Annotated in this window: 50 protein-coding genes, 2 tRNA genes, 1 pseudogene and 2 riboswitches; of the genes and pseudogenes, 5 read left to right on the top strand and 48 right to left on the bottom strand. The window is 47.8% G+C overall.

Features of this window, described 5'->3' with window-relative positions; all coding sequences use genetic code 11:
• Positions 1–278: 278 nt before the first annotated feature.
• The 7 genes from ptsG to ACNA6I_RS19395 all read right to left on the bottom strand — a co-directional run bounded on the left by ptsG (position 279) and on the right by ACNA6I_RS19395 (position 11,431).
• A complete protein-coding gene (gene ptsG, locus ACNA6I_RS19425; RefSeq protein ID WP_048007651.1) occupies positions 279–2,351 on the bottom strand; it encodes a glucose-specific PTS transporter subunit IIBC in 2,073 nt (690 codons plus the stop codon).
• A 174-nt stretch (positions 2,352–2,525) separates the two neighbouring features.
• Positions 2,526–3,368 (bottom strand): glucose PTS transporter transcription antiterminator GlcT, encoded by an 843-nt coding sequence (gene glcT, locus ACNA6I_RS19420; protein WP_048007652.1) that lies wholly within the window; start codon positions 3,366–3,368, stop codon positions 2,526–2,528.
• A 182-nt stretch (positions 3,369–3,550) separates the two neighbouring features.
• Positions 3,551–4,885 (bottom strand): NCS2 family permease, encoded by a 1,335-nt coding sequence (locus ACNA6I_RS19415; protein WP_048007653.1) that lies wholly within the window; start codon positions 4,883–4,885, stop codon positions 3,551–3,553.
• 106 nt (positions 4,886–4,991) lie between these two features.
• Positions 4,992–5,093, bottom strand: a riboswitch (purine riboswitch).
• A gap of 133 nt (positions 5,094–5,226) precedes the next feature.
• Positions 5,227–6,780 carry a glutamine-hydrolyzing GMP synthase gene (gene guaA, locus ACNA6I_RS19410; RefSeq protein WP_048013518.1) on the bottom strand — a complete coding sequence of 518 codons (1,554 nt, stop codon included), beginning with the start codon at positions 6,778–6,780 and terminating at the stop codon, positions 5,227–5,229.
• 143 nt (positions 6,781–6,923) lie between these two features.
• Positions 6,924–7,025, bottom strand: a riboswitch (purine riboswitch).
• A 39-nt stretch (positions 7,026–7,064) separates the two neighbouring features.
• The gene (locus tag ACNA6I_RS19405) at positions 7,065–9,266 is read right to left on the bottom strand and encodes a transglutaminase TgpA family protein (protein WP_416313995.1); all 2,202 of its coding nucleotides are present in this window, start codon (positions 9,264–9,266) and stop codon (positions 7,065–7,067) included.
• Complete coding sequence (locus ACNA6I_RS19400; protein ID WP_048016162.1) at positions 9,263–10,468, bottom strand: DUF58 domain-containing protein; 1,206 nt, start codon at positions 10,466–10,468, stop codon at positions 9,263–9,265. The genes ACNA6I_RS19405 and ACNA6I_RS19400 overlap by 4 nt, the downstream gene beginning before the upstream one ends.
• A 6-nt stretch (positions 10,469–10,474) precedes the next feature.
• On the bottom strand, positions 10,475–11,431 hold the full coding sequence (locus ACNA6I_RS19395) for an AAA family ATPase (RefSeq protein WP_148796264.1): 957 nt from the start codon (positions 11,429–11,431) through the stop codon (positions 10,475–10,477).
• A gap of 340 nt (positions 11,432–11,771) precedes the next feature.
• Between ACNA6I_RS19395 and ACNA6I_RS19390 the strand changes: the two genes are divergently transcribed.
• On the top strand, positions 11,772–12,734 hold the full coding sequence (locus ACNA6I_RS19390; RefSeq protein ID WP_416313994.1) for a quinone oxidoreductase family protein: 963 nt from the start codon (positions 11,772–11,774) through the stop codon (positions 12,732–12,734).
• A gap of 38 nt (positions 12,735–12,772) precedes the next feature.
• Here the strand turns inward: ACNA6I_RS19390 and nadE are convergent, their stop codons facing one another.
• From nadE to ACNA6I_RS19340, 10 genes and pseudogenes are all read right to left on the bottom strand, one after another.
• Positions 12,773–13,600, bottom strand: a complete 828-nt coding sequence (nadE, locus tag ACNA6I_RS19385; protein ID WP_416313998.1) for an ammonia-dependent NAD(+) synthetase — start codon at positions 13,598–13,600, stop codon at positions 12,773–12,775.
• A 71-nt stretch (positions 13,601–13,671) separates the two neighbouring features.
• On the bottom strand, positions 13,672–15,144 hold the full coding sequence (locus ACNA6I_RS19380; RefSeq protein WP_048007659.1) for a nicotinate phosphoribosyltransferase: 1,473 nt from the start codon (positions 15,142–15,144) through the stop codon (positions 13,672–13,674).
• The gene (locus ACNA6I_RS19375) at positions 15,141–15,347 is read right to left on the bottom strand and encodes a hypothetical protein (RefSeq protein WP_048007660.1); all 207 of its coding nucleotides are present in this window, start codon (positions 15,345–15,347) and stop codon (positions 15,141–15,143) included. The genes ACNA6I_RS19380 and ACNA6I_RS19375 overlap by 4 nt, the downstream gene beginning before the upstream one ends.
• Positions 15,348–15,386: 39 nt before the next feature.
• Positions 15,387–16,139, bottom strand: a complete 753-nt coding sequence (locus ACNA6I_RS19370) for a Yip1 family protein (RefSeq protein WP_416313993.1) — start codon at positions 16,137–16,139, stop codon at positions 15,387–15,389.
• A 410-nt stretch (positions 16,140–16,549) separates the two neighbouring features.
• Positions 16,550–17,743 carry an alanyl-tRNA editing protein gene (locus tag ACNA6I_RS19365; protein ID WP_416313992.1) on the bottom strand — a complete coding sequence of 398 codons (1,194 nt, stop codon included), beginning with the start codon at positions 17,741–17,743 and terminating at the stop codon, positions 16,550–16,552.
• A 54-nt stretch (positions 17,744–17,797) separates the two neighbouring features.
• On the bottom strand, positions 17,798–17,947 hold the full coding sequence (locus ACNA6I_RS19360; protein WP_156183427.1) for a hypothetical protein: 150 nt from the start codon (positions 17,945–17,947) through the stop codon (positions 17,798–17,800).
• Between the two features lie 125 nt (positions 17,948–18,072).
• Complete coding sequence (locus tag ACNA6I_RS19355; RefSeq protein WP_392398068.1) at positions 18,073–18,489, bottom strand: methyl-accepting chemotaxis protein; 417 nt, start codon at positions 18,487–18,489, stop codon at positions 18,073–18,075.
• 117 nt (positions 18,490–18,606) lie between these two features.
• A pseudogene (locus ACNA6I_RS19350) lies at positions 18,607–18,921 on the bottom strand (PAS domain-containing protein); the annotation flags it as partial.
• 74 nt (positions 18,922–18,995) lie between these two features.
• A complete protein-coding gene (locus tag ACNA6I_RS19345; protein WP_416313991.1) occupies positions 18,996–21,335 on the bottom strand; it encodes an EAL domain-containing protein in 2,340 nt (779 codons plus the stop codon).
• A 166-nt stretch (positions 21,336–21,501) separates the two neighbouring features.
• Positions 21,502–22,263 carry a methyltransferase domain-containing protein gene (locus ACNA6I_RS19340; RefSeq protein WP_048013542.1) on the bottom strand — a complete coding sequence of 254 codons (762 nt, stop codon included), beginning with the start codon at positions 22,261–22,263 and terminating at the stop codon, positions 21,502–21,504.
• Positions 22,264–22,421: 158 nt separating this feature from the next.
• Between ACNA6I_RS19340 and ACNA6I_RS19335 the strand changes: the two genes are divergently transcribed.
• Positions 22,422–23,396 carry a Gfo/Idh/MocA family protein gene (locus ACNA6I_RS19335; RefSeq protein WP_416313997.1) on the top strand — a complete coding sequence of 325 codons (975 nt, stop codon included), beginning with the start codon at positions 22,422–22,424 and terminating at the stop codon, positions 23,394–23,396.
• Positions 23,397–23,513: 117 nt separating this feature from the next.
• On the opposite strand, the gene ACNA6I_RS19330 is transcribed toward ACNA6I_RS19335, so the two are convergent.
• From ACNA6I_RS19330 to groES, 22 genes are all read right to left on the bottom strand, one after another.
• Positions 23,514–24,059: a GNAT family N-acetyltransferase gene (locus ACNA6I_RS19330; RefSeq protein WP_251528954.1), complete on the bottom strand. Its 546-nt coding sequence runs from the start codon at positions 24,057–24,059 to the stop codon at positions 23,514–23,516.
• A complete protein-coding gene (locus ACNA6I_RS19325) occupies positions 24,056–25,027 on the bottom strand; it encodes a Gfo/Idh/MocA family protein (protein WP_416313990.1) in 972 nt (323 codons plus the stop codon). Before ACNA6I_RS19325 ends, ACNA6I_RS19330 begins: the two co-directional genes overlap by 4 nt.
• A 106-nt stretch (positions 25,028–25,133) precedes the next feature.
• The gene (locus ACNA6I_RS19320) at positions 25,134–26,006 is read right to left on the bottom strand and encodes a YitT family protein (RefSeq protein WP_048007666.1); all 873 of its coding nucleotides are present in this window, start codon (positions 26,004–26,006) and stop codon (positions 25,134–25,136) included.
• Between the two features lie 155 nt (positions 26,007–26,161).
• Positions 26,162–26,602: a cell wall hydrolase gene (locus tag ACNA6I_RS19315; protein ID WP_048007667.1), complete on the bottom strand. Its 441-nt coding sequence runs from the start codon at positions 26,600–26,602 to the stop codon at positions 26,162–26,164.
• Positions 26,603–26,737: 135 nt separating this feature from the next.
• A complete protein-coding gene (rpiA, locus tag ACNA6I_RS19310; protein WP_197082268.1) occupies positions 26,738–27,409 on the bottom strand; it encodes a ribose 5-phosphate isomerase A in 672 nt (223 codons plus the stop codon).
• A gap of 36 nt (positions 27,410–27,445) precedes the next feature.
• Complete coding sequence (locus tag ACNA6I_RS19305) at positions 27,446–28,372, bottom strand: ABC transporter permease (RefSeq protein WP_416313989.1); 927 nt, start codon at positions 28,370–28,372, stop codon at positions 27,446–27,448.
• Positions 28,369–29,229, bottom strand: a complete 861-nt coding sequence (locus ACNA6I_RS19300; protein ID WP_416313988.1) for an ABC transporter permease subunit — start codon at positions 29,227–29,229, stop codon at positions 28,369–28,371. Before ACNA6I_RS19300 ends, ACNA6I_RS19305 begins: the two co-directional genes overlap by 4 nt.
• 87 nt (positions 29,230–29,316) lie before the next feature.
• On the bottom strand, positions 29,317–29,649 hold the full coding sequence (locus ACNA6I_RS19295; RefSeq protein WP_048013530.1) for a hypothetical protein: 333 nt from the start codon (positions 29,647–29,649) through the stop codon (positions 29,317–29,319).
• A 150-nt stretch (positions 29,650–29,799) separates the two neighbouring features.
• Entirely contained in the window at positions 29,800–31,803 is a 2,004-nt protein-coding gene (gene tkt / locus ACNA6I_RS19290; RefSeq protein WP_416313987.1) for a transketolase, read from the bottom strand.
• 67 nt (positions 31,804–31,870) lie between these two features.
• Positions 31,871–32,560: a D-allulose 6-phosphate 3-epimerase gene (alsE, locus tag ACNA6I_RS19285; RefSeq protein ID WP_048007676.1), complete on the bottom strand. Its 690-nt coding sequence runs from the start codon at positions 32,558–32,560 to the stop codon at positions 31,871–31,873.
• A gap of 26 nt (positions 32,561–32,586) precedes the next feature.
• Positions 32,587–33,678 carry a PTS fructose transporter subunit IIC gene (locus ACNA6I_RS19280; protein WP_048013532.1) on the bottom strand — a complete coding sequence of 364 codons (1,092 nt, stop codon included), beginning with the start codon at positions 33,676–33,678 and terminating at the stop codon, positions 32,587–32,589.
• Between the two features lie 98 nt (positions 33,679–33,776).
• On the bottom strand, positions 33,777–34,232 hold the full coding sequence (locus ACNA6I_RS19275; RefSeq protein WP_231593228.1) for a fructose PTS transporter subunit IIA: 456 nt from the start codon (positions 34,230–34,232) through the stop codon (positions 33,777–33,779).
• 14 nt (positions 34,233–34,246) lie between these two features.
• Positions 34,247–34,564 carry a PTS fructose transporter subunit IIB gene (locus tag ACNA6I_RS19270; protein ID WP_048007678.1) on the bottom strand — a complete coding sequence of 106 codons (318 nt, stop codon included), beginning with the start codon at positions 34,562–34,564 and terminating at the stop codon, positions 34,247–34,249.
• Positions 34,561–35,007 (bottom strand): PTS sugar transporter subunit IIA, encoded by a 447-nt coding sequence (locus ACNA6I_RS19265; RefSeq protein WP_416313986.1) that lies wholly within the window; start codon positions 35,005–35,007, stop codon positions 34,561–34,563. Before ACNA6I_RS19265 ends, ACNA6I_RS19270 begins: the two co-directional genes overlap by 4 nt.
• Positions 34,997–36,487, bottom strand: a complete 1,491-nt coding sequence (locus ACNA6I_RS19260; RefSeq protein WP_416313985.1) for a BglG family transcription antiterminator — start codon at positions 36,485–36,487, stop codon at positions 34,997–34,999. The genes ACNA6I_RS19265 and ACNA6I_RS19260 overlap by 11 nt, the downstream gene beginning before the upstream one ends.
• A 253-nt stretch (positions 36,488–36,740) precedes the next feature.
• On the bottom strand, positions 36,741–37,703 hold the full coding sequence (locus ACNA6I_RS19255; protein ID WP_309518151.1) for an ROK family glucokinase: 963 nt from the start codon (positions 37,701–37,703) through the stop codon (positions 36,741–36,743).
• A 280-nt stretch (positions 37,704–37,983) separates the two neighbouring features.
• Positions 37,984–38,259, bottom strand: a complete 276-nt coding sequence (locus tag ACNA6I_RS19250; protein WP_416313984.1) for a hypothetical protein — start codon at positions 38,257–38,259, stop codon at positions 37,984–37,986.
• A 118-nt stretch (positions 38,260–38,377) separates the two neighbouring features.
• Entirely contained in the window at positions 38,378–40,726 is a 2,349-nt protein-coding gene (locus ACNA6I_RS19245) for an AAA family ATPase (protein WP_416313996.1), read from the bottom strand.
• 1 nt (position 40,727) lies between these two features.
• Positions 40,728–41,465, bottom strand: coding sequence for an ABC-three component system middle component 1 (locus tag ACNA6I_RS19240; RefSeq protein WP_416313983.1), 738 nt, complete (start codon positions 41,463–41,465; stop codon positions 40,728–40,730).
• A complete protein-coding gene (locus ACNA6I_RS19235; RefSeq protein WP_416313982.1) occupies positions 41,458–42,852 on the bottom strand; it encodes an ABC-three component system protein in 1,395 nt (464 codons plus the stop codon). The genes ACNA6I_RS19240 and ACNA6I_RS19235 overlap by 8 nt, the downstream gene beginning before the upstream one ends.
• A gap of 1,030 nt (positions 42,853–43,882) precedes the next feature.
• Positions 43,883–45,517 (bottom strand): chaperonin GroEL, encoded by a 1,635-nt coding sequence (gene groL, locus ACNA6I_RS19230; RefSeq protein WP_416313981.1) that lies wholly within the window; start codon positions 45,515–45,517, stop codon positions 43,883–43,885.
• A 61-nt stretch (positions 45,518–45,578) separates the two neighbouring features.
• On the bottom strand, positions 45,579–45,866 hold the full coding sequence (gene groES / locus ACNA6I_RS19225; protein ID WP_048007685.1) for a co-chaperone GroES: 288 nt from the start codon (positions 45,864–45,866) through the stop codon (positions 45,579–45,581).
• A gap of 285 nt (positions 45,867–46,151) precedes the next feature.
• Between groES and ACNA6I_RS19220 the strand changes: the two genes are divergently transcribed.
• Positions 46,152–46,895, top strand: coding sequence for a CPBP family intramembrane glutamic endopeptidase (locus ACNA6I_RS19220; protein ID WP_048007686.1), 744 nt, complete (start codon positions 46,152–46,154; stop codon positions 46,893–46,895).
• Complete coding sequence (locus ACNA6I_RS19215) at positions 46,895–47,101, top strand: YdiK family protein (protein WP_048007687.1); 207 nt, start codon at positions 46,895–46,897, stop codon at positions 47,099–47,101. The genes ACNA6I_RS19220 and ACNA6I_RS19215 overlap by 1 nt, the downstream gene beginning before the upstream one ends.
• Before the next feature lie 75 nt (positions 47,102–47,176).
• Here the strand turns inward: ACNA6I_RS19215 and tatC are convergent, their stop codons facing one another.
• Genes tatC through ACNA6I_RS19200 form a run of 3 tightly spaced genes read right to left on the bottom strand, consistent with a single transcriptional unit; the run spans position 47,177 to position 48,877 of the window.
• The gene (tatC, locus tag ACNA6I_RS19210) at positions 47,177–47,959 is read right to left on the bottom strand and encodes a twin-arginine translocase subunit TatC (RefSeq protein ID WP_048007688.1); all 783 of its coding nucleotides are present in this window, start codon (positions 47,957–47,959) and stop codon (positions 47,177–47,179) included.
• Between the two features lie 15 nt (positions 47,960–47,974).
• Positions 47,975–48,145, bottom strand: a complete 171-nt coding sequence (locus ACNA6I_RS19205; RefSeq protein ID WP_048007689.1) for a twin-arginine translocase TatA/TatE family subunit — start codon at positions 48,143–48,145, stop codon at positions 47,975–47,977.
• A 54-nt stretch (positions 48,146–48,199) separates the two neighbouring features.
• Positions 48,200–48,877, bottom strand: coding sequence for a redox-sensing transcriptional repressor Rex (locus ACNA6I_RS19200; protein ID WP_048007690.1), 678 nt, complete (start codon positions 48,875–48,877; stop codon positions 48,200–48,202).
• A 208-nt stretch (positions 48,878–49,085) separates the two neighbouring features.
• On the opposite strand from ACNA6I_RS19200, the gene ACNA6I_RS19195 reads away from it, so the two are divergent.
• Positions 49,086–51,017 carry an ABC-F family ATP-binding cassette domain-containing protein gene (locus ACNA6I_RS19195; protein ID WP_048015733.1) on the top strand — a complete coding sequence of 644 codons (1,932 nt, stop codon included), beginning with the start codon at positions 49,086–49,088 and terminating at the stop codon, positions 51,015–51,017.
• A gap of 364 nt (positions 51,018–51,381) precedes the next feature.
• On the opposite strand, the gene tsaD is transcribed toward ACNA6I_RS19195, so the two are convergent.
• The 6 genes from tsaD to ACNA6I_RS19165 form a co-directional block, all read right to left on the bottom strand.
• Complete coding sequence (gene tsaD / locus ACNA6I_RS19190) at positions 51,382–52,398, bottom strand: tRNA (adenosine(37)-N6)-threonylcarbamoyltransferase complex transferase subunit TsaD (RefSeq protein ID WP_048007692.1); 1,017 nt, start codon at positions 52,396–52,398, stop codon at positions 51,382–51,384.
• Positions 52,395–52,817 carry a ribosomal protein S18-alanine N-acetyltransferase gene (gene rimI / locus ACNA6I_RS19185; RefSeq protein ID WP_231579155.1) on the bottom strand — a complete coding sequence of 141 codons (423 nt, stop codon included), beginning with the start codon at positions 52,815–52,817 and terminating at the stop codon, positions 52,395–52,397. Before rimI ends, tsaD begins: the two co-directional genes overlap by 4 nt.
• 27 nt (positions 52,818–52,844) lie before the next feature.
• Positions 52,845–53,546, bottom strand: coding sequence for a tRNA (adenosine(37)-N6)-threonylcarbamoyltransferase complex dimerization subunit type 1 TsaB (tsaB, locus tag ACNA6I_RS19180; RefSeq protein ID WP_416313980.1), 702 nt, complete (start codon positions 53,544–53,546; stop codon positions 52,845–52,847).
• Positions 53,543–53,998: a tRNA (adenosine(37)-N6)-threonylcarbamoyltransferase complex ATPase subunit type 1 TsaE gene (tsaE, locus tag ACNA6I_RS19175; RefSeq protein WP_048015732.1), complete on the bottom strand. Its 456-nt coding sequence runs from the start codon at positions 53,996–53,998 to the stop codon at positions 53,543–53,545. The genes tsaB and tsaE overlap by 4 nt, the downstream gene beginning before the upstream one ends.
• 241 nt (positions 53,999–54,239) lie before the next feature.
• Positions 54,240–54,316, bottom strand: a tRNA-Asp gene (locus tag ACNA6I_RS19170).
• 128 nt (positions 54,317–54,444) lie between these two features.
• Positions 54,445–54,518, bottom strand: a tRNA-Met gene (locus tag ACNA6I_RS19165).
• Between the last annotated feature and the right edge of the window lie 53 nt (positions 54,519–54,571).

Below are 54,571 nucleotides of genomic sequence, written 5' to 3'. Positions count from 1 at the left end.
GTTCGCCGCTCGTTCGGAGCAACTTAACCATCATACCAGGTTGACTAAGTGTTTGTCAACACTTTTTTCGAATTGTTTTTTCGAACGTTACGCTCGAGTGTGTTTATTCGCTGTCTTCCTGCGACGGTTTTTAAAGTATATCAAGGTTATCGGCACCCGTCAATACTTTTAATAGAATTAATTTCATTTCTATCATTTCATTGCTAGATTCCCTTGTTTCATCCATATAAAAAGGCCTTCCCCGTGTGCAAGGGAAGGCCTTTCCTTCTATAGATAGATCAATCGATTTCGATGATGTCCTCATCATTGCGATTCACTTTACCTGGGGATTTCAAGGTCACCTGCTGACCTTCTTTCAGATTGGTGAAGACAATCGGTGTGATGATGGAAGGTGCGTTCGCCTTGATGAAATCGAGGTCCACTTTCAACAGTGGCTGACCGGCTTCTACCTGGTCCCCTTCTTTCACGAGGGATTCGAATCCTTCCCCTTGAAGTTTAACCGTATCGATCCCGACGTGAATGAGGATTTCGCGGCCACCTTTTGATTCAATTCCAAGGGCGTGCTTTGTCGGGAAGACGTTGACGATTTTCCCGTCCACTGGTGATACGATCATTCCTTCTTCCGGAAGGATCGCAAATCCGTCACCCATCATCTTACCTGAGAATACCTGATCCGGAACTTCAGTGATGTCCTTCAGTTCACCCGTGATTGGTGCAACGAATCGTTCGGCACGCTGTTCATCAGACGTGCGGAGCGCCTCAGGGTTCACTTCTTCCACCTGCTGTTCCACTTCTTTATCTGTATCGATTTTGACTTTACGCGGCGTTTTCCCACTGATGATATCTTGCATCTGGGATTTGATGCCGTCTGATTTCGGTCCATAGATCGCCTGGATGTTGTTCCCTACCTCAAGCACACCTGATGCACCGAGTTTTTTCAATCTGTTCTTGTCGACTTGCTTCACATCATTAACTTGTACGCGAAGACGTGTGATACATGCGTCAAGGTGAGAGATGTTCTCTTGCCCACCCATTGCTTCCAGGATGTTGAACGGAAGTTCGTCGGCTGTCCCTGCAGGCGCATCGTCTTCATCTGTTACTTCTTCACGACCTGGAGTCATGAGATTGAACTTCCTGATGGCAAATCGGAAACCGAAGTAGTAGATCAGCGCGAAGACCAATCCGACCGGAATGATGATCCATGCGTTGGTTTGCGGGTTAAGAAGACCGAATAGAACATAATCGATCAATCCACCCGAGAATGTCATCCCGACTTTTACATTCAACAAATGCATGGTCAGGAAGGAAAGTCCGGCAAAGATCGTATGGATACCGAACAGGACAGGTGCTACGAATAAGAATGAGAATTCAAGTGGTTCTGTGATCCCTGTCAAGAAAGATGTCAGGGCAGCAGAACCCATGATTCCTGCCACTACTGCTTTACGCTCTGGGCGCGCTTCATGATAGATGGCAAGGGCTGCAGCCGGAAGACCGAACATCATGAACGGGAATTTACCTGTCATGAAGGTACCGGCAGTAAGATCCTGCACGCCATCCTGAATCTGCTTCATGAAGATGGCCTGATCCCCGCGGACCACATCTCCTGCTGCAGAAGTGTAAGATCCGAATTCGAACCAGAATGGTGAATAGAAGATATGGTGAAGGCCGAATGGAATGAGTGCACGCTCGATCACACCGAATATGAAAGCGGCGAATGCGCGGTTTTCACCAAGCATGAAGTTCGAGAATGCATTGAGTCCATCTTGTACCGGCGGCCACACTACCAACATGATCAATCCAAGGATGACCGATGATACTGCAGTGGCGATCGGAACGAAACGTTTACCTGCGAAGAATCCGAGATAGGAAGGGAGCTCGATTTTAAAGAATCGATTGTACATCGTGGCAGCTATGATCCCGACGATGATCCCCCCGAAGACCCCGGTTTGCAACGTAGGGATTCCAAGAACCAAGGCATTGGCCGGATCGACATTGTCTCCGGTCACGTCTTTGATTTCAAGTCCTTCTACTGTTCCCATGGTCGCGTTCATGATCAGGAATCCGACGATAGCGGCAAGACCTGCTACCCCGTCCCCTCCCGCGAGTCCTATGGCGACACCGACAGCGAATAGAAGCGGCAGGTTATCAAAGATGATTCCCCCTGCTTTTTCCATGACGCCGGCAACGGTTTCAACTCCGCCATTACTCAAGAATGGCGCGATATCTAAAAGTGTCGGGTTTTGGAGAGCGTTACCAAAAGCAAGCAAGAGACCTGCAGCCGGTAGGATTGCGACCGGAAGCATCAATGCTTTACCGACTTTTTGTAAAACCCCGAAAGCCTTTTTAAACATAAAAGGTTCCTCCATTTAGTTAGTTTTTAGAATGAACGAGATGATGGATGCAAACAAAAAAGGCATGAGGAAAGAGGACACTGAAACGCATAGGGATAGACTACCCCAAAATAGGCGTTTCAATCATCTTCTTCACTCATGCCTGATCGAATCAGTTACACGTAAGATAAATGACTATTTCACTTTACTTTGAATACGCTGCAGGTGCATCGTCAGATAGACCGCTTCTGCATCATATACTGGTTTCTTCAATGTTTGCTGCATCATCTTGATCAGCTTCCAAGATAGATTATAGCAGAGTGGATATTCTTCTTTCAATAGGTTTGCAATCTTTTCTGGTTCTTCTACTCGCTCACCCCGTAAAACCCTTTCAATGGTATACCGGATATGGCGGACGAGCCTCACGTAATCGATGCTGTCCCTATCGATATTCACTTCGAGCTGCTGTTCGATCATGCCGGTCAACCGTGCAATCAGCTGAGAATGCTGGTTGATTTCTGACAGATCTTTATTCATCATCGCGCTGTGTATATGAAGGGCGATGAAGCCGATCTCCCCTTCAGGCAAGTTGACTTCCGTGTGATCATTGATCAGTTCAACCACTTCCCTGGCGACTTCATATTCGAATGGGTACAGCGTCCTCGTCTCCACGAGGAACGGATTGCGGATCTCCATACCCCTCATAAGGCGGTTGATGGCAAAAAGGATATGGTCGGTGAGAGCAATATGGATATGCTCATTCAAGAAGGAATTGGTCCTCTCCCGTATCAGTTCAATCGCCGAAATGATGATACTCGACATGTCATCATTCAGGAAAGGGAGGAGATTCTTATATTGCTCCTGCTCCTTTTCCCCCTTCAGAACGAACATCTTCTCGGCAATATCATTCTGTATGGGATCCCCCTTCTTCCGGTTGAATCCGATCCCTTTGCCGATCAGGACCACTTCCCCGTACGCGGTATGCTCGGCGATCAATACATTATTATTCAGTACTTTCTTCACGTTCAAGATCGACATCGTCATTTCTCCCCATCATTTCCGCCTGTTGCTCGTTCCCTGATTCTAACGAAACCTGCTAGTTTTTTCAATTACCCTGTCTGCAACTTTTTCTCCCAACAGTGGGAAACCCGCCCTTTCATGGATGCGCATTCATTCATGATCATAAAAAACACCGACCTTTTTAGGGTCGGTGTTGGGCCTTATGCCAAGAAAATGAAGTACAGGATGAAGACGAGGAACAGGAGGTACATAATCGGGTGAATCTCCCTCGCACGACCTTTCACGATCATGGTGATCGGATAGAAGACGAAGCCGATGGCGATCCCTGTAGCAATACTGTAAGTCAGCGGCATGGCGATGATCGTCAGGAATGCCGGTACAGCAATTTCGAACTTCTTCCAGTCGATATCCCCGATGGCAGATACCATGAGCACTCCCACAATGATAAGGGCCGGTGCCGTCACAGGCGCGGTGATGACGCCGAGAAGCGGGAAGAAGAAGATCGAGAGAACGAACAGGAGACCTGTGACAACCGACGCGAACCCTGTTCTCGCTCCTGCCGCTACCCCTGCAGAAGACTCGATATAAGAAGTCGTTGTGGATGTTCCGAGAATCGCTCCAAAGACGGTTGCACATGAGTCTGCGAACAATGCTTTACCCGCACGCGGGAGTTTATTGTCTTTTGTCAGTCCAGCCTGATTGGCTACAGCCAGAAGGGTTCCGGCTGTATCGAAGAAATCAACGAACAGGAAGGTCAGGATGACGGTGAGCATTTGAAGCGTGAATAACGTACCAGGGTCATTGAAGATCGGACCGAGAGCCGCACCGAATGTTGGCTCCAGGCTCGGGGCAGCACTCACGATCGCGTCAGGTTTATCAATCAAGCCGACGATCATCCCGACGATCGCTGTCACGACCATCCCGATGAAGATCGCTCCGTTTACACCTCTGGTCATAAGGATAACTGTTATGATGATACCGAATACTGCAAGAAGTGTCGGACCGCTCGCCAGATTACCAAGTCCTACAAGAACCGCATCGTCCTTAACGATGATCCCGGAATTTTGGAAACCGACGAAGGTGATGAACAAGCCGATCCCCGCTCCTACTGCAAGCTTCAGCTCGGCGGGAATGGAGTTGATGATCGTTTCGCGGATACCCGATAATGTCAGTACCATGAAGATCAATCCGGAGAATAGAACGCCTGTAAGGGCCGTTTGCCAAGGGATCCCCATGGTCAACACAACACTATAGGCAAAGAAAGCATTCAACCCCATACCCGGGGCAAGGGCTATGGGATACTTGGCCAGGAGTCCCATGACGAGGGAACCGACTGCAGCGGCAAGAGCCGTTGCAACGAAGACCGCACCTTGGTCCATACGCAGTGCATCCGGAAGATCGGGCACTGATTGAAGCGTCAACGTCAATGGATTGACGATGAGGATATAGGCCATGGACAGGAATGTGGTCAGCCCGCCGATGAACTCCCTCTTATAATTCGTTCCTAACTGGTCAAACTGGAAATAATTCTTCACTCAGACTCCTCCTATAGAGCCGTCGTATGCCATTTCGACATCAAAAGCCCTGAATCGACCGATTCAGGGCTTTTGACTATATAGATAACGGATGGGTCCGACAGAAAGGTCCCATCAATCACCTCGTAGTCAAGCCATTTACGGTAGCTTGGTAGAAACGCTCGGGCCTTATTCCCGAAATTATACGACGTAATAGTTTATTTAATATAATGATGATTACAGTACTATTGTACCAATTGAACTGCCATGCGTCAACGAAAATACGAACATTAACGACAATTATTTTAATAATGTTCGCCATCATAATAAAACCCCTGCCTAGGCAGGGGTTTTATAATTCGTTATTCCCACTCGATCGTGGCTGGTGGCTTGCTCGTGATGTCATACACGACGCGGTTGATGTGATCGACCTCATTGACGATTCGCGTGGAGATTTTCTCCAACACGTCCCAAGGGATTCTCGCCCAGTCCGAAGTCATGCCGTCGATGGAAGTCACGGCACGGATTCCGATCGTGTAATCATAGGTTCTTGCATCCCCCATGACACCGACGCTGCGGATATCAGGAAGGACCGTGAAGTACTGCCAGATGTCGCGTTCGAGTCCGGCTTTCTTTACTTCATCGCGTAGGATATAGTCTGATTCGCGGACGATTTCAAGCTTTTGCTCGGAGATTTCACCTAGGACGCGGATTCCAAGACCCGGTCCCGGGAACGGCTGACGCCATACGATTTCATCAGGAATACCCAGCTCCGTTCCAAGGGCACGCACTTCATCTTTAAAGAGTGTGTTCATAGGCTCGATCAGCGTGAACTGCATATCTTCCGGAAGTCCACCGACATTGTGATGGGATTTGATCGTTTGCGCAGTGGCCGTCCCACTTTCAATGATGTCTGTGTACAGCGTTCCTTGCGCAAGGAATTCAATTCCTTCGAGTTTCGTCGCCTCATCGTCGAATACATAGATGAATTCGTTCCCGATGATTTTACGTTTTTGTTCCGGATCGGACACGCCTTTCAGCTTATTCAGGAAACGATCCTGCGCATCCACTTTGATGACGTTCATATCGAACCCATCAGCGAATGTCTTCATGACGCTGTCCGCTTCCCCTTTACGAAGGAGACCGTGGTCAACGAAGATACATGTCAATTGATCGCCGATCGCCTTATGGATAAGTACGGCTACAACGGATGAATCAACCCCTCCGCTGAGTGCACAAAGGACTTTTTTGTCCCCTACCGTCTGACGGATCTTCTCGATCTCCATATCGATGAAGTTTTCCATGGACCAGTCGCCTTTGCATCCACATACACCGAAGACGAAGTTCTTGAGCATTTCATTTCCGTGCACGGAGTGTCTTACTTCCGGGTGGAATTGAACGGCATAAAGATTCTTCTCTTCATTGCTGATGGAAGCAATCGGGCAGGATGGGTTGATGGCATTGACCACGAACCCTTCCGGCGCTTCAACAACAAGGTCGCCGTGACTCATCCATACAACCTGTTCGTCCTCAAGGTCGGCAAACAGCTTGGATGGTTGTTCGATCTGGATGGCTGCTTTCCCATACTCACGGTGCTTGGCCCTTTCCACTTTCCCGCCGAAGTGCATCGTCATGAGCTGCATGCCGTAGCAGATGCCGAGGATCGGGATATCAAGGTCAAAGATACGCTCGTCACAACGAAGGGCACCATCACCGTAAACGCTGTTCGGTCCGCCGGAGAAGATGATTCCCGTCGGATTGATTTCCTTGATTTCTTCCACTGTGATTGTATGGGGATGGAGTTCACTATACACACCGAACTCACGGATCCTTCTTGTAATCAACTGGTTGTACTGACTTCCAAAGTCGAGTACGACGATCATTTCCTGATTGTGCAATTCTTCTTTACCAAGCATTCAGTTCACCTCATTAGTAGTTATCGATCGAGCCCGGATGAGGCATGCTCCTCCGTCATCCGTTAGCGTTCCATGAAAGCAAAAAAACTAGACTCCGCCTTTAAAAAAAGGCAGGATTCTAGTTTTTGGGTGCAAAAATATCCAAAATAGAACTCTGCCTTCATAGTCCAGTCATTTAAGGTGACCGGGTAGATACTTTCGAACCGTATTATCGAGGATATACGAAGGATGCTAACGAACTTATTATGATTTTGTCATCATTTTATACTTTGTTTGCAAGACGGTCAACCGGTTGTCTTTTTAATTAAATTTTCCCACAATTCCCTTAGCTTGACCCACTCTTCCGTGGAGAGGTCCCGCCCATAGAGCAGCCGCTCATAATTATTGGTCAGGCTCGTCATTTCATAGGTGCCGAAATGAGTATCCACATAGTGGGAGTAGCTTCTGAGGGTTTGACCATCCTCCATTTTTACCCCATGCCTGCCCAGCTGTTTCACCAGGGCGAGATAGGCTCTCGGGAAAGCCGACTCGGATTTCTGGGTCCTGTAGTACAGGATATAGAGATACGGAATCCATCTTCTTCTCAAGTAGAACGCAACTCCGATCAGAAGGACGATCGCAATCAATCCGAAGAGAAATTTGCCCACATGCTCCTGAAGAAAGGACTGGGCCCCGTCCACCCCGCTGGAATCTTCATTCGCCAAGTCCGGCGGCGGCTGTTGTTGCTGGCTCTCGGGTGCAGACGTTTCTTCTTTATCCTCTTCAGGAGTTTCTTCCCCATCAGAGTCATCGAGCTCGAGATCATAGGCGTAGCGGACATTGTTGCTGAAGCCGACCGTAGGCTCGAATGGGACCCATCCCACATCAGGGAAAAACACTTCCACCCAGGAATGGGCATTGTCATTGGTGACCTCATACAGCTGATAGTCCTTATCGATCTGCTTGCTGAATGTGCCTTCTGTGTATCCCTTCACCCACCTGGCAGGGATCCCGAGGGAGCGGGTCATAGTCACCATGGAGGTGGAGAAATTATCACAATATCCCTTCTGGGTTTCAAAAAGGAATTGATCGACGTAGTCCTGTTCCGCCCCGGGGACCGCCACATCCTGTTGATCATAGACAAAACCATTCTGCCCGAAGTACCGCTCGATCGCTTTCACTTTATCGTACCAGTTGTCTTTGTCCTTGGTGATCTCCTCAGCGAGCAGGGATACCCGTTCCGGCAGATTTTCCGGGAGCTGCGTATACCGATCGAGGAAGCCTTCGGAATCAATGTCTCCATCCACTGTCCCCTTCATCTTCTTTAGGGAATAAGAGGCCGGATGGTATGATACCTGGTACTGATTAAGTTCAATGTCAGAGCCATTTTCCTCCCGACTGGTGATCTTTTCACTGACGGGATTTAATGAAAAGTAGCCGTTCCAGTCCAGAATGATCTTCTCAAGCCCATAAGGATAGAGGATGTGCGAATAGGTGGAAGCCATCATGACCCTCTCGGTTTGAGGGTCTTCTTTCTTGTCGCGGTTTGCATCATCCGAGATCGGGACAAGCTCTTCCGCCTGGAAGTTCATTTCTTCCCCTTCATCCTCAGGACGGGACTGCTCCCACCCCTTCCCCGTGTAGAAGTCCTTCGTTTCGATCTTCCAATAGTGTTCATCTGTCACCTCTGCCGTGAAGACGACAGACGGATCTGCTTCGAACGGACCACCCAGTCGACTGTCGTCGGGATCATACCCTGCCTTGCTGTTGCCACCGCCGCCGGTGCCCGGTCCGTTTGCAGAGAAAGACTGCAGATACGGGATCGGATCCGGCCAGATCGGAGCGGCCTTCGGTGCGGCGAGTGCAAGGACGGAACTGAATCCAAGTAGGATGACGAGAGGCACCATCCATTTCCTGCGGTTGATCCGGAATAAGGCGAGCCCCTCCCGCTTCACGAGACGTTCAAGGGCGAGCATCCCCATAAGGACGAAGCCGATGATCACCGCCCGGAGGATCGACATTTTCCCGTCATACTCTGTATAGGTATCGATGACGCAGATGTAGGTGATGGTCATGAAGTAAAACAGCAGGATGCTCCTTCTTACCATGAGCCAATAGTGAAGCAGGTAGGTCATGAGCCAGAGGAGGATGAAAAACAGCAGGCTTTGATACATATAGGTCAGGCTCCCCCATTCCCGACCGAACATCATGCCCGTGTTATAACCGATCTCCCCGAACATCTCCTGCACCCAGCTCAGATCGAGCAGGGATCCGGGAAAGTACCAGATCTTCAAGGCAACGACCATATAAAGCAGTTTCACTGCGCCCGAGATTAAAAAGTGGATCCGGAAGTACGACAGAATAAATGCCATGGCGATGAAGAGGACGAAAGCCGTGACACTCCCTGTATCGGTAATGGCCCCTACCGGTCGCAACCATTCCCATAGAAGAAGGAATCCCAACCCGTAGATGATGATATTGATCAGGTGATGCGTTTGATTCTTCATGCTCTCTTCACCTCCGCAAAGGCCGAAGAAAACTCCGGTTCATATAAGATCCTCATGGACACGCCCCGTGACGAAGCAAAGGCAGTGAGCGCCCTGTCTTCCTGGGACACGGGCTCCCCTTCCCTTTTGATCAGGAAGAGCAGGATCGATCCGCTTTGCTTCACATACTCATTGATCGCCAGGATCTTTTCTTTTGAAATGGTGGACGTGACGAAGATGACGGCAGCCGATTGGGCATTATGAAGACGGTCGCCCTTCAGCATGCGTTCCAGCCGCTCGGGACTGTCGGGCATGACCTTCGCTAAATGATGCTGCATCTGACTTTGCGGTCCCTCCCCACCCCTGATGGGAAAGAATGCGCGCTCCACACCGTGGGATAACAGACCGACTTGTGCCCCTTTGCGGGAAATGGAGTGAAGGATGGAGGCGGTGAAAGTCACCATCGGTTCAAAGGCCGCCGAGTCCTCCCGATCGAGGACAACGAGGACATCATGGGATTGACGCTCCTCGAACTCCTTCGTCATCAGCTCATTCGTACGGGCAAATGATTTCCAGTGGATCCAGGAAAAGCGGTCGCCCGGCTGATATCCCCTCACACCCGTCGCCATCGTCGTATCCTTCTGGATTTTCACATTGGAGCTCGTCATCCCCTGATCGTACCGGTTCTCAAGGGACCGATAAGGGACGTCAACCACTCCGGGATAAACGAGGAGCGTATCTTCACAAGGAATGAGCGCTTCCTTTTCGAAAATGCCGAAAAAATCCCCGGTTTTCACCCTCAGGGCGGAGAAGGTATGCTCCCCCCTTGGAAGATGGTCGATTGTATATGTGTAGGAGACTGAACGCCTCCAGCCCGGGTGGACAACAGTCTTCCGCTTCCAGCCGAGAGGGGAAGCCAGCAGCTCAGAGCCCTGGTCCTCCATCACCACATAATAGAGCGGAAACGGCACCGATCTCCTGATGGTCATTGTGACCTTCAGTTCATCCCCTGCCTTCAGCTCATTGGATTCAAACGCGCGCTCCACACTGAATAGACGGAGGGGATAAAAGAATACGATGATGGAATAGGCCGCAAAAGGGAGAAAGCTGTAGAAAAGGAACCAGCTGACGAATCCCCCCTGAAACATGGCAAAAGAAAAAGATGCTGCCAGGAAGAGCAGGAGTAAAACAATTTTCCACAGTGTGTGAAACAGTTGCTTCATCCTCATCTACCTCACAAGCCTTTGAACAGGGACAGGCATCCTGGCGATGACCCTTTCCACCACGTCTTCCGGGGTGACCCCTTCATACTTCGCCTCGGACTTCATGATGATCCGATGCGAGAAGACGAACGGTGCCAAAAACTGAACATCATCCGGCACCACATAACTCCGCCCCCTAAGGAAGGCATATGCCTGACAGGCTTTCATGAGGGCGATGGACCCACGGGGACTTGCCCCGAGATAGACGTTGGCATGGATCCTCGTCCGGTGGGCGATATCGACAATGTATTTCTTGATCGTATCGTCAACGAATATATCTTTCACTTCTTCTTGGAGTTGAATCAGTTCCGCAAGGGTGATGGCCGGGACCAGGTCTTCGATGGGAGGGTTCTTTTGCGCCCGGTTGAGCACCTCCATCTCTTCTTCAGGTTCCGGATAGCCCATTTTCATTTTCAGAAGGAATCGGTCCAGCTGGGCTTCCGGCAGGGGATAAGTCCCTTCATATTCGATCGGGTTCTGAGTTGCCATGACAAAGAATGGTTTATCGAGCTTCCTTGTCATTCCGTCGATGGTCACGCTGCTCTCTTCCATCCCCTCAAGGAGTGCCGACTGGGTTTTGGGTGATGTCCGGTTGATTTCATCTGCCAGAATGATATTCCCCATGATCGGACCCGGTCTGAAGGTGAACTCCATTTCTTTAGGATTGTAGATCGACACCCCGATGACATCGGAAGGCAGGAGGTCTGGGGTGAACTGGATCCGTTTGAAATCCGCCCCCACCGACTTGGCCAGCGCCTTCACCATCATCGTCTTCCCCACACCCGGTACATCTTCGAGCAGCACATGCCCCCCGGCAAGCAGGGACACCACGCTCAGCTCGGCCACTTCACGTTTTCCGATCATGACCTTCTCAATATTTTGTATAACCCCTTCCACTTTGGGATTCAATGATTGCTCTGCCATCTGACTATCCCCTTCCCTTTCTTATTTCAATACATACAGCCTGCTATTTATGCTCTCTATCGCAAGGCTCCTGTCTTGTTCAAACGTTTGTTTAACTTCTTACTACTTACTTTCGATTAAAATCCAGAAAACCCTTCTGGACGTTTCCCGTTTATAAGGGCGTCCAGCTCTTACTATCCATCCATATTACCATTAATTGTTTATTGCAGGGGAGGCAGAGAGCAGATTCTACTAAAATTTCCTTCCTGATTTTGCGAGTTTGTCGTTAAGGGGAAAAGGATTATAATGATAAAACCGGCGCTGATCACCTGCGCCAATCTTTTGAAAATGAGGTAATCCTATGAAAGCACTTGTATTCGAACGATTCGGAGGCCCTGAAGTCCTGTCGTATCAAGATATTCCGGAACCGACTCTAGCCAGCAATGAGGTACTTGTGAGGATGAAGGCTGTCGGCCTCAACTTCGCGGATGTCTACCGGAGAAAAGGAAACTATCATCTATCCGGGAATCCACCTTACATCTTGGGCTATGAAGGGGCAGGCATCGTCGAGAAGGTCGGGGAGGATGTAAAGGACGTGAACATCGGTGACCGGATTGCTTTTGCCGACGTTCCCTATGCGAACGCAGAGCTCGTAGCCGTTCCACATGATAAAGTCATCCCTGTACCAGAAGCTATCTCTTTTGAAACGGCCGCTTCCCTCCTTCTACAGGGACTGACCGCACACTATTTGACCAAGGACAGCTACTCCATCAAAGACGGTGACCACGCCTTGGTCCACGCAGCCTCGGGTGGTGTCGGTCAATTGCTCGTACAGATCATCAAGTCCCTAGGCGGACATGTGATCGGCCTGACATCGACCAAGGAGAAGGCAGAAGTGGCCAAAGCCATCGGCGCTGATCACGTCTTCCTATACGATGAGGATTGGGTAGCAAAGGTCAAGGAGGTCTATCCTGCAGGTGTCGATGTTGCCTATGAATCCGTCGGGTCCACACTGAGCGACAGCTTCCAGGCCACACGTACAGGGGGGACCGTCGTATTCTTCGGCATGGCAGGTGGCGACCCGGAGCCGATCGATCCCCGCATGCTCATGGATACGTCCAAAACATTGACGGGCGGCGACCTATGGAATGTCCTCACCTCACATGAAGAGCGGGTGGAACGTTCCGCCGAATTGTTCCAATGGATCACAGACGGTTCCATCACCCTGTCTGAACCGACGACCTTCCATTTGAGCGAAGGCAGGAAAGCCCATGAATATCTTGAAAGCCGCAAAAGCACAGGAAAAATCCTACTGTTGCCATAAAAAAAGCCGATCCAGATTCGTCTGGACCGGCTTTTTTCTTATTTCCAAAAATCATCGAATACAGTGATCGGCAGATGGCGTTTGTGTTGGGTCTTCAAGTAGTGGGACTCAATCGCCTTCTTTGCGTCAGCTGGAACTTTTTTTCCTTCAAGATAGTCATCCAGCTGTTCATAGGTGACACCAAGCGCTTCTTCATCAGCAAGAGCCGGGCGATCTTCCTCAAGATCTGCAGTCGGCTTCTTCGTATAGAGATGTTCCGGACATCCGAGCTCTTCAAGAAGCTTGCGACCTTGACGTTTATTCAAACGGAATAGAGGTACAAGATCTGCGGCCCCGTCCCCGAACTTCGTATAAAATCCAGTCACCGCTTCGGCAGAATGATCCGTTCCGAGGACTACACCCTTCTTCACGGCAGCGACAGCGAATTGAACCTTCATGCGCTCACGGGCCTTTTCATTCCCTTTCACGAAATCCGACATCTCGATGCCGCTTTCCTTCAGGGTCTGGACACTTGCGTCCACGGCCGCTTTAATATTGACGGTCAACGGATCCGTCGGGTCGATGAACTTGACGGCGTCAATGGCATCCTGGGCGTCGCCCTGCTCCCCATATGGCAGGCGGATGGCGTAAAACGCATATTCATTTGAACCGGCTTCTTCGTTCAGTTCCGTGATGGCAATCGAAGCGAGCTTCCCGAGGAGAGTGGAATCCTGACCTCCCGAAATGCCAAGAACGAGGCTCTTGAGGAACGAGTTCTTCTTAAGATACGATTTCATGAAATCGACACTGCGTCGAATTTCTTCCTTGGGATCAATCTCCGGTGAAACCATCATTTCTTCTACGATTTGTTTTTGAAGAGAATCCATCATTCACACTCCATGTTAGGTTTTATTACATCATAAGTATACCTTTTTATGATGCCCTCAAACAACGAAACTTACTTGATATCAACTGATTTTTCTTTGACCGACGCTTTGACTTCATGGATGAGTTCCATCTTATTGGACCAGCATTCATCACTGAGATCGACCGGGTACCCTTCCGGATTCATGGCACGCTTGTATTCATCCCACAGCAATTCCAGGTTTTCATTCACAAAGGTACGGATCCTGTCGAGGGACGGTGTTTCATACACAAGCTCCCCATCCTTGAATACATCCACATGCAGCTCCCGCGCCTCGAAGTTCGTGACGAACTTGCTGATGTACGTATGCACAGGGTGGAACATCTTCAGGCGCTCTTCTTCCTGAGGCTTCTCGTGCTCAAGGGCGATGTACTCCCCTTCAGACTTGTGATTGATCGAGTTGATGATGCGGTACACGCGTTTCTTGCCAGGCGTGGATACCTTCTCCGCATTGCTCGAGATCTTGATGGTATCCTGCATGTTGCCGTCTTCCCCTTCGATGGACACGAGCTTGTAGACTGCACCGAGGGCAGGCTGGTCATAAGCCGTGATGAGCTTCGTCCCGATCCCCCATACGTCGATCAGGGCCCCCTGTGCCTTCAGGTTCATGATCGTATACTCATCGAGGTCGTTCGACGCAATGATCTTCGTTTCCGGGAACCCGGCATCATCGAGCATCTTGCGCGCCTTCTTGGACTGGTACGCCATGTCTCCGCTGTCGAGGCGGATCCCTTTGAAATTGATCTTATCGCCGAGCTCCTTCGCCACCTTGATGGCCGTTGGAACTCCGGAACGAAGGGTATCGTACGTATCCACTAGGAATACACAGTCCTTGTGGCTCTCTGCATATTTGTGGAAAGCCGTGTACTCATCGCGGTAAGCCTGCACCATGGCATGGGCGTGTGTACCCGACACCGGCATGCCGAAGATCTTCCCGGCCCGTACATTGCTCGTCGCATCGAAACCACCGATGTAAGCGGCACGCGTCCCCCAGATGGCGGCATCAAGTTCATGGGCACGACGGGTGCCGAACTCCATGACCACCTCATCCTGGACCACCTGTTTGATCCGGTTTGCCTTCGTAGCGATCAAGGTCTGATAGTTCACGATATTAAGAAGCGCGGTTTCCAACAGCTGCGCCTGACCAAGCGGTGCCTCCACGCGAAGGAGCGGCACATTCCCAAAGGAAATCTCCCCTTCCTCCATGGAACGGATCGTCCCCGTGAATCGCATCTCCTTCAAGTACTGTAGGAACTCCTCTTCATACCCAAGCTCCCTCAAATATTCGATATCGCTATCCGAGAACCGGAATTTCTTCACGAACTCAATGATTCTCTCAAGTCCCGCGAAGACCGCATATCCATTGCCAAAAGGCAGCTTTCGAAAGAAGACTTCAAAAACAGCCTTTCGATTATGAAAATTATCGTCCCAATACGCTTTCGTCATATTGATTTGATACAAGTCTGTATGTAAAGCCAAACTGTCATCTGCATACTGCATCGTCATGAAATTTCTCTCCTTTGAGTTGTTGCCATCCTTTCTATTTTAACCAATAAATCGACAAAAGCCGAATAGAAAAACTCATTTTCCTCATATTTCCCTTTCTGAAGCTGGATGAAACCCTTCTGATAGGGTACCAAGGCGATGGTGACAAAGCCTCCACCCACCCACTGTATTTCCCCAAGAAAGGGTAACCAATCTAAAAACACCCCTCTCCTGTAGCAGGAGTCGGGGTGTTGATGAATCTCTTAAAACATAGCCAACAAGAGAATTGGAATAAATAAAATAGTCAGCAAGGCACCCGGAATCAAGAGCGTGCAGAGGCCAAGCCATGATGAGAACCGGTGAGCTTCAGAAACAGCTTTAATTAAGATAAAGAAGTACCAGCCCGCAAGGACAATTTGAACGAATACCGAGAAAAAGATGTATACCGCTCCTATGAAAGAACCGACCACATAATCAGATTGAAATGCGCCTTCGCCCATGACCATCAGGTCCGGCACCCAAAGAACAAGCGCGATGATTATCGGAATGTTCGCCCATGCTGTCGCCAGGAGCATTTCCTTGTAGGTGGCCGTCCCTTTGAAAATCTTTCCTACCCCCCACGCAACCAGGGAGGTCAGGACCCAGCCAATAATACCAGTGATGGCTCCGAAAATCACCGCCCCAAGAAGGAATAAAGGTAAACCAAGATCCATATTATCAAGGACATCTCTAGACGATGCTTGATCGAGCGTATTGCCGATTCCAGCCAGGATAGAGAGTAAAAAGGCGAAACCGAGAAACTTATGATTAAGAATATAGCGGATGGTCGTTCTTGGCTTCACCCAGATGGTGAGCCATGGATTCACTGGTTTTGTTTCTTGCATTGGTTGTTGTGGGTCTGCTGCAGTTTGCATCGTTTGTTTCCTTTCTATATTGGGTTTTTGATGTGGAAAATGCTTAGGACTTCGGAAATAATGAACCCATTCCATCAATCGCACTGTCGGAACTTCATCCATGTAAATATCCATATCCTGTCATTATCTCAACAGATTTCCATTTACCCGTTTTTCTATTTCTTCAATCATCTTACAATTGAAAAGAAAAAATAAAGGGGATGAAGGTACTTATATCCGTCAGCATATAACCATTTTTCCCTTTATTATCCTTACCATCAAGATGCACCTCCGTCAATTCCTCGCAGAAGCTTGTCGGATTTTGTCTGTAAGTATAGAACTACCAATCCGTCTACCCTCTACCCTCAAATAGGTCCTTAGATCAGATTCAATAGAACTAGATCAAGATTGTCCCCCTCCACAAACAGGAATTTGTCAGAATACTTCCAGTAAAATAGTGACGTTAAACTTTCTTGTAGGCCGTTGGGACCATTTATAACAAAAAGCCTGCAGGACACACCTGCAGGCTCGCTTTATAGCTGTCGGATCCACTCTTCCATAAGCTCTTCCTTGCTGATGATCGCTTCACCACCGCCTTGAACGAATGCATCCTTCCCTCCGCCTTTTCCGTTGATCAGGCCGAATACCGGTCGGACCGATTCCCTTAGTCCGGCGGTCGATGCCTTTCCTCTTGCTCCGACAAGCTGGAGTTTAGATCCGTTCTTCACAGCAAACAGGACGACCACATCATCATTCCGGGCTGTGATCTGTTGGGCGAGGCCCTGCAGCTCCTTGACCGGACGCTCGTCATACACCCGGGAGAGCAGGCGATGTCCCGCTACCTCCTGTATGTCATTGACCAGTACGTCTGCCTCAAGCTTCAGGTACTCGGCTTTCACACCCTCAAGTTCTTTCTCGATATCCTTTTGCCTGTCGATCATCCGGAGCACGGCATCTTTCATGCCATCTTCCGGCGCCTGGATGATTCCGGTCAGGTCTTTCAGGAGATCGTGCTTCACTTGGAGATGGGTACGGATCCTGTCTCCACAGATGAAACGGAGGCGGATGTGGGATTTGTGCTTTTCCCAATCGAGAATCTTGATCCCTCCCACTTCGCTTGTGGATGAAGGGTGGGTCCCGCCGCATCCGTTATAATCGAAGTCCGGGATGATGACGAGACGGATCGGTCCATCCACGTCGGGTTGCTTCCTGAGTGGATAATCTCCCAGCTCGCCTTCTGTTACCCACTTTGTCTCAATGGGTCTTGCTTCCCTGATCACCTGATTGGCGAGGATTTCCGCACGATTTGCCTGTTCCCTGGTCAAATCGGGGATCTCGAGATCGATAGTGAGCGTCTCCTGACCTAGATGAAAACTGATGGTTTCATAGCCGAAAGATTCTATGAAACTGGCAGACAGGATATGCTGCCCCGCGTGCTGCTGCATATGATCGAAGCGTCTTTCCCAGTCGATATTCCCGTTGATGCTGACGCCTTCCTCAAGTTGCCCATCCACGTAGTGACAGATCTCTCCGTTCACATTTTCCACTTCCAGGACCCTGCGTCCCCCGAGCATCCCCGTATCATGGGGTTGGCCTCCGCCTGTTGGATAGAAGCACGTTTCTTCAAGGATGACGTACCAGCGTCCGTTTTCGTCCTGTGCCTGTTCGTTGATCGTAGTGGTGAATGCGCTCCGGTACGCGTCTTCGTAATAGCGTTTGACGGTCATGTTATTCCCTCTTCCTCTGTGTTTTTATCTGTCTACTGTACCACAGAGGAGGCATCACTTCCGAGGATTTTTGAGGTGGATCGGGACGCTGCCCAACTGATCCCACGGAATCTCCCATCTTCTCTCGAATTCCTGCACCGCCCGTTGATCCCCCGCTATGATCCGCTCCACCAGCTCTCGTAAAGGCAGCTTCTGATAATCCATGCGCTCACCTGCTCGCTGTTTGATTTGTACATTACATATTACCTATTCAAGACTGGGATAAACGTAGGAACTCTCTCATTTACAGGTGCCCACAAAAAAACCATCCCCGAGGATGGCTATGGAACTTATATGATGTCCTGGAATCTCTTTGCATGCTCTTCCAGCTTGGTGGAGGCCGTCGTCAGGCCGGAGAAATCATGGACGGTGTGTTTGATCATCATCTGGCTTTCCTTGATATCATGCTGGGCGGTATCGGTACCCGAGGTGATCTTCTTCACTTCGACGGTGATGCCTTCGATGTTATCACGGATTTCGACGATGGATTTCTCCACCCGCTCCGATAGTTTCCGCACTTCTTTCGCCACGACGTCGAAGCCCCTGCCATGCTCGCCTGCCCTTGCAGCTTCGATGGCGGCGTTCAAGGCAAGAAGATTCGTCTGGGCGGCGATTTCCCTCACGGTCTGGACAATGCCTTTGATATCATCGGCCTGCTTCTGGAGCCCTTGGAGAGTTTCGGCATTTTCTTCCGATACCCTGGTCATCCGGTCAATGATCCCCATGAGCTCATTTCCGCGGTCGATGCCCCCTTTCGCCTGATCGTGAAGGTCTTCTGCCAGACCCTTCAAATCATCCGTCAAGGAAGTAATCGCCATTTGGCGGTCGGTGATGTTGGTCGCCACCTTCAAGATGCCGATGACCCTGCGGGAGTCCTCATCAAAGATAGGCATATAGGTCGCCTCGAGCCAGATTGCATTGCCCATGGCATCCTTCCGTTCAATCTTGTCCTGGAAGCTGCGCCCCGACAGGAGCCTCTTCCAAAAGGTTTCATATCCGCCGCTGTTGGCGAATGACGGGAAGCAGAGCTCCTTATGGTGCATCCCCACCATATCATCCGTGCGATACCCGACGCTTCCGGCAAACAGGTCATTGACATATGTGACTCTCCGGTCGATCCCGAATTGGATCAGGGCCATATTTTCTTTCATTGATTGTACGATCAAGTCATTTGATATTCGATCCATCTGTATGGTCATCTTTCATTTCCCCTTTAGTTTGATACGGCCGCCATGTTCATCCAGCGCGCGGAAATCGCCTCGGCCGTATCCGGTCTGCTTAAATAAAACCCCTGGATCAAGTCGCAGCCTTCCCGCTTGAGCCAGTCCATCTGATAGGCATCCTCCACACCCTCCACCAGTACCTTCATATTCAGGTTGTGGCCGAGGGTGATCATGGACCGGACGATGGCTTCCTGTTCTTCGTTCCCTTCAAAGTCTTCCAGGAAGGAACGGTCAATCTTCAGAATCTCTACGGGTAGTGCCTTCAGATACCGGAACGATGAATAGCCTGTCCCGAAATCGTCCAGGGAGATCTTGATCCCCATTCCCCTGAGTCGATCAAGGATGACGATGACATCCGCTTCGCATTTCATGGCAGAGGATTCGGTCAGCTCAAGCTCCAGATAGTTGGGATCCATCCCCGTTTCATCGAGTACTTCCTGAACGGACGGAATGAAGTCCTCCCTCGAGAACTGGAGCGGGGAAATGTTGACGCCCATCACGATGGGCTCCTTCCCTTCCGCTATCCATTTCACCCACTGCTTGCACGCTTCCTTCAGCACCCATCTGCCAACGGAATGGATCATCCCCTTTTCTTCCATGATCGGGATGAACTCCACAGGGGAGACGGGACCGACACTTGGATGGGTCCAGCGCATGAGCGCCTCCACCCCTTCAAGACTGCCGGACTTCACATTCACTTTGGGCTGATAGAGGACGTAGAATTCTTCCTGCTCGAATGCATGCTCGAATCCCTGTTCGAGGACCATCGTCCTTTCAAGCTTTTGTCTGATTTCTTCATTGAATTCCGTGACACAGTTCTTTCCGTTCTTCTTGGACTCGTACATGGCAAGATCCGCATAGCTCAGAAGCTCCGACCCGTTACGCGCATCTTCGGGATAATGGGCGATTCCTGCGCTGATGGTCACCCGCACATTGGATCCATTGATCGAGAACGGCTCGTTCATGGCACGGACACACTCGTTGGCCAGGTTCTTCACTCTACCCCTATCGGCACAGGTCGAAACGACTACGAACTCATCGCCACCCTGTCGAGTGAGGACACAATCCTCCGGAAGTGCGTCCTTAAGCCTTTTCGTCACCTCTTTCAACAGCACATCGCCTGCCTGATGTCCGAGCGTATCGTTGGTGAACTTCAAGCGGTCAAGATCGATGAAGATGCAGCACACGCCTTCACCATCCGCAATCCACTCATCGAGGAGCTTCTCAAGCTTGTAGCGGTTCGGGAGTTCTGTCAGGGGATCATGATAGGCCATGAACTGGATGACATCTTCTGACTTGCGCTTCTCCGTGATATCCCTCGTGAACCAGATGGAGTGCTCAAGTCCTTCGCCCCGGATGCGGTGCTTCGACACCTCCAAGATACGCTCACCTTGTTTGGTGTTTACCGGGAGGGTGAGGCGATTATCCTCCATCGTCCCTTCCACGAACACATCGGGAACGGTCTGACCGTTTGCCTCAGGAAACATGGAAAGAAGCGCCGCATTGGCATGATAGATCCTGCCTGACTTATCAGAGATGGCGATCCCGTCCTCCGCCGAATCGAACATCATCGTCTGAAGAATGGATTTCTTCCTGACAAAGCGGTCGATGGCGATGGAGGAGAAAGTGAAGATGAAAATCAAAAGGGTACTGATGAAGACTCCCCACGTCAGGAAGGTCACGTCCACCGTGCCTACCCCTTCATGCCCCTCATGCTGATGGAAGTGTGCAGCCGTCATACCCGTGTAGTGAAGACCCGTGATGGCGACGCCCATGAACAAGGAGAAGGCAAGCTTTACTCTGAAGCCCATTCCTTCCTTGGCAAATGATGAATAGAACCCGAGCCACAGGGCGGCAAACGCTGACGAATACGCAATCACCAGTGAGAGGGTCACCAACAGTGAATCATAACTGATCATCATCGGACGGATGGCCGCCATGCCGATATAGTGCATGGATGCGATCCCCGCCCCCATGAGGACAGCCCCATAGACCAGATGCCTTTTCTTCGGGGCAGCGGATGACACCGTCCAGAACCCAGCCGAACATCCTGCGACAGAAGCGACAATGGACAGGAAGACAAGACTGACATCGTAATACATCGTACTCGACAGATGGAAGGCGAGCATCCCGATGAAGTGCATGGACCAGATCCCGAGCCCGAGGACGCCACCGGCCGTCATAAGCCAGATTAGCTTCGCCCTTCCCTTTGTCTGCCTTACACGATTCGATAATTCTATAGAAGCAAACGCCGCGATCAACGCGATGATATAGGACAAAAAGACAAGAAATAAATCATAGTTAGTCGTGATATGTACAACAAATTCCACAGTGCACCTCGTTTTAGTCACTTTTTCCTTTACTGGAAATTTAGGACTATAGTCACTCTATTATACGGGGATGGTCCTTTCCTGTATAGCTTGAAATTACCGACGATGAATCAATAAATTTCGCCATCAGGAAAGGGAGGTGAGCCTCACTCACCACCCCGGCCGATCACTCTTTCACGGCGACAACACGGATCCGCCAATAATCGGCCACCCATTCCCCGTTCTTGAAAAGGGCAGCCCGCACCCTCTCCTTGACCCCTTTATACACCCTTTCCTTTTCCTCCCCATCAAACTCTGGAAAGAAATCATCTGCAAAGCCGTCGAGCCAGTGATCGAGACCTTTCTCTCCATCAGGCAATGGGGTCGGCCTCTCATAGTGATGAATGAACGATACCCTGAAACCATGACGCTCGAGGAGTGAGCTGTATTCACCGACGGTCGGGAAGTACCAGGGGTTCCGCGATGTGGCATCGATTCCACGAAACTTCAGCTCCTCTTCCACCCCTGCAATGATCGCCCCGACGTTTCGGCTCCCTCCGAATTCAGCGACGAATCGCCCTCCGGGACGTAAAGCACGTGCAACAGAAGACGCCACCCCATCTGCATCCCGTACCCAGTGAAGGGCGGCATTGGAGAATACGGCATCAACCGGTTGTGGAGTATGGAAGTTTGCGGCATCCCCCACTTCAAAGGAGATGGACGGATACTTCTCCCTAGCGCGCAGGATCATGTCCTCCGAATAGTCGATTCCCCTTACGACGGACCCGGATGTCTCAATCTCTTGCGTCAAATCACCGGTTCCGCACCCGAGGTCAAGGATCTCCTCGCCTTCCTTCGGTTCAAGTATATCGATCAGGCCCTTTCCATATAGGGAAACAAACCCGATTTTGTCATCATAATGCGTTGCATTCCACTTGTTACCACTCATATCGTCATCATCCTCCCGTTCTTTATAGACAGATTTCGACGAATTTCTCCCGGCTCCTGCCACGTTGGAATATTTCTTCTGGAGGCCTTGATCGTATGACATCCCAAGAGGAGTCCATTATAATGGGGAGGACAAATAAGAAAGATGAGGTGAGCGATATGAAGATTGCTACAATCGGAACAGGATTCATCGTCGAAAGGTTCCTCTCTGCCGTCGATGACGTGGAGGGTGCCCTATGCACCGCCATGTATTCCCGCGCAGAATCGAGTGCACGCCCCCTTGCAGAAAAATTCGGCGGCCCATCCATTTATACAGATCTTGATCGTATGCTCGAAGAAGCCGACGCAGACTTCATTTACGTGGCTTCCCCTAACAGCCTCCATTTCGAGCATGTGAGGAAGGCCTTACATAAAGGAAAACACGTCATCTGCGAAAAGCCGTTCACATCGACGGCCAGGGAGCTCGAAAAACTGAGGGCACTGGCAAAAGAAAAACGTCTCATGCTCTTTGAAGCCATCACCACCATCCACCTGCCGAACTACGAATTGATCCGCCAGAACATCGGAAAGATCGGACCGATCCGGTTCATTCAAGCGAATTACAGCCAATATTCAAGCCGGTATGATCGATTCCTGGCAGGTGAAACACCGAATATCTTCAATCCGGCATTCTCGGGTGGTGCCCTTGTGGACATCAATGTCTACAATATCCACTTCATCATGAACCTGTTCGGGAAACCCGATGCCGTCCACTATATGGCCAACACCCATGCAAATGGCATCGACACGTCAGGCGTCGTCCTGATGAAGTACCCCGGCTTTATCGGAGAAGCCGTCGGGGCCAAGGATACAGAAAGTCCGAACTTCTGCCTCATCCAGGGTGAGAAAGGCTATATCGAGGTGGAGAACGGAACGAGCTGCGAGGCCATAACCGTCAAGACGGATGATGAAGAAGTGGTCCTGAACGACCAGACGAACCCGAATAAACTCTATTACGAGTTGAAGACGTTCCGTGACATCTACGAGAATGAGGACTTTAATCGCTGCTACAAACTCCTTGATTACAGCTGCACGGTCCTCGATATCGTAGAACAAGCACGAAAATCCGCCGGCATTGTTTTTGCCGCGGATTAAAAAAGACGGTCCGGTTTCCATTGTGGAAGCCGGACCGTCCTTATTTCATCCTGCCATTGATATTATGCCTGACTGTCTATAAAACTAAACTCAAACCATGAGAGTGCTCTCAACCTCTTAAAATACTATCTGATCTCGAACGGACCGCTTCCAGATCAAATGATCCATGCCTTCACCCCAGTAATCGGTAAATCCATGATCGGGGTCACCGAACCGTTTCTTCCATACTGCCTGCGCACGCGCATACCCACTATCGAGACAAAATGTCTCAACACCCCTTCCAAGAAGGATCAGAAGCATGGCATTCACCATCAGGGAACCGACACCCCTTCCTTGATGATCCGGGTGCACGAACACCGTCCCGACTTCAGGGATACCCCTATAGGCACCATTTGTCAAATCCATGATCAACCTACTTGCCGGTCCGTATTCGATGGTTCCGATGATCTGGGTGTCCCTTTCCACGAGTAGGAAAAAACGCTCCTTCCCCTGCCTTTGGAGAAGGGACTTCTTGTAACGGATCTCCTCTTCCAGATCGTCCACCAGGTGATCGATGCCTTCTTTTCGATAGGTGTCCTCGATGACCAGACGGAAGAACCCGTGAAGGGCTTCACGATCCGTTGGCTCAGGTGTCCTGATGACGATACCGCGCTGAGCGCTCACTCAAAGTCGTAGGTGAGCCCCCACTGCCTGCGGGCCTCATCCATCAGCTCCATGACCTGTTCAGACAATGGCAGCGTCCAGTTCTCACCTTTGGTCACGACGAGTTCATTCATCGCTTCGACTTCATACTGAAGCGCCTTGCCTTCCACTCCCGCTTCAATCGTCTCGACTGACCCATCCTTTGTATAGGTGATGGTCGCACGATCCGCTCTCGGGAATTCGTCCACGGTGATATATCCAAGATCACCTGCGACAATGCCGCGCTTCGGCATTTTAGCCCGCATGGCCAGGCTCACGACAGCCATCTCATCGTCTTCATTCTTCAACACGATACCCGACTGCTCATCTACACCGGTCTCATGCTTCTTCACCGTCGTCAGCACCTCTGTCGGCTGACTGGATAAGAAGAAACGGGTGAAGGAGAGGGCATAGGTGCCGATATCGAGCATGCCTCCCCCGGCAAGATCCGGATTGAAGAAGCGGTTGGTCGGGTCATTTTCTTTGCAGCTGCCGAATGTGACGTTGACCATATTCACTTTGCCGATCTTCCCGGCATCGACGATTTCACGCAGCTTTTGATACAGCGGCATATGATAGATCGTCATGGCCTCCGCCACCACCAGTCCTTTCTCAGCGGCAAGGTCTGTGATCTCCTTCAGCTGCCTGCCGTTCATGGTGATCGCCTTCTCACAGAGCACATGCTTCCCGTGCTTCAGGGCGTTCATGATATATGTATAGTGAACACTGTGCGGTGTGGCGACGTACACGATGTCGATGCCATCATCCGCAAGCATGCTCTCCACGTTTTCATACACGTTCTCGACGCCATGCTCCTCTGCGAATGCTTTCGCCTTTTCCACTTTTCTCGCCCATACGCCTGCGATGTTCCCGTTCACTTCCAGGATTGCTTTGGCGAAGCTCGATGCAATGCCTCCAGGACCAAGGATACCCCAATTCGGTTTTGTCATATGTGGAAACCCCTCTCTTTTTCCTATCAGTATACCCCTTTCCCCCGTAACAGTCGAAGAATACGAAAAGGCCCCTCCCAGGACAAAACCGGGAGGGGCCTTTGGATCAATGGATATCGTTCTTCCTGAAGTTACCGCCCTTCACTTCCGCGACATCATAGATGGTCACGAACGCAGAAGGATCGATATCGGAGATGATCTCCTTCAGTTTACTTTCTTCCAGACGGTTGATCACGCAGGTGATTTCCATGAATTTTTCATGAGAGTAGCCACCGTACGCTTCCTTATACGTAGCACTTCGCCCAAGCCGGTCACGAATGGTTTCGACCATGAGCTTCGGTTCCGATGAAATGATCTTGAACGTCTTGGAGCCGCTGAGCCCCTCTTCGACGATATGGATCACCTTTGATGCGATGAAGTAGGCAATCGCCGACAGGATCGCTCCCTGCAGACCGAAGACGGTTGAGACGAAGATGAAGACGAATAGATTCAAGAACAGGATGAAATCACTCGTACCGAACGGCAGCTTGCGCGACAGGAGGACGGCAAGCATGTCGATCCCATCCAGGGCTCCACCGTTACGGAGCGCAAGCCCCATCCCGAAACCGAGGATGATTCCCCCGACGACCGTGACGAGCAGTGTATCCCCGTCGATGATTGCCGGAATGTGGTGCATGAGGCTTGTCCCAATCGCAAGCGATGCAATCCCGATAATGGAGAAAATGGCAAAACTCTTCCCGATCTGCTTATAGCCCAACCAGACAAACGGGATGTTGATGATGGCGATCAGAATCCCAAGCGGCATATTGCCGAGCTGGGAAAGGACGATGCTGATCCCCGTAACGCCCCCATCGGACACGTTATTCGGAATCAAAACGGTCTCAAGTCCATAGGCCGCAATGAATCCGCCGAGGACCACCATCAGCCCCCTGATCAGTAAAAACAACTTGCTGCGGTTCTTCTTTTTCACTTTATTCATGCTGAAATACCTCATTCTAAAAAATTTACTTCCTAAAGTTTAACATACTTTTGCTATGTATTAATAAGGATAGGTCTTCCTCTTCAGTTTAGGCGAATCGGCAGATGATTTATACAAAAAAAGAACCTCCTGCCGTTCAGGAAGTCCTCTATTTGTCATCCTCGATACACGCTGGCGCACGTATTGGCTTTCGGTTCATAGTAACAATGGTTCTTATACTGTCCGGCCAAAGGCTGATCATACCACGTCGGGGGACATGGGGCATACGGGTTGAAATACCAGAGGGCATACTTCCCGGGATGCTGCCGCCAGTAATCAAGATTCTGCTTCGCGAGCCGCTTTTCCACCGATCTTGCCCGGTTGTAAAACAGATTCCCCTTCTGTACGGCCTCAAACGAATAGTTATTGCCCTGCACCTGGAAAATGACTTGTTGAATCGTCCGTACATCCTTGAAATCAAGACACTCTGCCACAGCCCGGTTCACGATGACATTCCCCACGTACAGCATGCCCTGCTTCCCTTCCCCTTCGGCTTCCGCCCGCATCATCCTCGCCATGAGGGCCACATCTGAATCCTTATACTTTACTCTTGGCATATTCTTCACCTCAGGATAGTGTATGAAAGAAACATGGGTTGTTGTCACTATGAATGAAGAATGATGTGGGCTTTTGCGGGGAGGACTGCCGCTATGCCTGCAGAACCCATTGATCCCATAAGTTTCCCAGCCCCTTCAGACTCCATGCTTTGTCATTTCGCGAATACCGGACTCACTCGCCACCACTGCCTTTGTCACGACGGATGTGAACAGGGAGACATCGAGCACTCCGGCCAGTCCTTTCAACCGTTCTTCCAGTCTTACACTATCCTGACTTCCCTTCACGTACACATCCAAAAGCAGATTCCCGCGATCTGTCATGACGGGACCATCTTTATCGCTGCTCATGCGGATCTCGACCTTCTCTGCATCCGAGAGCTGGTGCATCACAAAGGCCAGAGCCTGCGGAATCACCTCAAGCACGACCGGATGTTCATACGTCAGTTCCTTCACCACTTTTGATTCGTCAACAAGAAGTATGTACTCGTTGGCCATACTTGCCACCAATTTTTCATCGGTATGGATGCCTCCGCCGCTCTTCAGGGCATGGAGATGAGCGTCCACCTGATCGCATCCATCAAAGGCTACATCCACTGCAGAAGCTTCCGACAGCGGAATGACCGCCAAGCCCACTCCCTCGCATTTCCGCTTCGTTTCCCATGAAGGCGTGACCACCTTGATATCGAGCTGTTCTTCTTGGATGAAGCGGATGAGGTGAGCGATGGTGCTGCCCCCGCCCAGTCCGATCACTGTGCCGTTTCCTATGTATTTCAGTGCTGCTTTGGCGCATTTCATTTTGATGTCCATGATGTCCATTCCTTTCCGTTACGTTTCGTTTCTATTCTATAGCGAAGACCGCGTTCCCGTCTTGCTATTGATCCGTTTCAGCAGGGTTTGAGCGGCAATGATCGTCGCCGTGTAAAATCCTATGGGCACAAGCGGAATCCACGGATGGGACACGATATACCGGAAGTTCGCTCCAATCAACCCCGACCACTCCTGGCTGATCGATTCAATCTCGGGACCATTCGGACCCATGAATACCATGGTACCTCCAAAGAAGAGGCCAAGCACCCCCAGATGAAGGAAGATGATCAGCGTCTGGACGAACTGCTGGATGAACATCACCCCTGATATAGGCAGGAGATGCGGTATGATATGGCGCCACATCTGATGCCCCTCCGATCCCCCCAGTACCCTGGCCGCGTCCATGAACTCCCTCTCCTTGATCCGTTTCGTCTCTTTCGCCATATAAAAGGAGAGGGGTGGCAGGACGAGGATGACCAGGATCAGCACCTCAAAACCGGCCCGCACATAAAAAGGGACAGGGGTCGTACCACTCGATATCAAGAGAACGGATTCCAAAATCACAAATGCCACCATCGTGAGGGGCAGGATGGAAAAACTATCGAATAACGCCTCAAGCTTCGCATACAGCCACCTCGGAACATACGTCATGACCATGCCGATCCAAAAGGCGAAGAATGTCCTCAAGAATGCAATCAATATCGTGATCCCGATGCTCCACTTGGCTCCCTCTATGGCCCGTCCGAGAAGGTCATACCCCTTCTCATCCGTCCCTAATAAAAACTCCTTCGACGGAGGGAATGGAGGAGCCGAAATGGTTCCGTCCTCCCCCTTCAGCAAGACGGTTTGGCTTACGTCTCCATCGTTCCAAAAGGTATTGCCGAGACTCGCGAAAACAAGCAACAAGAGGAATAGCCCCGACAGGATGGCACCTCCGTCCCTTCTCCACCTCTTCCACATCATCCTCCACGCCTCCATTCTCCCGGAACCGCCCATTCAAATAGGTGAAATAAAAGATAGATGGGCACGTAAATCAGTAGCAGTGCCACTGTGAAAACCTCCGTCGTGGGATAATCCTTGATGAACCAGGAAATGCCCGGAACGTTGAACAGCACTTCCACCAGATACAAGTTTGAAAGGATGAACCAAAGATGATGCCTTATGTAATACACTGTGCTTACCACCACATTCCTGAGCACATGGTGGTTCAGGATCGCAGGAGGAGAGATTCCCTTCGCCCTTGCCAGTACCACATAATCCTTTTCTATCTCCTGACCGAATCGAAGGATCAGCAGTTTCAGGAACATAAGCATCGTGGGGATTGCCAGGCTGACCACCGGCAACATGACCGCCCGCTCCCCCTGGACCGTCGCTACATTTGCTACGTTAAGCCCCGTCTCCTTGAACACGTAGATCACCAGAAGCTGCGTCCCGATCATGAACAGGATATCCGGAATCCCGTCCAGCACCCGAAGGCCGAACGCAATCCCTTTCCTGCTCCACCCAGGAAGCAAAAAATAAACGAACACGATGAACAAAGCCACCGCGAGCGCTGCCAAAAGAGAAAGCAACAAAATCAAGCCCGATTCCCCCATATGAATAAAAACTTGGGGGAAGATCGGCTTTTCCAGACCAGCCATCCCTCCATAGACTGCAGGCTTCAATCCGACAAGCACCAGGATCACCTCTTTAATGGACCGTATGTATCCTGAAAAAGAGAGGTTCATCTGATTGAACAGGGCCGGGATTGATCCCAGGAGGATGATGCCGAAAAGGGAGAGAAGGAGATTGAATAGTTTAGATGATAGGTGTTTAACCATAGGCACCCCTTGGGTTATTCCATATTTTTCTTGTTTTCTATTCTATCATAAAGAACAAAACTCTTGTAAACAGAAAAAAGCCGGGCGTTATACCACGCCCGACTTCTTCGCATCGGCAACCGCCCGCTCCACATCTTCTACCCACTGACCTGCCTTGTTCACGACATACTGTACCTCAAGACCGCTCTGCAGCGTCACCTTCAAACCGTTGTTCAGCAAAGGGATGCCAAGCAGTCTATTGCGCACGCGCTCCACCGATGCAACTTCCTTTAAAAGTACCGCTGTCTCTTCTTTTTGAATATTGATGGCGTGGGGCTTGTGATGGAGCATGTTCTCATCGAGGTAAAGCTTGCCTCCCACCCCTTCCTTGCCTTTCAACATATTTGCGAAGCCTTCTCGGATATAGACTGGTTCAGTCATTGGGCATCGTCCTTTCTTGAATGGGTTTGGGGTTATTTTCTCATATTCTAGTAGCTGTTTCACATCATACCCAATATTTGTTTAATGAAACGTTTAAATAGATGAAAACCCACCTGGAGTTCCAGGTGGGTTGCACTTACTATACGATTTTTAAAGTCCCTTGAATGTCTCTACAATATTCTCAACCGTAAACCCATATTCCTCAAGCAGACGTTCCGCAGGGCCCGATGCACCGAATCCATCAACGGTTACCGTCTTCCCCTTTTGACCGGTGTACTCCCGCCAGCCGAAGGAAGAGCCGAGCTCGATTCCAAGGCGTGCTGTCAGATGGCTTGGTAGCACGCTCTCCCTATACGCTGCGGACTGACGCTCAAATAGATCCCAGCTCGGCATGCTGACGACGGAGACGTGGATGCCCTCGTCTGCCAATGCATGCTGTGCTTTGATGGCCAATGATACTTCCGATCCGGTTGCGAGCAGCAGTCCTACCGCTTCGTTTTGAGCTGGCGAGACGATATAGGCCCCCTTACTCACCCCTTCATCCACTTGTTCCTGATCAAGATCAAGAGTCGGGAGATCCTGACGGGTCAGCACGAGTGCCGTCGGGTGATCCTGGCTTTCGAGTGCCAGGCGCCAGGCCGCGACAGTTTCCTTCGCATCGGCGGGTCTGATAACCGAGATCCCAGGCATGGCGCGCAATGCCGCCAGTTGCTCGACGGGCTGGTGGGTGGGACCGTCCTCACCGACAGCAATACTGTCATGCGTGAACACGTACGTCACCGGCAGCTTCATGAGCGCGGCCAAGCGGATGGCCGGACGCAGGTAATCTGAGAAGACGAAGAATGTGGCCCCGAAGACCTTCACGCCTCCGTGAAGGGCCATCCCATTCAGAGCTGCCCCCATGGCGAATTCCCGTACGCCGAACCAGATGTTCCGGGCCGCATACCCGTCCAGGGCGAAATTCTTCTCTGATGAGATTAGGGTCTTATTCGAACCGGCCAGGTCGGCAGATCCCCCGATGAGCTCAGGAATGGAGGACGCCGCTGCATTCAAGATGGCCCCTGAAGAGGAACGGGTAGCCATCTTCGAACCGGCATCAAAAGGAGGGAGCGATGCCTTCCAATCGTCAGGCAGTTCGCCTTTCACCGCACGCTCCAACTGAGAGGCAAGCTCGGGATAGGCTGCCTTGTACGATTCAAATCGCTCGTTCCATGTGGCCTCTTTTGCTTTGCCTGCTTCCATCATCCCGGCGAAATGCTTCTCCACTTCTTCCGGAACAAAGAATGGTGCGTCGGCATCCCATTGATAGGCTGCCTTCGTTTGCTTCACTTCTTCTTCCCCGAGGGGCGCCCCGTGACTCGCAGAGGATCCGGCTTTATTCGGGGATCCAAAGCCGATGATCGTTTTCACCTCGATTAAAGTAGGACGGTCCGTATCCGCCTTTGCCTCTTGGATGGCTGCCTGGATGGCGTCTACGTCATTGCCATCTTCCACCCGCACCACATGCCATCCATATGACTTGAATCGATCTTCTACACTTTCGGAGAATGATAGATTCAGGTCGCCGTCCAGCGAGATGTCATTGGAGTCGTACAGGACGACGAGCCGGCCAAGCTTCAGGTGACCAGCCAGGGAAGCGGCTTCAGCCGATACGCCCTCCATCAGGTCCCCATCGCCGCATATGCTATAGGTATAATGATTGATCACGTCGTAGTCTTCCCGATTATACGTGTCGGCGAGATGCCTCTCTGCCATCGCCATCCCGACGGCCATGGCGATTCCCTGTCCAAGTGGGCCGGTGGTCGCTTCCACCCCCACGGTATGACCGAATTCGGGATGACCCGGTGTCTTGCTCCCCCACTGACGGAAGTTCTTCAGCTCATCCATGGTCAGCCCGTAGCCGAATAGGTGGAGCATGCTATACAGAAGGGCCGATCCGTGTCCTGCCGATAAAATGAAACGGTCCCGGTTGATCCAATCGGGATTGGCAGGATTCATTTCCATCTCCTTCGCCCAGAGCGTGTAAGCCATCGGGGCTGCCCCCATGGCGATTCCAGGATGTCCGGAGTTCGCCTGCTCGATGGCGTCGATGGCTAATGTCCTGATTGTATTGATCGTCAATGTATCAATTGTCTGCTTCGTTTGAAGTGTCATATTCGTTCGCTCCTTTATGTCTTTTTCGCATAATGAAAGGGTTGAGAATGATCCCAACCCCCACACATTATGATAGGACCTTCTGCGTCATATCTTCATAATCCTGGCACATCGTTTTCCATGATGTTTCGATATCTTCGCTCAGTCCGAATAATCCGCTCCGTCCGACAATGTAAATATCCGGACCGGCCGCATCGATCTTCTTGAAGGTCTTCCTGCTTGAAGAACCGTCCATTTCGATCACATATCGATAACCCTTTTCTTCCCTTAGCTCCCTTAATGCCACGATCTTATCGAGGGTGCTGTCGATGAAACGCTGACCCGCGAAACCGGGATCGACGGTCATGATGGTGATCTTATCCACAAGATCGATATAAGGGAAGATCGTGTCGATCGGCGTCTCCGGATTCAGGACGACGCCTGCTTTCAGTCCCGCATCCTGGATCTGGTCAATCAGACGGAAGGCAAGACCATCGAGAACTTCTGCGTGCATGCAGATCCACTCGCATTTCAGATCGACCAGCTGCTGCACCCAAAAACTTGGATTGGTCACCATGAGATGCGCTGACAATGGAAGATTGCTGATCTTGCGCACCTCCTGGATGAACCACGGTGATAACGTGATATTGGGAACATAGTGCCCGTCCATGATGTCGATGTGATACGAGCCCACGTGGTCATTGAGGAATGTGATCTGCTCTTTAAATTGATCCAGGTCCATCGTCATGAGCGATGGGGAAAATTCTACTTTTTTCATTTATATTTCCTCCACTTCTCTATGAATCAAATGATTTTAATATCGTCGAGATCGATGTCTTCTTCCTCCACTTCGATCTGTTCATCTTCTTTTACATTTTTCTTAAGCAGTGCCAAGGCAACACCCGTTACCAATACGTTGACGAGAATGGCCACCGCTCCTGTCCAAGGCTGGGACATGGTCGGAAGCATCAGTACACCGCCGAACGGTACCGTTGCATCGGCCCCGAGGACCATGGTGACCGCTCCTCCGGCAGCACCCCCGATGGCGACAGCCGTCACACAGCGGACGATGTCGTTCATGACGATCGGGATGACACCTTCGACAATGTTGATGACACCCATGGGCACAGCCGATTTCAACGTTTCCACTTCTGAACGGGTGTAGATGTTCTTGCCGAACAATTTCGCAATGAAGAAGGAAAGTCCAAATCCGATCGGCGTAGCCGTATTGACCAGTTGAAGCGCCGTGATCGGTCCGTTAATCCCCTCTGCCTGCATCGTAAGTACAAAGGCAAAGACGGTCTTATTGATCGGTCCGCCGAAATCAACACCGCTCAAGAGTCCAACCACACCCCCGAATACCAATAATGAAGAAGTGCCGAGACTGTTAAGGGCGGTGGTGAGGAGCGACGTGAACGCAGCAATCGGTATTCCGATCACATATACCATGATCAGTCCGCCGATGATGGATGTGAAGAACGGAACGATCAACGTAGGCATGAGCCCTTTCGCCCACTTTGGAACATTGATATGTTTGATCAGTGCTACTGCTAAAAATCCGGATAAGAAGCCTCCAAGAATTCCTCCGATAAAGCCTGCGCCGATGGCATTAGCCGTCAATCCGATGATGAAACCCGGTGCGATCCCCGGCTTACCGGCAATCGAATACGAGATCCCCGTGGCAATGACGACGGGAAGGAGCCCAAGTCCTGCGCCACCCATGGTCGCAAGCGCGTCCCAGATAGAGAATTCACCTTGTACGAGGGACCCCTGTGCCGTGCCCCCGAATCCCATACCGATCGCAATCAGGAAGCCCGCTCCACACACGATCGGAATCAGATAGGAAATCGCCGTCAACAGGTGACCCTTCAGATTTAATTGTTTTAGTTTACTCATCTTTCTTCCTCCTACGATCAAATCGTCGATTTTGACATTCAATCTCAGCAACTAAAAAACAGCCAACCTATCAGTAAAACTTCAGATGTATCGCCTCTCTAGCCGCACAGCGCCTCTTTTACGTCCTCGGCATTTTCAGACTGCAGCATCTTTTCAATGACCTCGTCATTCCCGAGTTTCCTCGCAAACAGCGATAACAGTTTCAGGTGATTTTGTGCCCCGTCGTTGTCATTGCCGACAGCGAAGAGAATGATTCCTTTGACGCCTTTCCCATCGAGGGTCTCCCACTCGATTTCATCTTGGGTGATTCCGATTGCCACCCCGATCTTCTTGACCGAGTCACTCTTCCCATGTGGGATTGCGATATAATTCCCGATGCCTGTCTGCCCCATCGCTTCCCTTGCATAGATATCCTTCAGGAAATCTTCCATATCGGTGATGTATCCGTTAGCCAGCAACGTTTCCGCCAGTTCTTGAATGGCCTCTTCCTTATTCGTGGCTCTGATGTTTGTGTGAATCGTATTCAAATCGACAATATCCTTTACTTCCATCATGTACGCCTCCCTGTTTATTTCTGTTGGCTGACTACCTCTGCTGCTTTTTGGATAAGTTTATTCGGTGACTTCACGGCGATCTCCGTCGTCACTTGGATGATGCGTTTCCCTTCAAAGCGCTCGCGTCCGGCAATTTTCACATCAGATGCCAAGATGACGATGTCCGCTTCATCAACCTGGTTTTGAGTCAGGGCATTTTCGATCCCGATGGTTCCCTGCGTTTCGATCTGGATCTCATGACCGGCTTTCTTCCCTGCGTTCTCCAGCTTTTCCTGTGCGATATATGTGTGTGCAATTCCGACTGTGCATGCTGCTACTCCTACGATTTTCATTGTGATTCCTCCCTATTCGGTATGATTTTATTAATGAATGCTGCTTCTTCTTCCGTCTCAAGAAGTTCGTTGAGATGGTCTTCATCTGCCAAAGTGCGTGTGAAACCGATGAGCTCTCTTTTTATCGTAGCGCTTTCATTTCGTTTCAATAAAAGTACGATCACTAACTGGATTTTTTCAATTCCTGCTTCCCATCGGATCGGTTCAGCCGGACGGATGACAATAATTTGACTCTGGTCCAGTTGGTCGCTCTCGATATGGGGCATGACGACGTGCTCTGCAATCTGGGTACTGCCCACCTTCTCCCGGTCATGGAATGCCTGGAGCAGATGATGCCGGGTGGACGAATCGGTCGATGCGTGATCGGCACAAAAGGAGTAGACTGCTTCCCGTGATGCCAACACAGATCGGAAATGAACCTGATAGAGTGAGTTAGTGGCCACGCTGGATCACCTCGATCTTTGCCTGCAGTCGTTTCTGATCATCGGCTGTAAACATGGCGCTGACCAGTAGGGACGGGATCGGTACTTCTTCGGTGATCTGAACCGTACTCAAGATCAGATCGGCATCGGCATAGTTCTCCTGAATCATCCGGATATTGCGTGATGCGATCACATCGACGATCTCGAGTTCAGGGAACTTCTTCGCCACCTTCGCCTTCAACAGCTCGGATGTCCCGATCCCCGTCGTGCACATGATCAAGGTTTTAAGCGGTCGATGATGCTGACCGGTTTCAAGGGCCTTGGCAAAATACAGGGTGATGAACCCGATCTCATCGTCGTTGATGACCGGCAGCTTAAACGTTTCACTCACCATGCAGGACACTTTTTTCACTCCGGTGAAGACATCTTCATACGTGCTCTCGATCTGACTCAATAGATTGTTCTGCACCCGGATTTTATGCGCCAGGCGATTCAGCATGGGCTTGATATGATTGGCAAGATCGATGAACATGGCCTTGTGATCAAACTCGATACCCACTATGCTGCTCATATGATCAATATAGGCATTCGTCACGTCCATTACCTCTGGTGAAAACGTGGACGTGATGGATAGCGACCCCTGCATGCGGGATGACACCAGATACTGATAGAGGAAGTAGATTTCACTGTCCGGCAAAGGCGTATGCAGGTACTTCTCGATGTGCTCGATCGTCTTTCTTGCAACCGGATACAAAAGATCGTTCATCATCGTATCCATTTCTTCTTTTGAAATGGTGCCGGAGAACATCCGGGTTGAAACCTTGCGTGAGCGGCTCAGTAAAATATACAAGTGAGAGAAAATGTTCACGTTATAGGGATAAGGGATCGTGATCTCCAGGTCCTCTTCAATCTTCCTCAGCTGATCCAGTATGAATAACACGTCATACTGATTGAATTGAAGCTCCTGATTCCTCTTCAGATCATCCAGGTCGATGGTGTTGAAGATCTCGATGGTGTCTTTAAGGGCCTTCCGGATATTGACCTCATCCCCCAGGATCGCCAATGTCCGCCTCTTCCGCTCCAGGACCAGATGATACTTCTTCAGCTCTTCGCTCATCATCTGCTCATCATGGAATGTAACCGATTCGCCTACATAGTAATGGCTGAACAAGTGATACACATTGATCGGGGTGGGCGACGATAATAATAACTCTCCCATGATCCGTTTTCGTCTCTCCTGAGGAGTGAGCTGTCCTTGCTTCGGGTTCGCCAGGTGCTTCTGATACGCGATGAACTTCTCGTAATCCAGTCGGTAGCCCCTTCCCCGCTCAGACACGATCAGTGGTTCCCCATCGCATTCTGCATTAATTTTATTTATCAACCGATAAACGGTCTTCTGTGAAACATTCAGTACTTCAAGGAGATCCTTCGATGTAACATACTCCTGCTTTTTTGAAAGATAGCGTAATAGATCTTGTTCATAACTGACTTTTGAACTCATCTCCTTACCTCCTTGTTTTTATGGTAACGCATACAACGGCCAATGATTCTCTGAAAAGTGACCGTTGCAACGGTCACTTTTTTAGGGCTCAACTTTCAATCTATGAAAAAAAGCCTCTACACTCGTGGTCGAGCAGAAGATTCCCCCAATCGTCCTGGATATAGAAAAAACCTCTTCGCTCAACGAGCGAAGAGGTTCCATGATCTATGCTTCTTCGTCCGATCTTACCGGACTTCAGCCTGCACGGATGATGTTATTTTTGCCGAGTCACCAATGAACCTGCACCAATCACACCTGCATCATTTCCAAGCTGAGCCAGTTTCAACTTCGTGCTTGTCCGGATGGACGGGAAGGCGAACTGCTGGAAGTATTTCTCTACCCCTTCCAAGAGCATATCTCCCGCTGCCGAAACACCGCCACCGATGACAATGGTCTCAGGGTTGAGGAGATTCCCGATGTTCGCACATGCAAGTCCAAGATAGAAGAAGAATTTATCCGCTACGATGACTGCGAGGGGATCGCCGGCTTTTGCCTGATCAAAGATGGTCTTGGCCGTCAATTCCTGTCCGTCATCGATCAATTCCTTCAATTCCGAATCACCAGCGTATTCCTCAGACAGATCCCTGGCGAGACGGACGACACCTGTCGCACTTGCCACGGTTTCCAGGCAGCCATGATTCCCACACGTACATAGGTACCCTTCAGGCTCGACGATCATATGACCGATCTCACCTGCAGCCCCCACGTTTCCGTGAAGAAGATTCTCTTCTGCAATGATGCCACCGCCGACACCCGTACCAAGGGTCACGAACACAACATCTTTGCCGTTTTCACCGGCACCTTTCCATCCTTCACCCAATGCTGCAACGTTCGCATCATTGTCGATATAAAGGGGAATCCCCGTACCCGCTTCGATCATCTGTCTAACCGGTATCAGGGTGCTCCAATTCAAATTATACGCTCCGATGACCGTCCCATTTTCCCGATCAACCGTCCCAGGAGAGCCCATGCCGATCCCCAAGAATGTATCAGCGCTCAACCCGTATAATTCCAAATGGTGATTAATCGACTCAATGATCTGTGGCACAATCTGCTTCCCATCGTTCCGGATATCCGTCCCGATGCTCCACTTCTGTTGAATCTCACCATCTTCAGTCATAATAGCAAATTTAACGGTGGTTCCACCTAAATCGATTCCCAATAGTTTTTTCATCATTTTCCCTTCCTTTTGTGAACATTTGAACGAATGGATTCAATCGCGTCGAATGACGAAAAGCCTTGAAGTCAATTCCGTTCTTTTTGGTAGTAAAAACGCGTATGTCCATTTATGAAAATGCTTTCATATTATGAGACAAGATAGCTCTTAGTTAAGTATATTTTGTTTGGGGATTGGTATCAACTATTTGAAACATTTGGTTGTAGGATGGACACTTTTATTAAGAACTTTAATTTTTGCTTCATATTTATACCAGAGATATTTCTTTAACATAAATTAATCAAGTCAGCCTCTCATGGAGTTCCTTCAGTTTTAAATTCCCAAGCACATTAGCCCTTAGATTCCACCATTCTGATTTTTCAAAAGACACAATCTCATTTGTTCCATTTATTTTTATTTCAGCTAAAAAGGTTTGGTTATCTTGTATGTGATATTTCCAATTATTATCTATTATACCTTTGCCTTCTGGATTGTATTTATCCGCATGATTTATCATTTGAATAAATGTATTTATAGCTCCGATTACTTCATTTTTCCAATGCATATTAATATCCATAAGTTATGCACCCCTTATTTTGTATTAATTAAAAAGCCAATAATAATTACTAAAATTTATATAGAAATATAAAAAAAGTATGAAAACTACTAAAAAAATATTAGTAGTTTTCATACTTTTATTGATAAAATACCTCTTTTACATTTATGTTACCTGTTCTATGACCATATTTGGTGAACTTATAACGGATGTACATAGATATTTTATCTTCATGCGTTGATAAAATTATTTGTTTATTAGGAAAATCACTTCTAAGCAATTCAACAAATGACGCCATATTTATTTCATCCATAGTTTGAATTGGATCGTCTATTAATAAAGTACTTAGACCACTGTTATTATAGACCCTATTTAAAGCTAAAGAAAAAGCTAGGACAGTTGCTGATAACTGACCAGAACTAAATGAATGCATAATATCATGTGCAGTTTTCTCAGGTGGAACAAAATTAATTGCTTTTAATTGAGGATCACCGTCTTCTTGACTTTGTTCCTCTTTAATGAACACTCCAATACCCCTTTGATGAGTTTGAATAATTTTACCACTATAAATGTAAAATGGTATTTCAATTTCACTAATCATCTTAGCACGGTAGCCATTGACCTTTTCATTATAAATATCAATTGAATCATTAAGATTAATAATAGATTTATCTATTATTTCCAATTGATTTATTAATCTTTGATGTCTGTTAAATGATTCGCTAGCTTGTACATAATACATATATTCAATGTATTGTTTCTTTTGATCAATACCTAAAATATTTATGCCTTTAATTGCCTTTTCATTGTTCTCAAAGACACTCTTATAGAGATTCCGATATAAATGATAATTTTCCATGTCTAGTTTGCTTTTAGAGAGTTTACTATAAAGAACCTCCTTAATCCTTTCAACTCTCTCACTTAAATTATTTACATAGTTCTTTTCTTTATTAAAGTAATATGATATATCAATATCCAACTCACTGAAAAAATTCTTTGCTGCATTAAAATCTATATTTTGTAGTTTATATTCTTCAAGTTGATTAAAGAAATCATATGAGATTGAACTCTTAACAAATTCGTCTATACTAATTATCAGTGGATTTAAACAATCTTTATAAATCCGATCAATTTCTTCCAGTATTTTCGCTGAGGAATTGTCAAGTTCCTCTTTAAACATTTCAGTTTTTTTATCGATTTGTTGTATAAGATTTCGATAAGTTTCCCATTCGTTTCCACAAAGAGGACAGTGATTATCATCAACTTTTTTACTATTATTATATTCTTCGTATTTCAACATAAAATCATTTCTAGACGTAAGTAACTTTTCTACAATTCGTGATAGATCGCTTGAATTTTTTCTTAAATCATTAATGTATCCTATCTTTTGAACAAGATTTTCTTTACTAAGAGCAGGTTTAAAATGTTCATATAATAAACTCCAGTTTATTTCCCTTGAAAATATATCCTTATTTTCTATTTTTATTTTTATATCTTCAAACATTTTTCTTAGATTATTACTGCTATTTAATTGTTCAAATTCTTCATGAAAATACCCTAAAATAATTAAAGCTGATAGTTTTTGATCTTTTGAAGCAATACCTCTAATTCTTTCGTTTTTTGATTCAATTTTAAATTCATCAAAGTTAGTAATTAGACCTCTAATATCTTCTAGTTGTTCTATGTACTTGGCTTTCTGCTCTTTGTCTAAAGGGTTAATAATTTTCTGGTCCCAAACAATTCTATTGAAGGGAACTTTAATTAACTGAAAATACTCAATTTCAGCTTTTTTATCACTTTCTTTGCTCGCTGTGGAATCTATTGATATTCCAGAAATTTTTCTATTTATATTAGTTTTATAAGCAATTAATTTCTTTTTAGCTTTCTCTAGAATATCTCGTTCTTTTATTTCTACTTCAATGTTAAAGAGCTTACCAATATAATCCATACGCTCTTTTTCATTTCTTTTCAATAAGTGACTTGATTCCTCTTGTTCAATATAATGGTATAAGCCGTATTTAGATTCAAAATCGGTAGTCCCAAATAACTCTTCAATAGTTTCCTGAGAGGACCTATTCTCTTCTGTTAATTCTCCTTCAAACGCATCGAGCAAATGTACAGAGTAATCAAAATCGAAAGGTCTCTTTTTAGATCTACTTAATGAACTAGGCTCAACCTTGCGACCAATAATGATTTTTTCTATTAGATTCCGAGTAGTATCAGTTTTTATTAATTCAATTTTTAAAATAACTGCTTTAGATTGATCTTTAGCAAATAAGTAATCATCATATCCCCTGTTACCTACATTTATTTTCAATTGTTTAATACGCCTAATACTTCCTGTCAAAACTAATTCTATTACATCGTATATACTGGTTTTCCCAAATCCATTTGGTCCATCTAGAATTGTAACAGTTTGATCATTAAAATAGATGTTCGCTTTTTCTATTGATTTGAAATTTTCAATATAGACCTTCGAAATTTTCATACTACTCAATGCCTTCACACCCTATTACTGTTAAGATATCATTAATCTGAAGTTCTGGATCTTTAATATATTGTTCAAGCATTAAATTGACTATATTCGATTGCGTTCGAGTAAGTTTTGCATCTATTTCCTTCTTTAAATTTCCTAAATTCTCTTGCTCTATGATTACACTTAAAAACGGTAATTTTATAAATAACTTTGATACTAAATCGTATATATCAGCTTCTTTGTTTTCAATAGTATTTCTATCTTCTTCTTTCTTCTTAAAAGAAGCAAAGAGTTTTTTCTCTAGCAAAAGATAATTTAACTTGTTTAATAAAGGTCCTGCTTGCATTTCACTTAATATAAGTTCCAAGGCTTCAAATTGACCTTTGGTATGTGTTAATACATATTTTTTAAAGTCATAGGGATCTTCCTCTATATTGTAAATATATCTTGTACGTTCCTTTGAATACATAGTAGATTCGGTTTCTAGTAAAAGAAGCAAAGAAAGATTCTTATCTAAGCCAGATACATTCATTTCTAGCAGGATAGAATCAAGACATTGAGCTAATTCTTGCTGTAAACACTCAAGACTTACCTCTTTCTCTCTAAAATTACCTACTAAATAAAAATCAAATTTGTTCCTAACTGTTCTGGTAAAAAAAGAGAAGTTTGCAGAATAGTCACCTTTGAAATTTATTCTCTCACTACACTCAAATCCAGCTTCAATAAAGATACTTTTAATGAAGTTATTCATTTGGTTTAAATTCCTCCATAGCAGTTTTCATATCCATAAATTTTATTTTTTTTGGCCCTGTAAATTTTTCTTTACTCGGATAATCTATATCTGATTCTACATCTGTAATAGTTCCCTTAAACTCCTCATTAATAGATTTATTGATATAGGTTTCGACCTCAAAGAGAAGTTCTAAAAGTACTTCATCATTATTAAAGTTACTAAATATATCCTTACCAATTTTAGAACAAGCGTTCCGCCCATCAGTAAGAATTAGGGTAATTAAGTTGGTTACTTTATTTTTTTTAATTAGAAGAATATCATTTTTTAATGTCGCTGCTTCTAATAAGTGGTGAAAAGTAAATAAACTCTCAAATAACATTTGCTTAACCCCATGCTGATCAATAAGCCTCTTGTATTCTGCAATGCTAATAGAATGATGTTCTTTCACATGAATATTTGGCGCTATTTTCCTGCAAAAGAGTACAAAATCTTCAGGAGTTAATAATTTTAATATGTCTATATGATGTGTCCAGATTTTTGATTTCTCTTTATCTAGCTCGAGATCAATTCCCTGTTCTTCACAATACTCTTCAAAATACGTTGTTAAATCGTCCATAAGTAAACTAGCCACTGTTTCACTAGTTAAGTTAAATACATTATCACTCTGGAGAATTTCTAATACCTTGTTAAAAGTAATTACTGGATCTGGTTGTTTTTTCAAATGGATTTCAGTAATGAGATTATTAACCGTATGTAATAAATTTGAGTAAGCATAATCAATATTCTCTTTAGTAATTGAAGAGGTATTTCGAAGAGGATCTCTTTTTAAAAAGATGTTAATTTGTTCTTTTATCTTATTGTTAATTTCATCTACTTGAACAACCCTATTAACATTTATTTTTCCTTTTTCATGATTAATGTATAGCTTATTCCATGCTTCATCAAATTTTCCTTCTTCAAACAACAACTTTTTAAAATGAAGGAATAATCTTTTCTTTTTATCCGGTACATATGAAATTAAATCCCTCTTCAAATTTTCAACAGTAAATTCTTTAATGTTTATCGCTGTATGTAGACTTGCTTCTTTTACTGTTGGTTGTATAATTGTTTTTCCTAACAATTCAAGAACTGTAGCTTTATAACCACCAATAGTTTCTTTGTCTTGATACGACTTTACTTGATGTATCGAGTAGTATTCACCCTTACATTTAATACAAAAATCTTCAAACCATTCTATTTCAAGAGTGTAGTTATTTACATCCTGATCACTTGTACCAATTTGATTTATCAAGCAAAGCATAGTATATACTGCTACTTTCCCTTGATATGTATATCCATTCCAAGAAGAAGCAGCACTACCACAAGCAATATCTGTCCAATTAAGGTCTACCTCAGTATTATTCATATATCCTCCCGGTTCTTCAGTAACATCAAAAAAATTAAAACGCTCTCTGATAAGAATCAGTCAAAATCGCATTCAGATTGTATATTTAAACCAATAATTTGACGAAGGAGTTTTGTAACTTGTATATAAGCAACGCCCTTTTGTTTTTTCCAAAAGCTCTGTTCAAAGAATTTACCCCAACATAACCAAAAAATAAAAACATAGTTACTTTGCGTACCTAACCTATTCACTCAGCTCATGTAATATTCCAAAAGGTACTTTGATTAAGAATCATCCTCTTCTACAATATACTCTTGATTTCTTTCTTTTGTATTTAGTCAAACGTAGATGTTTTTTGTATAGTAATTTAAAAATTATTCGGTTTTAATTAGAGGCGCAGAATTATGCTTTGACACCTCTTAAACCTTTAGCAATATCCTCACTCAATCTGAACTCTGTCAACTTTTTCAATAAAACCTAAATTTTTGAACCACCAGTTCTTATTCTATTTTTGTAAATATATTCTATTTTAACACTTACGTTAATTTATTTGTAAGTTTTTTATTTATACCCTCAAAAAGCACAAGAAAGTAAAACACTAATTAGCATTTTCTGAACTAAATTATCTTTTTTAAAGCACTAAGGATTCTAACGATGCTTTGTAATTGATCAATTAGTGATGCTTACTATGACCAAAGTTTTCGTAAAGAAAACACGGCTATCACATCGTCATTAAAATCAGTCGTGATAGAATGAAAAATTCACAATAGTACCCAATACAAACTAAGATTTAACTCCGCACCGTTTAAAACAAAATCATACAACCTTTCTTGCGGAATTTAGTGTCTCCTGGAACAAACCATAGACCATCTAAATCGTATCGACCTTCAAATCACAAAAAATTCACCTTCATATTATTCACTAAATGAAAAAAAGAAGCCTCTCAAAAGTTCACTGAACTCATGAGAAGCCTCGTTAAATTACCTTAATGTTAACATATCACTTTTACCTTACTCAAAAACCCACATATATCAAGGGTTTTGGGGCGTTATTACATCATGCCGCCCATTCCACCCATACCGCCCATTCCAGACATATCCGGCATTCCGCCGCCTTCTTCTGGGATGTCGGCCACTACGGCTTCTGTAGTCAAGAACATAGCCGCTACAGATGCTGCGTTTTGGAGGGCAGAACGTGTTACTTTGGTTGGGTCGACGATTCCTTGTTCGATCATGTTGACCCATTCGCCTGATGCGGCGTTGAAGCCTACGCCAACTTCTTCTTTCTTGAGGCGTTCCACGATGATGGAGCCTTCAAGGCCGGCGTTGTGTGCGATTTGACGGATTGGTTCTTCGAGTGCGCGAAGGACGATGTTGATTCCAGTAGCTACGTCGCTGTCTGCTTCGATGGAAGCGACTTTGTTGTAGACGTTCACTAGAGCCGTACCACCACCGGATACGATTCCTTCTTCGACTGCCGCACGTGTCGAGTTCAATGCGTCTTCGATGCGTAGTTTGCGCTCTTTGAGCTCGGTTTCAGTAGCAGCTCCGACTTTCACGACGGCTACTCCACCAGCAAGCTTCGCTAGGCGTTCTTGTAGTTTTTCTTTATCGAATTCAGAAGTAGATTCTTCTAATTGAGCACGGATTTGGTTTACGCGGGCTGCGATTTTTTCTGGATCTCCAGAACCTTCGACAACCGTTGTGTTTTCTTTTGTGACAACGACTTTCGCTGCACGTCCGAGCTGTGTGATGTTGGCAGATTTCAGGTCAAGACCAAGGTCTTCTGTGATCACTTCTCCACCAGTCAATACTGCAAGGTCTTCAAGCATTGCTTTACGACGGTCACCGAATCCAGGTGCTTTGACAGCCACTGCATTGAATGTACCGCGAAGTTTGTTCACAACAAGTGTTGCAAGGGCTTCGCCTTCAACATCTTCCGCTACCATCAATAGTGGTTTGCCTTGTTGAACGACTTGCTCAAGGACAGGAAGGACTTCCTGGATGTTGCCGATCTTTTTGTCCGTGATCAGGATGTACGGATTATCAAGGACCGCTTCCATTTTGTCTGAGTCTGTCACCATGTATGGAGATGCATATCCACGGTCGAACTGCATACCTTCCACAACGTCAAGCTCAGTCGTGAATCCTTTGGATTCTTCGATCGTGATGACACCGTCGTTACCTACGCGCTCCATGGCTTCAGCAATCAATTGGCCGACTTCTTCGTCCGCTGCAGAGATCGCTGCAACTTGTGCGATGGAGTCTTTGCCTTCGATTGGTTTAGAGATGGCTTTCAGCTCTTCGACAGCCCCTTGGACAGCCTTCTCGATCCCTTTACGTACGCCGACAGGGTTTGCTCCTGCTGTTACGTTTTTAAGCCCTTCACGGATCATCGCTTGCGCTAGGACCGTTGCAGTCGTCGTACCGTCACCGGCGATTTCGTTTGTTTTGCTTGCGACTTCCGCTACAAGCTTCGCACCCATGTTTTCGAATGCATCTTCAAGCTCGATTTCTTTCGCAATGGTTACACCATCATTGGTGATGAGTGGAGAACCGAACTTCTTCTCAAGTACAACATTGCGACCTTTTGGTCCAAGTGTTACTTTTACTGCGTTTGCTAATTGGTCTACCCCGCGAAGCATGGAACGGCGTGCTTCTTCGCTGAATTTAATTTCTTTAGCCATTTCAAACGTCCTCCTTTAATATCAGTTCATGGTTGGTGCGTATATGTGTTGGTTCGATTAATTATTCGCCTACGATGGCAAGGATATCGTTGTCACGAAGGATGAGATATTCTGTGCCTTGGTATTTCACTTCTGTACCAGAGTATTTACTGAAGATGATTCGATCGCCTACAGACACTTCAAGAGCGACGCGCTCACCGTTGTCAAGGACGCGACCTGTACCTACAGCGACAATCTTACCTTCTTGCGGTTTTTCCTTAGCAGAATCCGGGAGTACGATACCGCTTGCTGTCTTTTCTTCTGTTTCGACTAGCTCGATTACGACGCGATCACCTAGTGGTTTTAACAAGTGAAACAACCTCCTTGAAAATATGTAGATTAGGTTTTATTAGCACTCGCTTATCATGAGTGCTAACACAGTTATTATATTAAATAATTCGTTTTCATTTTGCAAGAGTCCTGCTTAAAAATTTTTTCGTCATTTTCCCCCTTTTTTCACACCTCACTATCCTATGTGGCGATTCCCGGCAATATTCCCATGACCGTGAGATTTGAACAGTTCCGCATTTATTAGTAGAATTGTACAAGGGTCTGTCCTGTCAGGCCTAAGGCTTGCTTAAAAGGAGATAAAACGTTGAATAAACATTATGGATACATTTTGATCGCCTATGTTGTTATGCAGCTCGCCGGTGCGGTTGGACCGCTCCTGTTTTATAAGGCCGGCACAGAAGTGTTTGGACAGACTAAAGAATACATGCAGCAGGTGGCCGTCGGTTCCTGGCTGATCTTCAGCTTCGCCGCGACCCTGATCATCGTCCTGCTCATCCTGCGAAAAAGCGCACCATCGAAACTCAAGCTCGAACGCTCTGCCCCTGCAGGCGCCGGGATTTCCGTCGTCTGGGCCGTTGTCGGGATCTTCATGGCGTTCTTCGCACAAGCCATCGCCATCCAGATCGAGACCCTTCTCGGCATCCAGGCCGGTTCTGAAAACACCCAGAACATCATGGGCATCGTGGACAATGTTCCCCTTGCCATGATCGTCGTCGCCATCATCGGGCCGATCCTGGAAGAAATCGTGTTCAGGAAGATCATTTTTGGGGCACTCTATCAGCGAATGAACTTTTTCTTCGCCGCATTGATCAGTTCCGTGATCTTCGCCCTTGCCCACTTCGAGCCGGTGCATGTGATCCTGTACTCTGCCATGGGCTTCACGTTCGCCTTCCTATATGTAAGAACGAAACGGATCCTCGTACCGATCTGCGCCCACGTGGCCATGAATACGATGGTGGTCATCATGCAGACCGTCTACCGGGATGAAATTGAAAAGATCATGAATGAAGCTGAAAAAATACAAGGATTTATTGGAGGTTTCCTATAATGAGACGATCACCCCTGTTCTCCGGCGTGATTTACATTCTTCTTGGGGTGCTGTTCACCTATTTTGCCATCCACACGGTCCGGGACACAGGCTGGGGATTTTTCACCTATATGCTGATCTTCCTTGCCACCCTGGACTTCGGTTCCGGCATACGCATGGTCCTTCTCCACTTCAGGATCAAGCAGCAGCTGAACCAGAAGAAGTAAGCTTAGTTAAAACAAAAACCGGATCCATCCGACTTCGTTCCATGAAGATCGGTGGATCCGGTTTTTTTGGCTGAATCAGCCTTTGTGTTGATTGAGTTCTTCTTCCACGCGTTCAATTTCCATCTGCTGTTCCGCCTGTAGGTACTTCCTATATCCGATTCGTGAGATCCCTATGCTGATCTCATAGAGGATCAACAGCGGGAGGGTCACCATCATATGGGAGACGATGTCCGGAGGCGTGATGAAGGCGGCAATCACCAACAGCACGAAGTAAGCCGCTTTCCTCGCCTTCGCCATCATCATCGGCGTGATGATCCCGAGCCTCGTCAGAAACAGCATCACCACGGGCAGCTGGAATAGCAGGCCGAATGGGATCGTAATCTGGAAGAGGAATTGGAAGTACTCATTGATCCCGATCACCTGCTGGATATCGAGATCGCCTGATAGCCTCATCATGAACGATACAACATACGGGAACAGGATGAAGTATGAGAATGCCAGTCCACCGAGGAACAGGAGGACCGATACCGGTATGTAGCTCAGGGTCACCTTCCGCTCCTTGTCATAAAGACCGGGCGACACAAAGGACCACACCTGATAAAGGATGACTGGTGACGTCATGATGACCGCGATGAACATGATCATCTCCATGTAGATCTTCAGGGGATCCGTCACACGGAAGGCATTCATCGTCATTTCTTTCGCTTCGTCCGCATGCTGCAGATACTTGATGAGCGGTTCGGCAAGGAAGAAGCTTGCCACAACGGCTAACAAGAAGAAAACGACTACAAACATGAGTCGTTTCTGCAATTCTCCTATATGCTCAAAGACTGTCATATCCTTTTGGGTTTGACTCATGGCGTTCATCCTACTTTACTTGGCACTTTTGTTCTTATCGTCTTCATCATCCGCTAAGCCTTTGGTTGCGTTTTTGAATTCACGTAGTGTATTGCCGGCTGCTTTCCCAAGCTCCGGTAATTTTTTCGGGCCGAAAATCAAAAGGGCCACCACTGCAATCAGCACCATACTTCCAGGACCTACCATAATGAGACACCTCCCCTTATATTCTTCTATCATAACGCAAATGGTCAGAATTTTCTATTCCGTTACGATTCCATCTTGTGACATTTCCGTGTCTTCCCCTGAGTAATGCTTGAGGAAATAGACAAGTGACTGAAGTTCCACTGCCAGATCGATATGATGGACCCTGATATGATCAGGAACCGTCAGGCGTGCCGGTGTGAAGTTCAGGATCCCCTTGATCTTCGAAGACACAAGGCGATCTGTGATATTTTGAGCAGATGAGGCCGGCACGGTCAGGATCGCAACTTCGATATCCATCCCCTTCAGCTTCTCCTCAAGCTCATCCATATGGTGGACGGGCACATCGCTGATTTCCGTCCCCACCTTCGCTTCATCCACCTCGAAGGCCATTTCGATCTTTGTATTGTTATTCTTTATGAAATTGTAATGAAGAAAAGCCGTTCCGAGATTCCCCACGCCGATCAATACGACCTTCGTCAGTTCATCCTGGTCAAGCGTTTCCCTGAAAAAGGATAAGAGATAATTCACATTATACCCATAGCCCTTCTTCCCTAACGCCCCAAAATAGGAGAAATCCCTCCGGATGGTCGCGGAATCCACTTTCACGGCTTCGCTTAACTCCTTCGACGATACCCGCTGCTTCCCTGAAGCATACAGATTCTTGATGAAACGGTAGTATAGCGGAAGGCGCTTGGCCGTTGCCTGTGGAATTTTCGTTGTTTCCTGATTCATCTCTTGTATTCCCCCACATCTTATAAACCCTCTTCCTTTTGGTCTGTCAGCGCTTCCAAAAAGAAGGTATATCTTTTATCTATTTTCCATCATACACTCTATTCTATCCTATTTGTATCCAGATTAATAGTCATAGTTCCTCCCCTTTTATTGCCGTCCACCTGGGAAATACGGTACACTAGCACTAATGAAACAGAGGTGAACCGACATGATTCTACTGCAAGTGAATCAGCTGACCAAAAATTTTGGTGCAGATAATATATTGACCAATATCAAATTGGAGATCCAAACCAGGGACCGGGTCGCCCTCGTCGGACGGAACGGTGCCGGCAAATCGACCCTCCTGAAGATCATTGCCGGACAGCTGTCCCATGACTCCGGAGAAATCACGAAGCCCAAGGGTGTGAGCATCGGCTACCTGGCCCAGAATACCGGTCTCGAGTCGGAGCTTTCCATCTGGGACGAGATGCTGACGGTATTCGAACACCTCCTCCAACAGGAAAAGCAGCTTAGAAGATTGGAAGCAGAGATGGCGGATCCGTCCGTCTATGAAGATGAAGACCGCTATCAGCGGGTATTGAAGGAGTATGACGAGCTTCAAGTCACCTTCAAGGAGTCCGGTGGCTATCAGTATGAAGCCGATATCCGTTCCGTCCTCCACGGCTTGAATTTCGCTTCCTTCGACCATGGGACGAAAATCTCCACCCTTTCCGGCGGACAGAAGACCCGTCTCGCCCTTGCGAAGCTCCTCCTGACCAAGCCCGATATCCTGATCCTCGATGAGCCGACGAACCATCTGGACATCGAGACGCTTTCCTGGCTAGAAGGATATCTTCAAGGCTATCCGGGTGCCGTGCTCATCGTATCCCATGACCGCTATTTCCTGGATAGCGTCGTGAACCAGGTGTATGAGATTTCCCGCAACCGGAGCAAGAAGTTCGTGGGGAACTATAGCAAGTACCTCGAGCAGAAGGCGCTGGATTACGAGAAGGACCTTAAGCTCTATGAGCGCCAGCAGCAGGAGGTCGCAAAGCTCGAAGACTTCATCCAGCGCAACATCGCCCGTGCCTCCACCACAAAGATGGCCCAGAGCAGGCGGAAAAAACTTGAGCGCATGGATCTCATGGACAGGCCGCAGGGTGACGAAAAATCCGCTTCCTTCGCCTTCCAGATCGATCGCCCGAGCGGGAATGATGTCCTTCACGTCAATGACCTCACCATCGGGTATGATGACGGGGAAGCCATCGCCTCCCATATCGACTTCTCCATCAAGAAAGGTGACAGCATCGCCCTTGTCGGACCGAATGGGATCGGGAAGTCCACGCTCCTCAAGACCCTGGTCAACAAACTGCAGGCATTGAGTGGGGACTTCAAATTCGGATCCAATGTATCCATCTCCTACTATGATCAGCAGCAAGCGGACCTTTCTTCCAACAAGACGGTCCTCAATGAACTATGGGATGAATACCCGATGAGGAACGAAAAAGAGATCAGGACCGTCCTCGGGAACTTCCTCTTCACGGGTGAAGACGTCCTGAAGCCCGTCAACACCCTGAGCGGAGGGGAAAAGGCCCGCCTCGCCCTCTCCAAGATGATGATGGAAAAAGGGAATGTCCTCATCCTCGATGAGCCGACGAACCATCTCGACCTGGACAGCAAAGAGGTCCTCGAGAACGCCCTGATCGACTATCCGGGCACGATCCTGTTCGTATCCCATGACCGCTACTTCATCAACCGGATCGCCACCAAGGTGATCGAGCTGTCCACAGGCGGATCCACTGAATACCTCGGGGATTATGACTACTACCTTCATAAGCTACAGGAGCAGGAAGAGCTCGCCGCCCTGGAACAGACCAAGGCAGAACCTGTAAAAGGTACACAGCAGAAGCAGTCGCACAAGATCGATAAGGAAGCCAAAAAGCTTGAACGTCAACGAAGACGGCGCATCGAAGAGATTGAAGAAAAGATGACCGTACTCGAAGGTTCCATTGAAGAAAAAGAAACCCTCCTGTGCGATCCGGATATCTTCCAGGATCACGAACGTGTTCAGACTCTGAATGACGAACTGACCCTGGCTAAAGAGGAACTGGATGCCCTTCTGGAAGAATGGACGGAGCTGGAAGAATTAGTGGAAGAGTAAGACTGAAGCGGTTCAAGGTTGAAAAGACCTTGAACCGCTTCTTTGGTTAGTGGGATGGCCTAAACGGGTAAAGGAAAGGAAGAGCTTCTTTCAGAAAAAACACTCCACTATTCATCCACAAGATTATCCACATTTCTAGCCTCGTCAATTCTATATCCACAAACCTTTTCCACACTATCCACAATTACTGCTCAAATTATACACATTATCCACATTCCAAATTCTACATATCCCCATCTGTTCTTCACAAGCCATTCACATCTTACGCACTACTTATCCCCAAATTATCCACAGACTGTTGATAAAACGTACGTTCCCAATAAAAAAACCTCGAACGGACGATTCCATTCGAGGTGTAATCTTATTAAAACTGTTCCAGATCCAATCCGGGATTTGCATTCATATCCAGTCCGCCACGCTTCCCTTGTTCAAACAGGATGGTTCCTGCAGCGGCAATCATGGCCGCATTATCCGTACACAAGGATAGGGGCGGGACGATGAGCTCACATGCATGGCTTTCAAACGTTGTCTCCAAAGCATGTCTCAGTCCTTTATTGGCCGCAACTCCACCTGCCAGAAGGAGCTGTTCGACACCGTATTCTTCCACAGCCCTTTTCGCCTTCGTCACAAGTACATCGATGACGCTTGCCTGGAAGCTTGCTGCAAGATCCTCCGGCTTGATCTCTTTCCCCTTCTGCTTCGCATTATGGAGAGTATTGATCACGGCCGACTTCAAGCCGCTGAAGCTGAAGTCATAGGATCCTTCCTCGAGCCACGCCCTTGGAAGGTCGATGACCGGCTCCCCTTCATGGGCCAGTCGGTCGATATGGGGACCCCCTGGATACGGAAGGCTCAGCGTACGGGCAACTTTATCATAAGCCTCCCCGGCTGCGTCATCACGCGTCTCTCCGATCACTTCAAATTCCCCGTGACCCTTCATGAGAACAAGCTCCGTATGTCCTCCCGATACAACCAAGGACAGGAGGGGGAACGTCATTTCATGGATTAACCGGTTGGCATAGATATGCCCGGCAATATGATGGACACCTACCAACGGTTTGTTATGAGCGAATGCAAGTGCCTTGGCTGCATTGACCCCAATCAGGAGTGCGCCCACCAGACCCGGTCCTTCCGTCACAGCGATGCAGTCGATCTCCTCCATCGTCATCTCCGCTTGATCGAGCGCTTCTTGGAGGACAAACGTCACCTGCTCCACATGATGCCGTGACGCAATCTCCGGTACGACACCGCCAAAGCGCTTATGGCTTTCGATCTGTGATGAGACGACATTGCTGACGATCTCCGTCCCGTTTTTCACGATGGACACAGCCGTTTCATCACAGCTGGTTTCAATTCCTAATACGAACGTATCTTTTATCATAAATTCACCCACATAACTAAAGCATCCTCTTGATTATCAGAATAATATCGTTTCCGGATCCCGCCATCTTGGAATCCGAGCTTCCTATACAGACTCTGGGCCGGCACATTGCTCACCCGGGCCTCGAGCGTCATGACCCTGGCACCCGATTCAATGGCCATCTCCATGATCTTGCGCATCAGAAGCTCCCCGTATCCCTTCCCACGGTGGGATGGAAGAACGGCCACATTCGTGATATGTGCTTCATCCACGACGATCCACACGCCACAGTAGCCCGCAATCTGTCCCTCGTCTTCAATGACGATGTACATGGACAGATGGTTCTCTTCCATTTCACTTATGAACGCTTCCCGGCTCCACGGAACAGTAAAGGATTGTTCTTCGATTTCCATGACGGCATCCACGTCATCGACTGTCATAAATCGTATCTCCATTATGCACAAGTCCTATTCTTCGTTAGATTTCTGGGCTTCGAGCCATTTCACTTCGGCTTCCGCCATACGGATATAGTTCGGCAGCACCTCATGGGCCGTCGATTCTTCCATACCCATTCCGATATAGGCGAGCTCAGACGGTCTCGGGTTATGGCTCACAAACGGTGCTAACACCGCCTTTTCCCCAAGGGCTCCTTTTATCGCTTCTTCATGGATACCCGTATCATTCCCGACGAACAGGATCTCTCCCTCATAGTTCCTGAGTTCATCCACCCAATCCGTCAGCATCACATTCCGGTCCTCGAGGACATTCTCCAGCTTCCCATCCCGGAAACGGTACAGACCCGTATAAACCTGTCCACGCCTCGCATCAAAGATCGGGGAAAGATAACCATTGAAGTACCGTCCTGATGAAGCCAGTACGGCCAGACTCGATACCGGTACGAGGGGAATATCAAGAGACCAGGCAAGCGTCTTTGCAAGCGTGACACCGATCCTAACACCCGTATAAGACCCGGGTCCATTCGCCACGACGATCTTCGTCAATTCCTTGACGTCCGTATCACAGTCCTTCAACAGCTGTTCCACGGCAGGCATCGCCTTCAGGGAATGATTCCGCTTCACATTGGTCATGTATTCACCGATCACCTTATTCTCATCAATCAGTGCGACCCCCAACGGGAAGTTTGATGTATCTATCGCTAATATCTTCATGCCATTATCTCCTCACAAAGCTTGCGGTACCGATCTCCCACCGGCTCCAGCACAATTCTTCTTTCCGTATCGCCGGTACGATAAATGCCTATGGCCAACCGCTCTCCCGGCAGCTGATCTTCTATCAGATGAGCCCATTCTACGACCGTGACCCCTTCACCTTCAAAATACTCGTCAAATCCAAGATCCTCAAACGAATCATCCAATCGATACACATCCATATGATAAAGGGGCAGATCCCCCTTGTATTCCTTGATGATCGTGAAAGTAGGGCTGTTGACCGTCCGCTTGATCCCAAGACCAAGGGCCAAACCCTTTGTAAACGTCGTCTTCCCGGCTCCAAGGTCCCCCTCAAGGGTCAGGACATCCCCGGGAGCCAACAGACCCGCAAGCCTCTTGGCAAAAGCGCCCGTTTCATCAGGACTGCTGCTGATATATTCAAACTCACTCATAATGATCTCCTTACCATCTGTATAAGTATAAAAAAACCTTAGGATCTGCAATACCTAAGGGATATCTTCTATATGTAGTGTACCCTTTTTGGGCGCATCGAGTAAAGCCAACGCGCTGAGTTCCCTCATATTTCTACCTGTTTGTCCCGATAAAATACAAAAACCGCAGCTATGCAACTGCGGTCTACTTAGAAGGATTCAAAATAAAAAAACGAATCTGCATTCGTTTTAAAAAACAAAATGGCGGTCCGGACGGGACTCGAACCCGCGACCTCCTGCGTGACAGGCAGGCATTCTAACCAACTGAACTACCGGACCAAAGCTTTTTGCGATAGCAAAATAGCTATCATTAATATTTCGCGTTAGCGAAAATAAAAATCTATTTACTGCGATAGCAAACCGCTATCAGTGTCACTACATCCCGATCCTCACGAATCAAAATGGTATTGCGGGGACAGGATTTGAACCTGCGACCTTCGGGTTATGAGCCCGACGAGCTACCGAACTGCTCCACCCCGCGACGATAATAATAAGTATATGCAGCCTATTTAAAGGTTATGCATAAAAATAACT

The sequence above is a fragment of the Rossellomorea sp. FS2 genome (assembly GCF_047915635.1).
In the GTDB taxonomy this organism is placed as follows: domain Bacteria; phylum Bacillota; class Bacilli; order Bacillales; family Bacillaceae_B; genus Rossellomorea; species Rossellomorea marisflavi_A.
The sequence above is the reverse complement of the archived record's forward strand: the minus strand, read 5'-3'. Positions and strand labels throughout refer to the sequence as shown.

What these genes read in the sequence shown, in the direction of transcription:
- ptsG (WP_048007651.1), bottom strand. Translation starts at nt 2,351, where the DNA reads ATGTTTAAAAAGGCTTTCGGGGTTTTACAAAAAGTCGGTAAAGCATTG.
- glcT (WP_048007652.1), bottom strand. Translation starts at nt 3,368, where the DNA reads ATGTCGATCTTGAACGTGAAGAAAGTACTGAATAATAATGTATTGATC.
- guaA (WP_048013518.1), bottom strand. Translation starts at nt 6,780, where the DNA reads ATGCTTGGTAAAGAAGAATTGCACAATCAGGAAATGATCGTCGTACTC.
- ACNA6I_RS19405 (WP_416313995.1), bottom strand. Translation starts at nt 9,266, where the DNA reads ATGAAGAATCAAACGCATCACCTGATCAATATCATCATCTACGGGTTG.
- ACNA6I_RS19400 (WP_048016162.1), bottom strand. Translation starts at nt 10,468, where the DNA reads ATGAAGCAACTGTTTCACACACTGTGGAAAATTGTTTTACTCCTGCTC.
- ACNA6I_RS19395 (WP_148796264.1), bottom strand. Translation starts at nt 11,431, where the DNA reads ATGGCAGAGCAATCATTGAATCCCAAAGTGGAAGGGGTTATACAAAAT.
- ACNA6I_RS19390 (WP_416313994.1), top strand. Translation starts at nt 11,772, where the DNA reads ATGAAAGCACTTGTATTCGAACGATTCGGAGGCCCTGAAGTCCTGTCG.
- nadE (WP_416313998.1), bottom strand. Translation starts at nt 13,600, where the DNA reads ATGGATTCTCTTCAAAAACAAATCGTAGAAGAAATGATGGTTTCACCG.
- ACNA6I_RS19380 (WP_048007659.1), bottom strand. Translation starts at nt 15,144, where the DNA reads ATGACGATGCAGTATGCAGATGACAGTTTGGCTTTACATACAGACTTG.
- ACNA6I_RS19370 (WP_416313993.1), bottom strand. Translation starts at nt 16,139, where the DNA reads ATGGATGAAGTTCCGACAGTGCGATTGATGGAATGGGTTCATTATTTC.
- ACNA6I_RS19365 (WP_416313992.1), bottom strand. Translation starts at nt 17,743, where the DNA reads ATGACCGTCAAACGCTATTACGAAGACGCGTACCGGAGCGCATTCACC.
- ACNA6I_RS19360 (WP_156183427.1), bottom strand. Translation starts at nt 17,947, where the DNA reads ATGGATTATCAGAAGCTGCCTTTACGAGAGCTGGTGGAGCGGATCATA.
- ACNA6I_RS19355 (WP_392398068.1), bottom strand. Translation starts at nt 18,489, where the DNA reads ATGACCAGGGTATCGGAAGAAAATGCCGAAACTCTCCAAGGGCTCCAG.
- ACNA6I_RS19340 (WP_048013542.1), bottom strand. Translation starts at nt 22,263, where the DNA reads ATGAGTGGTAACAAGTGGAATGCAACGCATTATGATGACAAAATCGGG.
- ACNA6I_RS19335 (WP_416313997.1), top strand. Translation starts at nt 22,422, where the DNA reads ATGAAGATTGCTACAATCGGAACAGGATTCATCGTCGAAAGGTTCCTC.
- ACNA6I_RS19325 (WP_416313990.1), bottom strand. Translation starts at nt 25,027, where the DNA reads ATGACAAAACCGAATTGGGGTATCCTTGGTCCTGGAGGCATTGCATCG.
- ACNA6I_RS19320 (WP_048007666.1), bottom strand. Translation starts at nt 26,006, where the DNA reads ATGAATAAAGTGAAAAAGAAGAACCGCAGCAAGTTGTTTTTACTGATC.
- ACNA6I_RS19315 (WP_048007667.1), bottom strand. Translation starts at nt 26,602, where the DNA reads ATGCCAAGAGTAAAGTATAAGGATTCAGATGTGGCCCTCATGGCGAGG.
- rpiA (WP_197082268.1), bottom strand. Translation starts at nt 27,409, where the DNA reads ATGGACATCAAAATGAAATGCGCCAAAGCAGCACTGAAATACATAGGA.
- ACNA6I_RS19305 (WP_416313989.1), bottom strand. Translation starts at nt 28,372, where the DNA reads ATGATGTGGAAGAGGTGGAGAAGGGACGGAGGTGCCATCCTGTCGGGG.
- ACNA6I_RS19300 (WP_416313988.1), bottom strand. Translation starts at nt 29,229, where the DNA reads ATGGTTAAACACCTATCATCTAAACTATTCAATCTCCTTCTCTCCCTT.
- ACNA6I_RS19295 (WP_048013530.1), bottom strand. Translation starts at nt 29,649, where the DNA reads ATGACTGAACCAGTCTATATCCGAGAAGGCTTCGCAAATATGTTGAAA.
- tkt (WP_416313987.1), bottom strand. Translation starts at nt 31,803, where the DNA reads ATGACACTTCAAACGAAGCAGACAATTGATACATTGACGATCAATACA.
- alsE (WP_048007676.1), bottom strand. Translation starts at nt 32,560, where the DNA reads ATGAAAAAAGTAGAATTTTCCCCATCGCTCATGACGATGGACCTGGAT.
- ACNA6I_RS19280 (WP_048013532.1), bottom strand. Translation starts at nt 33,678, where the DNA reads ATGAGTAAACTAAAACAATTAAATCTGAAGGGTCACCTGTTGACGGCG.
- ACNA6I_RS19275 (WP_231593228.1), bottom strand. Translation starts at nt 34,232, where the DNA reads ATGATGGAAGTAAAGGATATTGTCGATTTGAATACGATTCACACAAAC.
- ACNA6I_RS19270 (WP_048007678.1), bottom strand. Translation starts at nt 34,564, where the DNA reads ATGAAAATCGTAGGAGTAGCAGCATGCACAGTCGGAATTGCACACACA.
- ACNA6I_RS19260 (WP_416313985.1), bottom strand. Translation starts at nt 36,487, where the DNA reads ATGAGTTCAAAAGTCAGTTATGAACAAGATCTATTACGCTATCTTTCA.
- ACNA6I_RS19255 (WP_309518151.1), bottom strand. Translation starts at nt 37,703, where the DNA reads ATGATGAAAAAACTATTGGGAATCGATTTAGGTGGAACCACCGTTAAA.
- ACNA6I_RS19250 (WP_416313984.1), bottom strand. Translation starts at nt 38,259, where the DNA reads ATGGATATTAATATGCATTGGAAAAATGAAGTAATCGGAGCTATAAAT.
- ACNA6I_RS19245 (WP_416313996.1), bottom strand. Translation starts at nt 40,726, where the DNA reads ATGAAAATTTCGAAGGTCTATATTGAAAATTTCAAATCAATAGAAAAA.
- ACNA6I_RS19240 (WP_416313983.1), bottom strand. Translation starts at nt 41,465, where the DNA reads ATGAATAACTTCATTAAAAGTATCTTTATTGAAGCTGGATTTGAGTGT.
- ACNA6I_RS19235 (WP_416313982.1), bottom strand. Translation starts at nt 42,852, where the DNA reads ATGAATAATACTGAGGTAGACCTTAATTGGACAGATATTGCTTGTGGT.
- groL (WP_416313981.1), bottom strand. Translation starts at nt 45,517, where the DNA reads ATGGCTAAAGAAATTAAATTCAGCGAAGAAGCACGCCGTTCCATGCTT.
- ACNA6I_RS19215 (WP_048007687.1), top strand. Translation starts at nt 46,895, where the DNA reads ATGAGACGATCACCCCTGTTCTCCGGCGTGATTTACATTCTTCTTGGG.
- tatC (WP_048007688.1), bottom strand. Translation starts at nt 47,959, where the DNA reads ATGAGTCAAACCCAAAAGGATATGACAGTCTTTGAGCATATAGGAGAA.
- ACNA6I_RS19205 (WP_048007689.1), bottom strand. Translation starts at nt 48,145, where the DNA reads ATGGTAGGTCCTGGAAGTATGGTGCTGATTGCAGTGGTGGCCCTTTTG.
- ACNA6I_RS19200 (WP_048007690.1), bottom strand. Translation starts at nt 48,877, where the DNA reads ATGAATCAGGAAACAACGAAAATTCCACAGGCAACGGCCAAGCGCCTT.
- ACNA6I_RS19195 (WP_048015733.1), top strand. Translation starts at nt 49,086, where the DNA reads ATGATTCTACTGCAAGTGAATCAGCTGACCAAAAATTTTGGTGCAGAT.
- tsaD (WP_048007692.1), bottom strand. Translation starts at nt 52,398, where the DNA reads ATGATAAAAGATACGTTCGTATTAGGAATTGAAACCAGCTGTGATGAA.
- rimI (WP_231579155.1), bottom strand. Translation starts at nt 52,817, where the DNA reads ATGACAGTCGATGACGTGGATGCCGTCATGGAAATCGAAGAACAATCC.
- tsaB (WP_416313980.1), bottom strand. Translation starts at nt 53,546, where the DNA reads ATGAAGATATTAGCGATAGATACATCAAACTTCCCGTTGGGGGTCGCA.
- tsaE (WP_048015732.1), bottom strand. Translation starts at nt 53,998, where the DNA reads ATGAGTGAGTTTGAATATATCAGCAGCAGTCCTGATGAAACGGGCGCT.